The organism is Amycolatopsis sp. cg9 (genome assembly GCF_041346945.1).
In the GTDB taxonomy this organism is placed as follows: Bacteria; Actinomycetota; Actinomycetes; order Mycobacteriales; family Pseudonocardiaceae; genus Amycolatopsis.
Genome location: NZ_CP166850.1, coordinates 8561502 through 8619172 on the forward strand (window position 1 = coordinate 8561502; position 57671 = coordinate 8619172).

Below are 57671 nucleotides of genomic sequence, written 5' to 3' on the forward strand. Positions count from 1 at the left end.
TCGAGGATCCGCGCGTCACGGGTGGGGTCCAGCGGACGGCGAGCGCTCATCGTCCGATGCTACCACGATAAGTGCACGTCAAACCGTTAGACAGTACGATACCGTTTCGTACTGTAGGGTCGGTGGCGACTCCGGCAGGAAGGGACAACCATGACCGTCACCTCCTACGCGGCGCACTCCGCGGGCAGCCGCCTCGAACCCTACGAACGCGCACCCGGGCCCCTCGGACCGCTGGAAGCCGACGTCCGCGTGACGCACTGCGGCGTCTGCCACAGCGACATCGGGCAGATCGACGACGAGTACGGCATCACCCGCTTCCCCTGCGTGGCGGGCCACGAGGCCGTCGGCGTGGTCGAAGCCGTCGGCGCCGCCGTCGACACCGGGCAGCTGCCGATCGGCACCCGGGTCGGCGTCGGCGCGATCGCCGGCGCCTGCTTCCGCTGCGCCTTCTGCCTGAGCGGCCGCCACAACCTCTGCCCCGAGCGCGACGACACCGTCCTGCGCGGCGACCGAGGGGCGTTCACCGAACTGCTGCGCGTCTCCGACTGGCGCACCGCCTACCCCGTTCCCGACGCCATCCCGTCGGCGCAGGCGGCGCCGCTGATGTGCGCCGGCGTAACCGTTTTCGCCCCGCTGATCCGCCACGGCGTCCGGCCCGTCGACCGGGTGGCCGTCGTCGGCATCGGCGGGCTCGGGCACCTGGCCCTGCAGTTCCTGGCCCACTGGGGCTGCGACGTCACGGCCGTTTCGACCACACGGTCCAAAGAGGACGACGCGCGCCGGTTCGGCGCGACCTCGTTCATCGCCACGAACGAGGAAGGCGCGCTCGCGGCCGCGGCGGGATCGTTCGACTTCGTCCTGTCGACGGTGTCCGCGAACCTGCCCTGGGGCGACTACCTGGACCTGCTCGTGCCGCAAGGACGGCTCAGCGTGGTCGGCGTCCCGCCCGAGGCGATCGCCGTGCACCCGATGCGACTCCTGCCCGCCGAAAAGACGATCTCCGGCGGCGTGCCTGCCTCCCCGGCCGAAACCCGGCTGATGCTCGACTTCGCCGCCCGCCACGGCATCGGGCCGCAGGTCGAGACCTTCCCGGTGGCGGAGATCAACACCGCGATCGACGTCGTACGCGCCGGCCGGGCCCGCTACCGGGCAGTCCTGGACCTGACCTGACGCCCGCCCGGTTCAGCGGTGCAGGTGCTGGGGCCAGTCCTCGGGCAGCCGTTCGGCCGGGCCGGGCGCGGCCTGCGTGAGCGGGCGGTGCTCCGGGGCGGCCAGTGCCGGACCGGACTCGTACATCGTCTCCTCTTCGTAGTCCCAGAACCACTCCTCACCGGGCTCGAAGCTGCGCACGATCCGGTGCCCCGACGCCGACGCGTGGGCGCTCGCGTGCTGGCCGGGTGAGGAGTCGCAGCAGCCGATGTGGCCGCAGGCCGCGCACCGCCGGAGGTGGAACCACCAGCCCTGCGGGTCCGCGGCGTCGCAGTCCGCGCAGCCCGGGCCGCTGGGCGGCACCGCGGGGTCGACTCCTTGCATGCGAACTCCTCTGCTCGGGACTGCGGGCGAGTCCGACTCTAAACCGAACGGCGAACGCCGCCAGTGCGCCGGGCCCGCTCCCGGAAAGTTCGGGATCGATTCAGAGATTTCTGCTAGCCTCGCCCCTGTCTCGCGGCTCACCGTTGCGCCGCCCCGTTCGGCGAACTCACCGAGGAGCGCAATGACTGCCATCGTCCGGGTCAAGGGCCGCGAAGTTCTGGACAGCCGCGGCAACCCGACCGTCGAGGTCGACGTCGAGCTGGCGGACGGCTCGCTCGGCCGGGCCGCGGTGCCCTCCGGCGCGTCCACCGGCACCCGGGAAGCGGTCGAGCTGCGCGACGGGGACAAGGCCCGGTACCACGGCAAGGGCGTGCGCAAGGCCGTCGACGCCGTCAACACCGAGATCGCCGAGGCGGTCGTGGGCCTGGACGCCGAGGCGCAGGCGGAGGTCGACCGCGCGCTGATCGCGCTGGACGGCACCGCGAACAAGGCCCGCCTCGGCGCGAACGCGACGCTGGGCGTGTCGCTCGCCGTGGTCAAGGCGGCCGCGGCCGCCAGCTCGCTGCCGCTGTACCGGTACGCCGGCGGGGTGTTCGCCCACCTGCTGCCGATGCCGATGATGAACATCATCAACGGCGGCGCGCACGCGGACAACCCGATCGACTTCCAGGAGTTCATGATCGGCCCGGTCGGCGCGCCGACGTTCGCCGAGGCCGTGCGGATGGGCTCCGAGGTGTTCCACACGCTGCGCAAGTCGCTCCACGACGCCGGGCACAGCACCAACGTCGGCGACGAAGGCGGGTTCGCGCCCGACCTCAGCTCCGCCGACGAAGCGCTCGAATTCGTGCTGCGCGCGATCGAGCAGTCCGGCTACACCCCGGGCGAGGACATCGCCCTGCTGCTCGACCCGGCCGCGTCGGAGTTCTACACCGGCGAGGTCTACGACTACACCGGCGAAGGCCGCAAGCGCAGCGTCGAGGAGCACGTCGCCTACCTCGCCGACCTGACCGCCCGCTACCCCATCGTGTCCATCGAGGACGGTCTGGCCCAGGACGACTACGCCGGCTGGAAGCAGCTCACCGACACCATCGGCGACCGCGTCCAGCTCGTCGGCGACGACGTCTTCTGCACCAACGTGAACCTGCTGGCCGACGGCATCGAGCGCGGGATCGGGAACTCGATCCTGGTCAAGGTCAACCAGATCGGCACCCTCACCGAAACGCTGACCACGGTGGAGACCGCGCACAAGGCGGGCTACTCCGTGGTCATGTCCCACCGCTCCGGCGAAACCGAGGACACCACGATCGCCGACCTCGCCGTCGCCACCAACTGCGGCCAGATCAAGACCGGCTCGCTGTCCCGCGCCGACCGCACCGCCAAGTACAACCAGCTCATCCGCATCGAGGAGGAACTGGGCGCCGAGGCGCGCTACGCCGGCGCGAGCACGATCAGCGGTCGCCGCTGAGCGGGTAGTGGATCATCTCCACCCCGCCCGTGGCGTAGTTCGGTACGTCGGCCGCCACCGCCTTGCCCGCTTCGGACCCGAGCGCGGCGGCCATGGCCTCGGCCGACTCGAAGTCGGCGTGGAAGACGGCGAAGTACTTGCGCTCGCCCGCGAGCGGAGCCACGTCGAAGGAGTATTGCGAGTGCAGGAGGCCGGGCAGCTTCGCCGCCAGCGGCAGGTGGGTGGCGACGTAGTACTCCCGGAAGTGGGCTTCGTCGGCGGGCGGCGGGTAGAGCACGGTGAGCCGGTGCATCGGTCCCCTTTCGGCGGTGGTCCCCTGCCAGCCTGGCACAACTCGGCGGGAACCGCGCCCGGCTCACCCCAGGATCGAGCGCCCCAGCCCGGTCAGCACGGCGTCGTCCTGCGGGGTGTGGACGCGGCTGCACAGCACGTCCCGGTAGTGGCGCTGCAGCGGGTTGCCGTGGGTCAGGCCCGGGTTCCCCGCCAGCGCGACGGCCTGCTCGACCGCTTCGATGAGCAGGCGGGTGGCGAGGACCTTGGCGACGCCCGCGTGCGCGGCGGCGCCGGGGTCTCCTTCGTCCACCCGGCGGGCCAGCCCGAAGAGGATTTCCTGCGCACCGGTGATCCGCGCGGCGATCTCGCCCGCGCCCGCCTGGAACCGCGGCAACGTGGACAGCGGCTTGCCCAGCCCGCTCGGGACGCGCTCGCGGAGGAACCCGGTGAGCCAGTCCAGCGCGTTGCGGGCGACGCCGAGGTAGAGCGCGGGCAGTGCCAGCGGGAACGTGAGCGACGGTGGCCGCTGGGTGTCCGGTGTGGACAGTCCGGCGGTGGCGCCGGCCGCCACGGGGACGTCGGCGAACACGACGTCGTGGCTCGCGCTCGCCCGCAGGCCGAGGTGGTCCCAGGTCGGCTCGATCGTGATGCCCGGCGCGTCGGCTCGGACCAGGAACCCGCCGACGCGCGGCTCGGGCTCGTCGGTCCGGGCCCAGACGACCAGCCGGCGCAGGCCCACCGAGCCGGTCGAGTAGATCTTGCGGCCGGACAGGGACCAGCCGTCCGCGGTCCGGCGCGCGACGGTCGCGGGCAGGCCGCCGCGGGTGGGTGAGCCGAGCTCCGGTTCGACGCGCAACGCGTTGATCAGCACCGGCCGCGCGGCGGATTCCGCGAGCACCTCCCGGTAGACCTCGTCCGGCCACGCGCCGTCGAGTCCCTGCCCGGCGTGGACGAACAGTGTCATCGCGGTCACCAGCGCGACCGACGGGTCGCCGCGGCCCAGCTCGGACAGCAGCCGCGCGGTGTCGAGGACCCCGGCGCCCGGTCCGCCGTAGCGCGGGTGCACCGTCGTCGTCAGCAGCCCGGCCGCGTGCACCAGCTCGACGCCCTCGTGCGGGAACGTCGCTTCGCGGTCGTGCTCGCCGGCCCGCGCGGCCAGCCCGGCGACGATCGACGGCAACGCGGCCAGGTCGGGCTTCGGCACGGTGGCGACGCTCGTGGTCACGACTTCCTCCGGGGGTCGGGTGCGGCGAGACGATAAGCCGCGCGGATCGCCCGGAGCCAGCCACGTCCACCAATTGGACACCTGGAGCTGCCCAATTGACAGGGCGCCCGCGGATGCCGTTCCCTACCGTTGCGTTTGTCTTGCGGCGAAAGGAAAGCAGATGCCCGTCGAGTTCGTCGGCATGATCGGCACCCAGGACGCGAGCGAGACCCGGCCGGCCAGAGGACCGGTCGTGGACCCGGCCTACGTCCGCCGGTTCGCCCGGGCGCACGAGGACGGCGGGTTCGACCGTGTGCTCATCGGCTACGGCGCGGGCTGGCCGGAGGGCCAGCAGGTCGCCGCCTACGCGGCCGCCCACACCGAGCGCCTCGGCGTGCTCGTCGCGCACCGCCCCGGGTTCGTCGCCCCGACGCTGGCGGCGCGCGCGTTCGCCACCCTCGACCACTTCAGCGGCGGGCGCGTCGCGGTGCACACCATCACCGGCGGCAGCGACGTCGAGCAGGCCCGCGACGGCGACTACCTGCCCAAGGACGAGCGGTACGAGCGCACCGGCGAGTACCTCGAGATCCTCAAGCGCGCCTGGACGTCCGGGTCCGCGTTTTCCCACCACGGCAAGCACTACCGGCTCGACGACTACACCCCGCAGGTGCGGCCGCTGCAGAACCCGCGCATCCCGCTGTACTTCGGCGGTTCGTCCGAAGCGGCCTACCGGGTCGGCGGCAAGCACGCCGACGTCTTCGCGCTGTGGGGCGAACCGCTGAAGGAGACGGCGGAGCAGATCGCGTCCGTCCGGGCGGCGGCGAAGGCGGCCGGACGGCTCACCCCGCCCGGGATCAGCGTGTCGTTCCGGCCGATCCTCGCCCCGACCGAGGAGCTGGCCTGGGAACGGGCCGAGCGGATCCTCGACAAGATCACGGCTTCCGGCGCGGCGAAAGCGGCCCGCGAATGGCGGGACGGCGGCCCGCCCACGAACGCCGGCAGCGTGCGCCTGCTGGCCGCGGCGGCGAAGGCCGACCGCCACGACCGTGCACTGTGGACACCGCTGGCCACGGCGACCGGCGCCGCCGGCAACTCCACCGCGCTGGTCGGCACCCCCGAAACCGTCGCGCGGGCGTTGCTGGACTACGTCGACATCGGCGTCACCACCCTGCTGATCCGCGGCTACGACCCGCTCGACGACGCGATCGACTACGGCAGGCACCTGCTGCCGCTGGTGCGCTCCGAACTGGCCCGCCGCGAGCGCCGGCCCGCGACGGCGGCCGCCGTATGACGCGCGCCACCCCGGCCCGCTGGACCCCGGCCGAGGGCGTGACCGTGCGCGGCACGGTCGTGCTGCTGCCCGGCCGGGGCGAGCACCCCGGCCTCTACGGCCGGCTCGGCGCCCGGCTCGCCGCCGACGGCTACCGGGTCGCCGCCGTGTCCTCGGCGGACGACGTCGCGGCCGAGCTCCGCGGCGGCCCGGTGCCGGTCGTCCTGCTCGGCAGCGACACCGGCGCCGTCCGGGCGGTCACGCTCGCCGCGGAACTGCCGGTGCACGCGGTCGTCGCGGCCGGCCTCCCGCTGTCGGCCGACGCTCCCCCGGACCGCTCCTGGGCAGGTGAGCTCGACGCGCGGACCGCTTGCCCGGTGCACCGCACCCTGCTCGACACCGACGACCGCCTGCGCCGCGGCGCACTGCACGAAGAGCCCGCCGACATCCCCGCGGTGCTCCCGCTCACCCCGGTGCTCGTGCTGCACGGCGAGGCCGACGTGATCGCGTCGCCGAAGGCCGCCCGGGCCTTCGCCGAGATGCTTCCGGCCGGGCAGTTCGTGCTGGTCCGCGGCGGACGGCACGACGTGCTCAACGACGTCGACCACCGCAGCGTCGCCGCCGAGGTCGTCCAGTTCCTGGAGTGGCTGCGCGCCGGGACGCGCGGCCCGGTCCTGGTCCGGGGATGATGACGGGCATGCGCATCTCGGCCCGGGCGGACTACGCGATCAGGGTGCTGCTGGAGCTCGCCGCGGACACCACGCGGCCGATCACCTGCGAAGCCGTCGCTTCCACCCAGGGCATCCCGGCCCGGTTCATCAAGGCGGTCATGCGCGACCTGCGCCAGGCCGGGCTGGTCCGCAGCCAGCGCGGCTGCGAGGGCGGCTACTGGCTGGCCAAGCCGGCCGGCGAGGTGACCGTGCGGGACGCCGTGGTGGCGGTCGACGGCGAGTTCCTCTCCGTCCGCGGCGAACCGCGGCCCACGCTCGCCTACCACGGCACCGCCGCCGGCCTGACCCCGTTCTGGTCGGACGTCGAAGCCGGCCTCGACGCGATCCTGCGCGCGACGACGCTCGCCGACCTGCTCACCGATGCGGCCGCGGCCCGCGTCGCCACCTGAAGGGACTTCCATGAGCGACCTCTGGCACCAGCCGCTGCGGCACATCCGCGGGGCCGACCTGACCGGGGACACGAACCAGACGACCGGGATGAAGCGCCTGGAGGCGATCTCCGGCAAGACCGTCGGGTCGTCGAAGGTGTGGATGGGCGAGACGCACGTGGCGCCGGTGACCAACTCCGGCGACCACCACCACGGCGAGGCCGAGACGGCGATCTACGTCAAGTCCGGCCACCCGGTGTTCGTCTTCGCCGACGGCGACGAGGAGGTCCGGATCGAAACCGGGCCGGGCGACTACATCTTCGTGCCGCCGTACGTGCCGCACCGCGAGGAGAACCCGACCGACGAAGAAGCGGTCGTCATCATCGCCCGTAGCAGCCAGGAGGGCATCGTGGTCAACCTGCCGAGCCTGTGGTCCCCGGTCGACGTGCCCGAGGACTGACCCGTGCGCCCGGCCCTCGAAGTCGTCGAGTACACCGACCCCGCCTGCCCGTGGGCGTGGGGGTCGGAGCCGAAGTTCCGCCGCCTGCGGGCGGAACTCACCGGTGCCCGGTGGCGCCGGGTGTTCGGCATCCTCTTCGACGACGACGAGGACCCGGCGCCGGATCCCGCCGCCGAAGCCGCGTGGTACGCGAAGTTCATCGACGGCGTCACCGAGCACACCGGCGCCCCGAAGGCACCGCACCTGTCCTGGGTGGCGAGGACGAGCTGGCCGGCGTCCCTGGCCGCGAAAGCCGCGGAAGCGCAAGGGGAAACCGTCGCCGAGCTCGTCCTGACCCGGCTGCGCGAGACGACGTTCGTGCTCGGCACCCCCGCCGACGACACCGAGCGCGTGCTCGCCGCCGTCGAGGACGTGCCCGGTCTCGACCTCGCCGCGTTGCACGCCGCCATGACGAGCGACGAAATCCGCCAGGCCGTGCGCGACGACTGGCGCGAGACGCGCAACCCGTGCCCGGAAGTCCTCGACATCACCGCGCCCGGGCCCCACAGCGGCCGGGCGAAGCACCTCGAGCACCACGTCCGCTACGCGTTGCCGACGTTGACCTTCACCGGTCCGGGCGGCCGGTTCGTCGTGCCCGGCTGGCGTCCGCTGGGCGAGTACTTCGACGCCGCGCGCGCCGCGACGGTCCACAGTGGATCTCTTCCCGGTTCGTGGGAAGCCGGCCGCGGCCGTTGACTCTCCCCTTCGGCGGGGGAAAATAGACACACGCCGGTGACCATTCAGCCCGGCACCGCAACCAGAATCTCCGCGGCCGACGCCGCATTGGGGAGTTCCCGCATGCCCTCGAAACCCCGGCTCGCCCTGCTCGTGGCCGCTCTGCTCGGCCTCACCGCGCTCACGGCGTGCGGATCGTCCACTTCGGACGCGTCCGGCGAGGTCGTGCTGCGCGTCGGCGACCAGACCGGCGCCACGCAGTCCCGGCTGAAAGCCGCCGGACTGCTCGGCAACCTGCCCTACAAGATCGAGTGGTCGCAGTTCGCGGCCGCGGTCAACCTGCACGAAGCCCTGCGCGCGGACGCGATCGACATCGGCGGCGCCAACGATTCCCCGACCGTCACGGCGATCGCCGGCGGCTCGAAGATCAAGGTCGCCGCGGCGTGGAGCAACGGCGGCAAGGGCACCTACCTCCTGGTGCCGAAGGACAGCCCGGTCCGCACCGTCGCCGACCTCAAGGGCAAGCGGGTCTCCCCCACCACCCGCGGCAGCGTCGCGCACTACCTGGTGATCGGCGCGCTGAAGCAGGCCGGTCTCTCCGACAAGGACGTCACGCTGAACTTCCTCGCCCCCGCCGAGGCGAACGGCGCCTTCTCGACCGGCAACATCGACGCCTGGGCCACCTGGAGCGTCTACGCCGCCCGTGCCCGCGGTGAACTCGGCGCGCGGGTGCTGTCCGACGGCGCGGGCATCAACTCCGGCCTCAACGTGCTGTCCGCCACCGACAAAGCGCTGGCGGACCCGCGCAAGCGCACGGCCATCCAGGACTTCGCGAGCCGCGTCGACAAGAGCTACGCCTGGTCGAAGGCCAACCCCGACGCCTTCGACAAGTGGTACGCCGACTTCGCCCACCAGCCCCTGGCCATCGCCGCCCAGGTCCGCCCGGACGAGACGACCTACCAGCGGATCCCGGTCGACGCCGCGCTCGCCGCCCAGCTGCAGAAGAGCTACGACACCTGGGTCCGGCAAGGACTCTTCCCCGGCGGGAAGAACCTGAGCGAGTACATCGACTCCGGGCTCGATCCCCGATGACCCGCGCCGTCGCCCGGCCCGTGGTAGTCCGCTTCCCCCACCGCGCGGTGTCCTGGCTGACCCCGGTCGCGCTGCTCGTCCTGTGGGAACTGCTGGCCCGGACGGGAATCCTGCCGCAGCAGGTGCTGCCCGCACCCAGCGGCGTGCTGGTCAAGGCGGGCGACCTGCTGGCCGACGGCGAACTGGTGTCGAACCTGCTGGCCAGCCTCCAGCGGTCGGCGACCGGGTTCGCGATCGGCGCGAGCCTCGGCCTCGGGACCGGGCTGCTGGTCGGACTGTCCAAAGTGGCCGAAGCGCTGCTCGACCGCAGCATCCAGATGGTGCGCGCGGTGCCGTTCCTGGCCATCCTGCCGCTGGTCATCGTCTGGTTCGGGATCGGCGAGGCCGGGAAGATCTTCCTGATCGCGCTGGGCACCGCCGTCCCGCTGTACCTGACCACCGTGCTCGGCATCCGGCAGATCGACCCGAAGCTGCTGGAGCTGACCGACGTCGTCGGCCTCGGCCGCGGCGCGCGGATCCGCTGGGTGGTGCTGCCGGGCGCGCTCCCGTCGATCCTCGGCGGGCTGCGGCTGTCGCTCACCGCGGCCTGGCTCGCCCTGGTCATCGCCGAAACGCTCGGCGCCGACGCCGGACTCGGGTTCATGGCCACCAACGCCCGCGAGTTCCTGCAGACCGACGTGATCGTGCTCGTCGTGCTCATCTACGCCGTGATCGGGATCCTCTGCGACCTCGTCACCCGCCTGCTCGAACGCCGCCTGCTGCGCTGGCACCCCACCTACGCCCGCCTGACCGCCTGAGGACCCGCCATGACACTGTCCCGCCGCACGTTCCTGACCGCCGCCGGCCTCACCGCCCTCGCCGCCCCGCTCGCCGCGTGCGCCACCGGCTCGGCCGGCGGTGCCACCCCGGGCAAGGTCCGGCTGACCTACAGCACGATCTCCGTCCCGAAGGCCCGCGGTGTGCTGGAGAAAACGCTCAAGGAGCAAGGCATCGCCGTCGAGTGGGTGGGCCCGTTCCCCAACCACGCCCCCACGCTGCAGGCGGTCGTCGGCGGCACCGCCGACTTCAGCTTCGGCGGCAGCACCACCCCGGCCGACCAGGCGATCCTCTCCGGCGCCGACCTCGTCTACGTCGCCTGGGCCGCGTCCACCCCGCGGACCACCGCGATCGTCGCCGGCGCGCACACCGGCATCGAGAAGGTCACCGACCTGGCCGGCCGGACCGTCGCGGTCAACAAGGCGGGCCTCGGCGAGTTCCTGCTGGTCGCCGCGCTGGAGAAGTACCGGGTCCCCCGCGAGTCCGTCAAGATCACCTACCTCAACCCACCCGAGGCGTCCGCGGCCTTCGGCGCCGGGAAGATCGACGCCTGGGCCATCTGGCAGGGCTTCCGCGAGATCGCCGAGGTCCAGTACGGCGCCAAGCCGATCTTCGTCGACGGCGACGAGCTGGACTTCCAGATCGACTTCACCAGCTACCTCGTCCGCCGCGACTACGCCGAGCAGAACGCCGACACCGTCCGCAAGGTGATCGCCGCGTTCCAGGCCGACTACGAGTGGCAGAACCAGCACTACAAGGAATCCCTGGACATCGGCAACGCCGTTTCGCACTACCCGCAGGCGGTGCTGGACAAGATGGCCGCGAAGAACGTCCAGACGAAACTGGCGCTGATCGGCGACGACGGGATCGCGCAGCTCCAGCGCGGCGCCGACTGGCTCACCCAGCGCAAGATCCTCAGCGGCCCGATCACCGTCGCCGACCACGCGGTCAAGCTGTGAGCGCCGCCGTGCGCGTGCGCGCGCTGACCAAGAGCTTCGGTGACCGGACCGTCCTGGCCGGACTCGACCTCGACATCGCGCCCGGCGAGTTCGTCGCGCTCATCGGCGAAAGCGGCTGCGGCAAGACGACCTTGCTGCGCCTGCTCGCCGGGCTCGACTCGGCCGACGGCGGCGAGCTGGCCGCTCCGCCCGAGCGGATGGTGGTGTTCCAGGAGCACCGGCTGCTGCCGTGGCGGCGGGTGTGGCAGAACGTCGCCGTCGGCCTCCCCCGCGAAGGCGCCCGCGAGGCGGCGGCCCGGGCGCTGACCGAGGTCGGCCTGGCCGGGCACCTCGACGCCTGGCCGGTCACGCTGTCCGGCGGCGAGGCCCAGCGCGTCGCGCTCGCCAGGGCGCTGGTCCGCGAACCGCGGCTGCTGCTGCTCGACGAGCCGTTCGCCGCCCTCGACGCGCTCACCCGGATCAAGATGCACGCCCTCGTCCGGCACCTGGTGGACGTGCACCGCCCGGCCGTCCTGCTGGTCACCCACGACGTCGACGAGGCCATCCTGCTGGCCGACCGCGTGGTCGCGCTGCGGTCCGGCCGGCTGGCCGCCGAGCACCGCGTCGGCTTCGACGGCGAACGCAGCCGCCGCAACCCCGCGTTCGACGAGCTGCGCCACCGGCTGCTCGCCGAGCTCGGCGTCGCCGAACTGGCCGAGTCCCGGTGAACGCCGACGTGCTGGTCATCGGGGGCGGCCTCGCCGCGACCTGGACGGCCTTGGCCGCGGCCCAGGCCGGCGGGGACGTCGTGCTCGTGGACAAGGGCTACTGCGGCACCAGCGGCGTCACGGCGACCGCCGGGGTCACGCACTGGTTCGTCCCGCCCTCGCGGCACGAGCAGGCGGTCGCCGAACGGCACGCGCACGCGGGCGGGCTCGCCGATCCCGAGCGAGCGCTGCGGGTGCTGCGCACGACGTGGGAGCGGCTGCCCACCTTGGACCGGTACTACCCCTTCCCCGTGCGCGGCGGGGAACCCGACCGGACGAACAACGTGCGCGGGCCGGAGTACCTGCGCGCGATGCGGGGCCTGATCCACCGGGCCGGCGTCCGGATCCTCGACCACCACCCGGCCCTCGAACTGCTGCTGCGCCCGGACGGGTCGGTGGGCGGCGCGGCCGGGGTCCGGCGGCAAGCCGGCGGGGACTGGCAGGTCCGGGCGGGCGCGGTCGTGCTGGCCACCGGCGGCACGGCGTTCCGCTCGCACCTGCTCGGCTCCCGCGGCAACACCGGCGACGGGCACCTGATGGCCGTCGAAGCCGGCGCGCGGCTGTCCGGCATGGAGTTCTCGAACTACTACACGCTCGCGCCGGCGTTCTCGACGATGGCGCGGTCGATGACGTACCTGTTCGGCACCTACACCGACGCCGACGGCCGCGAGCTCGAGCTGCCGTCCGGGCCGGACCGCAACCGCGTCCTCGGCGCGGCGCTGCTGCGCGGGCCGGTGTTCACCACGCTCGACCGGGCACCGGAGTGGGTGCGCCGGAAGATGCCCGTGGTGCAGCCGAACTTCCTGCTGCCGTTCACCCGGCGCGGGATCGACCCGTACACCCAGCCGTTCGAGGTCACGCTGCTCGGCGAAGGCACGATCCGCGGGGTCGGCGGGCTGGTCGTCGACGGCACCGAGTGCGCCACCGGCGTACCCGGGCTGTTCGCGGCGGGCGACGTCGCGAGCCGGGTCCCGGTCGTGGGCGCGATCTCCGGTGGCGGGTCGCCCAACTCGGCGTGGGCCGTCTCGTCGGGCACGTGGGCCGGGCGGGCGGCGGTCCGGTACGCCCGCACGGCTGCCGCCGCGGCGGCGCCGGTGCGGCCGATCGGGCGGGCCGGGATCCGGCCGAGCGGGCCCGTGGCCGCGGTGGACACCACCGCCGTGACCGACGTCGTCCGGGAGGAGCTGAACGCCTACGACAAGAACATGTTCCGCGACGAAGCCGGCCTCCGCGGTTCGCTGTCCACATTGGATTCCCTGTGGACGGCCGTCGAAGCGGGCCTGACCGGCACCGGGCGGGACGCCGTGGCGGCGCGCGAAACCGCGTCACTGGTCGCCGTGGGCCGCTGGGTCAAGACCGCCGCCCTGCACCGCCGCGAGACCCTGGGGATGCACTGGCGGACCGATGGGCAGGAGGCCGCCGCGTGATCGAGCTCGTCCTCGCCGACCGCTGCATCGCCTGCGACAAGTGCGTCCGGGTGTGCCCGAGCGACGTCTTCGACGCCGTCCGCGGCGGCCCGCCGGTCATCGCGCGCCAGAGCGACTGCCAGACGTGCTTCCTCTGCGAGCTCTACTGCCCGGTCGACGCCCTGTTCGTCGACCCCGACTGCCGCACCCCCGTCAGCGCCGACGAAGCCGCCGTGCGGGCGAGCGACTGGCCCGCGCAGTACCGGCGCGACTCCGGCTGGGGCCGGGCGCGCCGCACCCACGCCAACGAAAGCTGGCGGATGAGCGACATCTTCGCCGCCGCCCGCGCCCTGGGACAGGAGACCCCGTGACGCTCGAATTCATCGGTTACGCCGCCGGCCGGCAGGCCAGCGAGATCGTCGCCCCGGACGGCCCGGTCGTCCAGCCCGGCTACCTGCGCGAAGTCGCCAGGACGCACGAAGAAGCCGGGTTCGACCGGGTGCTGATCGCCCAGTCCGCGAGCAGCCCGGACGGGTTCGTGCTGGCCGGCCAGGTGCTGGCCGCGACCGAGCGGCTCGGCGTGCTGCTGGCCCACCGGCCCGGGTTCGTCGCGCCGACCCAGCTGGCCCGCAAGTTCGCCACGCTCGACGCGTTCCACCCCGGCCGGCTCGCGCTGCACGTGATCACCGGCGGCGACGACGCCGACCAGGCCCGCGACGGCGACTTCACCGACAAGCCCACCCGCTACCGCCGCACCGACGACTTCCTGTCGGTGGTGCGGCGGACCTGGGCGTCGGCCGAGCCCTTCGACCACGAAGGCGAGTTCTACCGGGTCCGGGGCGCGCTCTCGGACGTCCGCCCGGCCGCCGGGATCCCGGTGTACTTCGGCGGCGCGTCCGAAGACGCGATCCGGGTGGGTGGCAAGCACGCCGACGTCTACGCGTTCTGGGGCGAGCCCCTGGCCGGGATCGCCGAGCGCATCGGCCGGGTCCGGGCCGCCGCGGCGGGACGGGACATCGCCTTCAGCGTCAGCCTGCGGCCGATCCCCGCCGCCACCGAGGCCGAAGCCTGGGAGCGGGCGCGGGAGGTCCTGCGGCTGACGCAGGACCGCGTCGGCGAGTTCAAGGGCCGCCGTGACTCCAGCGCCGCCGTCGGGTCGCAGCGGCTGCTGGAGGCCGCCGCGACCGGCGAGGTCGTCGACGAGCGGCTGTGGACGGCGGTGGCGAAGACGACCGGTGCGGCCGGCAACTCGACCGCGCTGGTCGGCAGCTACGAGCAGGTCGCCGGCTCGCTGCTCGACTACGTCCGGCTCGGCGTCGGCACCCTGCTGATCCGCGGTTTCTCGCCGCTGGCCGACGCCCGCGACTACGGCAAGCTGGTCGAGATCGTCCGCGAGCGGGCCGGCGCCGTTACCGTCGGGGCATGAAGCCGAGCACATCGCACTGGGGCGCCTTCTCGGCCGAGGTCGGCCCCGACGGCAGGCTGCGCGTCGAACCGCACCCCGCCGACCCGGCGCCGTCTCCCCTGCTGGGCAACCTGGCCGCCGCGCTGGACCACCCCACCCGGGTGGCCCGGCCGGCGGTCCGCCGCGGCTGGCTCGAGGGCGGGCCGGGGCCGGACGAGCGCCGGGGGCGTGACGAGTTCGTCGAGCTGCCGTGGGACGAGGTGCTCGACCGGCTGGCCGCCGAACTCGGCCGCGTCCGGGCCGAGCACGGCAACCAGGCGATCTTCGGCGGCTCGTACGGCTGGGCCAGCGCCGGCCGGTTCCACCACGCCCAAAGCCAGCTGCACCGCTTCCTGAACACCATCGGCGGCTTCACGTCGGCGCGGAACTCCTACAGCAACGGGACGTCGTCGGTGCTGCTGCCGCACGTCGTCGGCGACCCGCACGCGGTGCTGCGCCAGGCCTCGACCTGGCCGACGATCGCCGAGCACACCGAACTGATCGTCGCGTTCGGCGGGGTGCCGGAGAAGAACGTCTTCGTCACGCCCGGCGGGGTCACCGTCCACGGCACCCCCGGCCACCTCGCGCGGTTCGGCGGCCGCGTCGCACTCGTCAGCCCGCTGCGCGACGACGTACCGTCCACAGTGGACGCGCGCTGGTACCCGATCCGGCCCGCCACCGACACCGCGCTGATGCTGGCGCTCGCGCACACGCTCGTCGTGGAAGACTTGTACGCCACGGACTTCCTCGAACGCTACTGCGTCGGTTACGCGGAGTTCGAGCGTTACCTGCGCGACAAGGACCCGGACTGGGCGGCCGGGATCACCGGCATCCCGGCCGCGGACATCGTCGCGCTAGCCAGGGAGATGGCCGCGCACCGGACGCTGATCACCGTCACGTGGTCGCTGCAGCGCGCCGAACACGGCGAGCAGCCGGTGTGGGCGGGCATCGCGCTGGCCGCGCTGCTCGGGCAGATCGGCTTGCCCGGCGGCGGGTTTGGCCACGGCTACGGCTCGATGGGCGACGTCGGCGACACCGGTCCCGAGCTGCGCATACCCGCGCTCCCCCAGGGCGTCAACCCGGTCGCCGAGTTCATCCCGGTCGCGCGGATCGCCGACCTGCTGCTGCACCCGGGCGAGCCGTACGACTACAACGGCGAGACCCGGCGCTACCCGGACATCCGGCTGGTGCACTGGGCGGGCGGCAACCCGTTCCACCACCACCAGGACCTCAACCGGCTGCGCCGCGCCTTCGCCCGCCCGGACACCGTGGTCGTGCACGAACCCCATTGGACGGCCACCGCGCGGCACGCCGACATCGTGCTGCCCGCCACGACCGCGCTGGAGCGCGAGGACATCGGTTCCGGCCGCCGGGACACGCACGTGATCGCCATGCACCGGATCGCCGCGCCCGCCGGGGAAGCGCGGGACGACTACACGATCTTCGCCGCGCTGGCCGCCCGGCTCGGGGTCGAAGCGGAGTTCACCGAGGGCCGCACCGCCCGGCAGTGGCTGGCGCACCTGTACGACGGCTGGCGCGACGAACCGTCGTTCGAAGAGTTCTGGGCCGCGGGCGAGCTGCGGCTGCCGCCCGGCCGCGAGCACCACACCCTGTTCGCGGACTTCCGCGCGGACCCGGACGCCCACCCGCTGCGCACCCCGAGCGGCCGCATCGAGATCACTTCGGCGACCGTCGCGGGCTTCGGCTACCCGGACTGCCCCGGCCACCCGGTCTGGCTGCCGCCCGCCGAAACCGGGCCGCTGTGGCTGATCGCGAACCAGCCGCACACCCGCCTGCACAGCCAGCTCGACGCCGGCGACACCAGCCTGGCCGGCAAGGTGGCCGGCCGCGAGGCGATCCGGCTCAACCCCGCCGACGCGGCGGCGCGCGGCATCGCGCCGGGCGACGTGGTCCGGGTGTTCAACGACCGGGGCGCGTGCCTGGCGGGCGCGGTGCTGGACGACGCGCTCCGGCCCGGCGTCGTCCAGCTCCCGACCGGTGCCTGGTTCGACCCGGTCGAGGACCACCCCACCGGGCCGTTGTGCGCGCACGGCAACCCCAACGTCCTCACCGCGGACATCCCGTCTTCGCGGCTTTCGCAGGGCTGCGCCGGCCAGCACGCGGCAGTCGACGTCGAACGGTTCGACGGGCCGGTCCCGGAAGTGCGAGTCCTGCGTCCACCGATCCCGAAGGGACCCCGATGACCTCGTTGCAGCCCGTGACGTCCGAAAGCCGGTTGCGCGAAGCGTTCGGCTGCTTCCCGTCCGGCGTCACCGCCGTGTGCGCGCTGATCGACGGCGTCCCGCACGGAATGGCCGCCAGCTCCTTCACGTCGGTTTCACTGGCCCCGCCGCTCGTGTCGCTGTGCATCCAGCGCACGTCGGCCACCTGGCCGCGGCTGCGCGACCGGCGGCTCGGCCTGAGCGTCCTGGCCGAGGGGCAGGACGACGCCTGCCGCCGGCTCTCCGCCCGGCAGGGCGACCGCTTCCACGGCGTCTCGTGGCAGGCCGGCGCGGACGGCAGCGTGTTCATCACCGGCTCGAGCGCGTGGCTGGAGTGTTCGCTGGCGGAAGAGGTCCCCGCCGGCGACCACCTGATCGCCCTGCTGCGGATCCACGGCCTGCACACGGCGGAAACCCCGCCACTGGTGTTCCACGGCAGCCGCTTCCGCCGGCTCGCCGCGTGACGGCTCAGTGCAGGCTCGCGACGAACGCCAAGGTGCGCGCCCGCTCCTCGCCGGTGCCGACCGGGCTGACCAGCAGCTCGGTCACCCCCGCCGTGGCGAACCGGCGGACCGTCGCGGCGACGAGGTCCTCGTCGCCGGCCGTCACGGTGTCTTCGAGCCCGGCCTTCCCCTGCTGTCGCAGCAGCCGCCGGTAGCTCGCGAACTCCCCCGCCGCCCCGAACCGGCCGCGGATGTCGTCCCGCACGCGCTCCGGCGACGACGTCACCGACAGCATCGCCGAGGCGACCACGCGCGGCGCCGGCCGCCCGGCCCGGTTCGCCGCGTCGGTGATCTTCGGGACCACGTGCTCGGCCAGCAGCTCCGGCCCCGCCCACACCGTCACCGTCCCGTCGGCCAGCTCGCCGGCGATGCCGAGCAGCACCGGCCCGAGCGCGGCCACCAGCACGTCCGGCGGTTCGGCACCCGGCACGTCGACCGTCCCGGCCGCCGTGAGCGTTTCGCCGCGGAAGCCGACGGTTTCCCCGCGCAGCAAGGGGCGCAGGGCCTGCAGGTATTCGCGGACGTGCCGCGCGGGCCGGTCGTAGGACAGCCCGTAACCGCCTTCGATGATTTCGCGGTGGCTGGGCCCGATGCCCAGGGTCAGCCGCCCACCGGTGGCCGCCTGCGCGGTGAGCGCCTGGCCGGCCAGCGCGAGCGGGTGCTGGGCGTGGGTCCGCACGACAGCGGTTCCCAGCCCGATCCGCGGCACCCGCTGCCCGGCGACCGCGGCGACGGTGAGCGCGTCCCACGCCGTCAGCTGCGGGAGAAAAGCGCTGGCCAGCCCCAGTTCTTCCGCCGCCGCGACGTCCTCGACGATCTCGTCGAGTCCCGCCGAGCCGGTCGCGTAGAGCCCGATCCGCATGCCGCCTCCAACCGGAATGTCAGATTCACCTTCTGCCGCGAACGTAGCATAAGATGAATCCGACATTCCGTTTCGGGAGGAGGCCGGCCATGCGAGCGGACGCGGTGCGCAACCGCGAGCGGATCGTCGAGCACGCGGTGCGCCTGTTCGCCGAACGCGGCCCGGACGTCCCGATGTGCGAGATCGCCGACGCGGCCGGCCTCGGCGTCGGCACGCTGTACCGCCACTTCCCCGACCGGCGGTCCCTCGCACTGGACATCGGCATCGGCGCCCTGCGCGACCTCGCGGACTTCACCCGCGCCATCCGCGCCGACTCGGCGTGGGCGGAGCTCCTGGCGATCATCGGCCACTGCGCGACGCTCCCGCTGGCCCTCGCGAAGTCCCTGGCCGAGCTGCTGCCCGAGGACGAGACGCAGGCGGAGCTGGAGCACACCGTCGACTCGCTGCTGGCCGACGTCGTCGTGCGCGCGCAGCGGGAAGGCACGCTGCGCGCGGACGTGCCGGTGCCGGAGGTCCAGCGCCTGCTGAGCACGATCGTCTGCCGCCCGGGCGCCCGCCCCGACGATTACCTGACCCTCGTCCTCCTCGACGGCCTCCGAGCCCGGCCGGCGGGTCCCGCGAGCACCTGACGCGCAGCCCGGCGGGGAGGGTGCGACGATGGAAAACCGTCGCCCTCGGCCGGTTCACGGACCGCGGGGCGAGGTCGGGACAGGCGGCGGACGGAGGGAGCACGCGTGCGGGTGGCCGAACTGGTGCAGTCGCCGTTGGTGCCACCGGGCCGGCCCCTCCGCCGGGTGTCCCAGCTCCTCTCCGGGCTCGTGCTCTACGGGGTCAGCGACGCGATGGTCGTCGCCGCCGGGCTGGGGGTGGAGCCGTGGGACGCGCTCGCGCAGGGGCTGACCCGCACCGCCGGGCTGAGCATCGGGGTCTGGACCAACCTGATCGGTGCCGCCGTCCTGCTGCTGTGGATCCCGCTGCGGCAGAAGCCCGGGCTGGGCACGCTCTGCAACGTGCTGCTCGTCGGCACCTCGATGGACCTCGCGCTGGCGGTGCTGCCGCCGTTCGGGCAGCTGTGGGTGCGCTGGGCCGTGCTGGTCGCGGGCATCGTGCTCAACGGGTTCGCCACCGGCTGCTACATCGGCGCCCAGGCCGGGCCGGGCCCGCGGGACGGGCTGATGACCGGGCTCGCGCGGCGCGGGTACCCGATCTGGGCGGTGCGCTGGGGCATCGAGATCGCGGTGCTGGTGATCGGGTTCCTGCTCGGGGCCACCGTGGGCATCGGGACCGTCCTCTACGCCTGCGCGATCGGACCGCTCGCCCAGCTGTTCATGCCGATGCTGGACATGGGGCGGAGCAAGGGATCGCCCTGACGAACGGCCGCGAGCCGGGCCGCGACGCCGAATTCGTGGAAGATCGCGGTGGAAACCGGGTCCGTCTCGGCGTACCACTCCGGATGCCATTGCACCGCAAGGCAAAACCCGTCGCCCGCCGAAGCGGCCTCGACCACGCCGTCCGCGGCCACCGCCTCCACCCGCAGGTCCGGCGCGATCCGGTCGATGGCCTGGTGGTGCAGCGAATTGACCGACACGCGCGCATAGCCCAGCAGCTGCCGCAACATGCCGCCGGCGGGGAGGTCGACCTCGTGCGCGGGCAGGTACTGCCGGTCCCTGGGCTGGGAAAGGTCCTCGCGATGACGGTCGTCGGGCAGATCGCGCAACGTGCCGCCCAAGGCGACGTTCAGCTCCTGCAGCCCGCGGCAGATCCCCAGCACCGGCACGCCCGCCCGCACCGCGGCGGGCAGCACCCGCAGCGCGAGTTCGTCGCGGGCCGGATCGACGGGCCCGTCCCGGGGCGGACCGCCGTAGCGGGCGGGCTGGACGTCGGTCTCGTGCCCGCCGAAGACGACGCCGTCGAACCGGCCGAGCAGCTCCGCCAGGTCCGGGGCGGGACCGCCGACGACGGCCACCGCGCAGCCGGAAACCCGTTCCAGCGCCCGGACGTAGACCTCGCGCACCGCGAGGTGCGGCACCACGCCGATCGGTTCGGCCGACGCGGCGAGCGCGACCAGCGGCCGGGCGCTCACCGGGCCCGCTCCAGCGCGCGGGTGAGGTCTTCGAGCAGGTCGTCCGGGTGTTCCAAGCCCAGCGACAGCCGGATCGAGCCCGGCGTGACGCCCGCCGCGAGCTGGTCGGCCACCGGCAGCTGGGCGTGGGTGGTGGACGCCGGGTGCGTGGCCATCGAGCGGACGTCACCGATGTTGGTCACGTGCGCGAACAGCCGCAGGGCTTCGATGAACCGGCTGCCCGCCTCCTGCCCGCCGGCCAGCTCGAACTGCACCAGCGGGCCGCCGTTGCCGCCGAGGTAGCGCCGCAGCAGCTCCTGCTGCTCGCCGCCGGCCAGGGCCGGGTGGCTGACCGAGGACACCGCGGGGTGCGCGTCGAGGAACCGCGCGACCGTGGCCGCGTTCTCGCCGTGCGCGCGCATCCGCAGCGGGAGCGTCTCGATGCCCTGGATGAGCAGGAAGGCGTTGAACGGGCTCAGGCACGCCCCGAGGTCGCGCAGCAGCGTTTCCCGCGCCTTGAGCAGGTAGGGGCTGCGGCCCAGCGCGCTGTCGAGCCCGGCGCCGGTCTCGGTCCACACCGCGCCGCCGTGCGCGGGGTCCGGTTCGGTCAGCAACGGGTGCCGGGCGGCGTGGCGCGTCCAGTCGAAGGTGCCGCCGTCCACGATCAGCCCGCCCAGTGCGCTGCCGTGCCCACCGATGTACTTCGTGGCCGAATACACCAGGATGTTCGCGCCGAAGTCCAGCGGGTTGCAGACCATCGGGAGCAGCGTGTTGTCCAGCACCAGCGGCACTTCCGCCTGTTCGGCGAGCCCGGCGACGTCCTCGATCGGGAAGATGCGCAGCTTCGGGTTGGGCAGGGTTTCGCCGAAGTAGGCGCGGGTGCGCTCGTCCGTGGCGGCGGCGAAGTTCTTCGGGTCTTCCGGGCTGACGAACCGGGTTTCGACGCCGAACCGGGCGAAGGTGTTGGCCAGCAGGTTCCACGTGCCGCCGTAGAGCTCGTCGGAGCTGACGATGTTGTCCCCGGCCCGGCACAGGTTGAGCAGGGCGACCGTGGTCGCGGCCTGGCCGGTGGAGACGGCCAGCGCGGCCGGGGCGCCGTCGACGGCGGCGATCCGCGCTTCGAGCACGTCGCAGGTGGGGTTGTTGAGCCGGGTGTAGGCGTGCCCGTCCTCGCTCAGGTCGAAGATGCCCGCGGCGGCGCCGGTGCCGGGCAGCTCGTAGGCCGCGGTCTGGAAGATCGGCGTGATCACCGGCGCGGTCGGGCCGGCGCGCAGCTCCGCACCCGCGTGCATCACGGCGGACTCGGGCCGCCGGAAGTCCTTCGGTGCGCTGGCGGGGCGTTCAGTGACCGGCATGGGACAGCTCCCTCGGTTCGGACATGGACGTGACGATCGCGCTGACGGCGCTGGGCTGCCCCTGCGGTCCCCGGGTGAACAGCCCGCCCAGCACGGCGTCGACCGCGGCGTACTCCGGATCGGCCAGCCGCACCCGCCTCGCCTTGCCGAGGTTCCAGAACGGCGTGCGCGGATCGAGGTGGTGTTCCAGGTGGTAGTTGTCGTTGTGGATGCCGGTGAGGAACTTCTCCCAGCCGCGGCTCTTGCGGTTGCGCGTCATGTGCAGGTCGACGCGGGCGTCCCGGACGAGCGGGGTGTGCTCGGAGAGTTCGATGTACCAGCCCAGGATCTGGAAGCTCGTCAGGTAGGGCACGAACCAGAACAGCAGCAGCTCGCCCGTCCAGCCCTGTGCCCAGCACACCCCCGCAACGAGCGCCCAGAACCCCCAGAACCCGGCCCGGTCGAGCACCCGCTTGCGGCGCTGGACCTGGGGCACCTCCGCCGTGCGGCCTTCGCGCAGCACCCGGTAGCGGTTGCGGACCAGGTACCGCAGGTAGGCCCAGGTCTGCGAGCCGAGCAGCGGGACCAGCACCACGCGGCGCACGTAGGTCCGCGGCGAGGCGGCCCGGTAGGCGCCCTGCTCGATGAAGAACCGCAGGTCCGGGTCGCGGTCCGGGTCGCCGAGCCGCGGGTGGTGGGTGAACACGTGCGAAACCTTGTACGCGTAGTGCTGCTGGAAGATCGGGTACGCGGTGAGCACGGTGCCGAGCAGCATCCGCACCCGGTGGTCGGCGGCGCCGACGCCGTGCGCGCAATCGTGCAGGATCGTGGACAGCCCCCGCTGCCGTGCCCCGATGATCAGCACGGCGAGCGGGTAGCACCACCACGAAACGGCCACGCAGAGCCAGACGCAGGCCGCGATCCAGGCGGCGTCCTCGAGCCAGGCCAGCCCGGCGTGCCAGTTGTCACTGCGGTTGAGGGGTTTCATCCGGGCCCGCACGTCGGCGGGGAAGCGGTGCATCCGGTACCGCTTCCCGTCGTAGGCCCACTCGGTCTCGGACACGCGTGCTCCCTGTGGTCAGACGAGGGCGGTCAGCGGCACGCCGATGAACGTCGGGTCGAAGCGGCTCACGCCGTCCAGCAGCTCGTCGATCTTCTGCATCACCGCCGGGTCGAGCACCACGTCCACGGCCTTGAGGTTGTCCGTGAGCTGCTCGGGGCGCGAGGCGCCGGTGATCGCGGTGGCGACGTTGGGGTTCTGCAGCACCCAGGCCAGCGCCAGCTGCGCCATGGTCAGGCCGAGCTGCTCGGCGACCGGCCGCAGTTCCTGTACCCGGCGCAGCACGTCGTCCTGTAGCCAGCGGACCATGTAACCGCTTCCCTCACCGTCGGTGGCGCGGGAGCCGGCCGGGGGCTGCTTGCCCGGCAGGTACTTCCCGGTCAGCACGCCCTGGGCCATCGGCGACCAGACGAGCTGCCCCATGCCTTCGCGTTCACAGGCCGGGATGACCTGCGCCTCGATGACCCGCCACAGCATCGAATACTGCGTCTGACTGGAGATCAGCGGCACGCGCAGCTCGCGGGCCAGCGCGGCGGCGCGGGTGATCTGCTCGGCGGTCCACTCCGAGACCCCGACGTAGAGGACCTTGCCCTGCCGCACCAGGTCGGCGAAGGCCAGCATGGTCTCCTCCAGCTCGACCGTCGGGTCGAACTGGTGGGCCTGGTAGAGGTCGAGGTAGTCGGTCTGGAGCCGGCGCAGGGAGCCGTGCGCGGACTCCATGATGTGCTTGCGTCCCAGTCCTTGGTCGTTGGGGCCGCCGGGGCCGGTCGGCCAGTAGACCTTGGTGCAGATCTCCAGGCTCTCCCGGCGGCGGCCAGCGAGCGCGCGGCCCAGCACCTCTTCGGCGCGGGTGTTGGCGTACATGTCGGCGGTGTCGAACGTGGTGATGCCGGCGTCCAGCGCCGCTTCCACGCATTTCCGGGCTTGTTCCTCCGCCACCTGCGATCCGTGGGTGATCCAGTTGCCGTAGGAAATCCTGCTCACTGAGAGGCCGCTGCGGCCGAGTCGTCGATGTTCCATGCCTCACGACACTCCAAGCAAATTTCCCGGTAGTCAACGTTTGAAACCGGGGAACAAGGGGCCGCGAATGGGGTCATCAAAACTATTGATGAGCCCATCAATCGGTCCATGATCACATTTGCCTCGATCATTTTCCACTGAGAGCGTGAGGTATCTGCCGGGGGAAATCGAGATCGGGAGAACAATGGTCGACAAGATCATCGGTGCCGCACGTGCGGCGACCACCGCGGCCCCGCCGCTGGGCAACGAGGCGTACGGGCGGTTCGGCACCGCGCTGGCCGGCCGGCTCACCGCCGCGTGGCCACGGATCTGCGAAGCGAACGACACCGACGTGGGACGAGCGCGGGAGCAGGGCCTGCCCGACGTGCTCGTCGACCGGCTCCGGCTGACCGAGGACCACCTCGCCGGCCTGGTCACCCTGACTTCGACGGTCGCCGGCGAGCTGCGCGAGCTGACCAGCCGCCCGCCGGGCACCCCGATCGGCGACTGGGGCGTGCGCCACCGCGTGCCGCGGCCGCTGGGCGTGGTGCTGATGATCTTCGAGGCCCGCCCGACGGTCACCGTCGAAGGCGCGCTGCTCAACGTCGCCGCCGGCAACGCGGTGCTCCTGCGCGGCGGCAAGGAGATCGCGCGGACCAACGCCGAGCTCGGCGCCGCCGTCGCCGCCGCGCTGGCCGACGCGGAGCTGCCGGCGGGCCTGGTCACCGTGCTGGACGACCCCAGCCGCTCGCTGCTGCGGGACCTGCTGCGCCGGCCCGACGCGATCGACGTGCTCATCCCCCGCGGCAGCCCGTCGCTCATCGACTACTGCCACCGCGCGAGCACCATCCCGGTGCTGGCCAGCGGCGGCGGTGTCAACCACCTCTACGTGCACCACAGCGCCGACCTGGCCCAGGCGGTCTCGATCGCGCTGGACAGCAAGCTGCCCGCCCCGGCCGGCTGCACCTCCCTGGAGGTCGCGCTGGTCGACCGGCCGGTGGCCGACGAGTTCGTGGCGGCGCTGCTCGACGGCGCCCGCCGCGACGGCAGGCCCCTGACCGTGCGGGTCGGCGAAGGCCTCCAGCGGCCGGAAGGCACCGGGGACTGGCGGGTGGAACCGCTCGGCGAGCACGACCTGGGCCGCGAGTTCCTCGACAGCACGGTCGGCGTGGTGGCGGTGGACTCCCCCGGCGAGGCCGTGGAGTTCATCCAGCGCCACGGTTCCGGCCACAGCGAGGCGATCGCCGCCACCGACCCCGCGGTCACCGGCGAGTTCACCGACCGGGTGGACGCGGCCACCATCGTCGTCAACGGGTCCCTGCGGCTCAACGACGGACCCACGCTGGAGCTGGGCTCGGAAATCGCGATCAGCACCAGCAGGCTGCACGCCCGCGGGCCGATCACCCTGGCCGCGCTGGTGAACTACTGCTGGGTTGTCGAGGCCAACGGCCGGCTGCGCGAGGCGAGCTGATGCCCGCCTCCGCGCCGCCGGTCGCCCCCGCGCCGCCGTTGCTGCTGCCGCTCAGCCGGCGCCCGCGGGCTCCGCAAGCCGTCTTCGTGCACCCCGGCGGCGGCGGTCTGAGCCCGTACACGCCGCTGGCCGTGCGGCTGGCCCGCCACCACGGCGTGAGCGGGATCCGCGCCGGCGGCCTGTTCGCCGGCGAGCGGCCCGACGACGACGTCGAGAGGATGACCGAGCGGTACCTGCCGCTGCTGGACGACCTGCCCCGGCGCCCGGAACTCCTGGTGGGCTGGTCCATGGGCGGGGTGCTCGCCTGGGAACTGGGCGCACGCCTGTCCGCGACCGGGCCCGCCCCCGCGGTGGTGCTGATCGACAGCTTCACCCGCCGCGACGAGTTCGGCACCGCGCACCGGGCCGCGGTCGTCGAACGGATCATGCGGTCGGTGCACGCCCGGGTCGCACCCCGCGACCGGCGCTGGGCCGAAGCCACCGCCCACGCGCACATCACCGCGTCGGGACGGCACCGGGTGACCAGCACCCACCCCGGCCCCGCGCTGCTCATGGCCTGCGCGAGCCCGCACCGCCGCACCCAGGTCGAGAACTGGACGCGGCTGTCCCGGCGGCTGCGGGTCCGCGAACTGGAGTGCGGTCACTTCGACGTTTTCGATCGGAAAGCGCTTCCTGCCGTACTGGCCCACCTCGACGAATTCCTGACCGGAGAACCCACCCGATCCCCGAAAACAGGAGGAAAACGATGACGAACGGACCAGATCGTGAAACCGTGTCCGACTCGGTCAAACGCGTGGTGATCGCCGAATCGCGGCTTTCGCTGGCGCCCGAGGAGATCCGGGACGACGAGCCGCTCAACGGCGACCTGCTGCACCTCAACTCGCTCGGGTTCGTCGGCATGCTGGTGCACCTCGAGGACGCGCTCGACGTGACGCTGCCCGACGACCTCTTCGTCGGCCGCACGTTCAAGACGGTCGACGACCTCGTCGACGTCGTGGCCGACGGTGCTACCGGGACGGAGGCCCTGCGATGAACCACGTTTCCCTGCCCGCCAGCTGGCGCAGCGTGCTGCCGCACCTGGACGAGCCGCTGCCCCCGGACCGGAGCCCGGAGTCGCCCGCGGGCGGCTCGGACGCCGGCGTCTCGGTGAACCTGCCGTTCGCGCTGGTGCGCCAGTCCTCCCAGAACCGCGAGTTCTGGGACATCCCCGCCGAGGTGCTCGACGCCTACCGCAGCTTCCGGCCCACCCCGCTGTGGCGGGCCCGCCGGTTCGAGGACGCCGTCGGCGCGCGGGTGCCGATCTACGTCAAGTACGAGGGCGGCAACATCTCCGGCAGCCACAAGCTGAACACCGCGCTCGCGCAAGCCCACTACTACGCCAAGGCCGGCGTCAAGGAGCTGGTCACCGGCACCGGCGCCGGGCAGTGGGGCACCGCGCTCGCCGCCGCCTGCTCGATGTTCGGGTTGCGCTGCCGGGTGTTCATGGTCGGCACGAGCCTGCAGAAGAAGCCGTACCGGGGCACGCTGATGCGGGCCCTCGGCGCCACCGTGCACGCCAGCCCGAGCGAGCTGACCGACGTCGCCGCCCGCGTCGGCGGCGGGGTGAACAGCCTCGCGCTGGCCATCGGCGAGGCCGTCGAATACGCCGGGCGCACCGAAGGGGCCGCGTTCTGCATCGGCAGCGGCGAGACCTACAGCATCCTGCACCAGTCCGTGATCGGGCTGGAGGCCATCGAGCAGCTCGCCGAGCTGGAGGCCACTGTGGACTCCGTCGTCGGCTGCGTCGGCGCCGGCTCGAACTTCGGCGGGATCGCGCTGCCCTTCTTCGCCGACGCCGCCACGACCGGCGCGGAATGCCCGCGGCTGGTGGCCGCCGAGTCCAGCACCACCCCGAAGCTGACCCGCGGTGTCTACGCCTACGACAAGACCGACGCCACCGGGGTCAGCCCGATGGAAGCGATGTACACGATCGGCAGCAGCTACCCGATCCCCGACTCGCACTCGGCGGGCCTGCGCTTCCACGGCGCCGCGAAGGTCATTTCCGCGATGCGGCACCGGGACCAGGTCACCGCGCAAGCCGTCGGGCAGGTCGAAGCACTGCAGGCCGGCCAGGCCTTCACCCGGTCGGAGATGGTGCTCCCGGCGCCGGAGTCCGGGCACGCGCTGGCCGTCGCCGCCCGCCTGGCCACCGACGGTGGATCGTCCCGCGGCGTGGTCGCCTGCGTCAGCGGGCACGGCTACCTGGACCTGTCCGCCTACCAGCAGCTGCTCGACGGTGAGCTCACCACCGAGCCGCCCGAGGAGCAGGCCCTGGTGTCGGCGATGGACCGGTTGCGGCCCGTGCCCGGCCTCGCGGTCGCGGGGAGTGGTCGTGGTGTCTGAGCCGATGGACCACCGCCTCTTCGACTGCGTCCAGGTGAACCTGGCCGAGCTCGCCGACCGCTGCCACGGCGCGGGCACGCACCTCGCTCTGGGCCGGCTCCTGCGCTTCTGGCCCCGGCCGGGCGCGGACGGGCTGCCCACCGTCGAGCCGCGGGTCGACGACCACGTGACCGGATCCGCCGCCCTGCTGGGCTTGCGCGTCGCCCGGCGCACCCGGGTCGCCGACGCCGGCGAACTCGAACCCGGCCCCGGCTGCTACGTCGTGGCGGACGCCTTCCACCTGCCCTGGGTGCCGTACCACCGCAAGAAGCACCTGGAGCACAGCTTCCTGGTCGAGCCGGCCGGCGACGGCGTCACCGTCGTGGACGGCTACCACAACGACACCGAGTGGGGCGCGGCCCGGCCGGGCGAGTGGACGCTCGGCCACGCGGAGCTCGCCGAAGCGCTGCCCGAGGGTGCGCTGGCGTTCGACCTCGTCGCCGGGGAACCCGTCACCGAGCGCACGCCGCTGGTGGAGCTGACCGACGCCGACACGTTCGTGGCGACCTACGCCGACCACCCGGACCGCGTGCGGGCGTTGCGGGGGCTGACCCTGCAGACCTGGCTGCTCACCCGCAGCCGCCGCCTGCACGCCGCGGCCATGGGGCTCGACACCGACGCGGTGCGGGCGCACCTGGCCGAGTGGGACGCGATCGCGAAGCAGGTCTACCTGGCGGGCCGCCGGGTCGCCGCGGGCCGGGAGGAGCCGCGCGCGCTGTTCCCCCGCCTCGCCGAGTGCCTCGCCGCCGACCACACGGCGTTCGGCGGCACCACCGAGACCACCACGGTGTCCACAGTGGACACCATCGAGGTGCCGCTGACGGTCCGCGAGTCCGTCACCGCCGTGATCGGGACCGTGCTGGGCACCGCGCCCCCCGCGGACGCCCGCACGCTCGGCGACATCCCCGGCTTCAGTTCCTTCCGCATGATGGAGATCGTCGAGCGGATCGAAAGCGACCTCGGCGTCGAGTTCGCCGCCGAAGACCTGGTGCCGGAAAAACTCACCCACGTCGACGGCCTGTGCCGGGCCGTCGTGGCCGCCGGAGGAAGCCGATGACCTATTCACCGCGAGTGCTCCACGAACTGCTCGACCACGCCGCCCGGCTGTGGCCTAACCGGACGGCGCTGACCTGCCGCGGCAGCTCCGTGACCTACGACGAACTCGGCGCCGCCGCCCAGCGGGTCGCCGCGGCGCTCGCCGCCCGCGGTGCCCGTCGCGGGGACCGGCTGCTGATCAACGCACCGGCGAGCACGCTGCTGCCCGCCGTGGTCTTCGGCGCCGCCCGCGCCGGGGTCGCGTTTTCCCTGCTGCACGAACAGGTCCGCGGGGCCAGCCTCGACCACGTGCTCGCCGACTCCGCGCCGGTGCTGGTGGTGACCGGCGACGAGGACGTGCGGCGGTCGGCCGAAACCGCCGGCGTCCCGGCGGTTTCGGTGGACGAGCTGGCCGCCGGTCCCGGGCGGCCCGCCGACCTACCCGCGCCCCCGCTGCCGGTCGACCCGGTGTGCCTGATCTACACGTCGGGCACCACGTCCCTGCCCAAGGCCGTGGTCAGCACCCACCAGCAGCTGCTGTTCGCCACCGGCGCGATCGCCTCGGTGCTGGAGTACCGCACCGACGACGTGGTCTACAGCCCGCTGCCGCTGTCCTTCGACTACGGGCTGTACCAGGTTTTCCTGTCCGTCACGGCGGGGTCGAACCTGGTGCTGGGCGCGCCCACCGAGGTCGGCCCGTCGCTGGTCCGCAACCTGGTGAGCTCCGGTGCGACCGTGCTGCCCGCCGTCCCGGCCGTGGCCGAGGCGCTCAGCGCGCTGCTGCGGCGCCGCCCGAAGCCCGCCCCGGCCCTGCGGCTGCTCACCAACACCGGCGCGGCGATGCCCACCGGCACGCTGGAGTCCCTGCGCGCAGCCATTCCGAGCCTGCGGGTGCAGCTGATGTTCGGGCTGACCGAGTGCAAGCGGGCCACCATCATGCCGGTGGACGGCGACCTGGAGCGGCCCGGGTCCAGCGGCCGGGCCCTGCCCGGCACGGAGGTCTTCGTCATCGACGAGGCCGGCGAGCGGCTGCCCGCCGGGGAGGTCGGCGAGATCGTGGTGCGCGGCCCGAACGTCATGGCCGGGTACTGGCGCCGCCCGGAGCTCACCGCCGAGAAGTTCCCGCGGGTGGCCGGGTTGTTCCCGGAGCTGCGCACCGGCGACTACGGCCGGCTCGACGAGGAGGGCTACCTCTACTTCGACGGCCGCCGCGACGACATCTACAAGGAACGCGGGTTCCGCGTCAGCGCGACCGAGGTCGAGACCGCGGCGCGGGGTGTGCCCGGCGTCCGGGAAGCCGCCGTGCTGGTCCCGCAGGACACCCGCCCGGCCTGGCTGTTCGTCACCGGCGAGCTGGCCGCCGAGGGCGTGCTCGACGGCATGCGCACCCGGATCGAGGAGTTCAAGATCCCGGCGAGCTGCCTGCGCGTGGAGACGCTTCCCTTGACCGGCAACGGGAAGGTCGACCGCAAGGCACTGGCCTCGATCGCCGAGGAGGTGTCCGGTGGAGCTGCTCGCTGAGCGTCCCGCGGGGCTCGCGGACCTGCCCGGCGAACTCACCGGGCTGCCCACCCCCGCCTACGTCTACGACCTCGCCGAGGTCCGCCGCAACCACCGGCGGCTCGACGGCGCCCTGCCCCGCGGTACCGGGCTGCTGTACTCGCTCAAGGCCAACCCGCACCCGGACGTGCTCGCCGTGCTGCGCGAAGCCGGTGCCCGCCCGGAGGTCTGCTCCTCCGGCGAGCTGCGGGCCGCGCTCGACGCGGGCTGGGCGGGCGCGCAGGTGCTCTACACCGGCCCCGCCAAGCGGGACGCCGAAATCGCGGCGGCCCTGCGCGCCGGGGTGCGGGAGTTCTCCGTGGACTCCCCGCACGCCGTCGCCCAGCTCGACCGGCTGGCCGGCGAGGCCGGCGTCCGCGCCCGGTACCTGCTGCGCGTCAACGACGACCAGCCGGTGCCCGGCCAGGGGCTGGCGATGACCGGCGTGCCGTCGCAGTTCGGCGCCGACACCGGCTGGATCCTCGCCGAGCCCGCCCGCTTCGCCGGAGGCGAGCACGCCGAGGCGGCCGGGCTGCACCTGTACATGGGCACCAACCTCACCGAGGTGGCCGACCTCGTCGGGCAGTTCCGCCGCGCGCTGGAAACGGCCGCGAAGCTCCGGGAAGCCCTGGCGCCGCACGGGGTCCGCTTCCGGACGCTCGACCTCGGCGGCGGGTTCGGCGCCCCGTTCGCGAAGGACGGCACGGCGGTCGAGCTGCCCGGCCTGCGCGACGAGCTCGAAACGCTGCTCGGCGAGGAGCTCCCGGGCTGGCGCGAGCAGGGCCCGGAAGTCGTGTTCGAATCCGGCCGTTATCTGGTCGGCACGGCGGGCACCCTCGTCACGGCGGTGCTGGACGTCAAGCGCTCGCACGGCAAGGACATCGTCGTGCTCGAGTCCGGCATCAACCACCTCGGCGGCATGTCGGGGCTGCGGCGGCTGCCCCCGCTCGCGCCCCGCCTGCTCGGCCCGGCCGGGCCCGACGCCCTGGACGCGCTCGTCGCCGGCCCGCTGTGCACGCCGCTGGACACCTGGGCCCGCACCGCGCGGCTGCCCGAGCTGAGCCCCGGCGACCTGGTCGCGGTGCCGAACGTCGGCGCCTACGGGCTCTCGGCGAGCCTCGTGGCCTTCCTCGGCCACCCCTTGCCGGCGGAGGTCGTCGTCGACGGCGACCGCCCCGGCACCCCCGCGCGGACCTCCCGCGTGGAACTGGTCAGGACCACTGACCCCCGAGATGAGGAGTGAACATGGACCCCCGCATGGCCGAACTGCTGACCCCGTACCTCAAGTTCCTCAACGGCCGCGAGCTCGGCCCGGACGACTCCCTGCGCGAGCGCGGACTGGACTCGATGCAGTCGATCAACGTGCTGTTCGAGATCGAGGACGTCTTCGGCGTCTCGCTGCCGGACGAGGACATCACCGACGCCACCTTCGCCACCGGCGGCACGCTGTGGACCGCGGTGCAGGCCCAGCTCGAGCGCCAGGAGGTTTCGTCATGACCACCGCCCCGCTCGCGGAGCTGGTCGGGCGCGTGACCAAGGTCGCCGAGGAGCACGTCCGCCGGACCGACGACGAAGCGACGTTCCCGGTCGAAGCGCTCGAAGAGCTGCGCGCCACCGGCCTGCTCGGGCTGCAGGTGCCCGTCGAGGACGGCGGGCTCGGCGGCTCGCTGGCCGACGTGCTCGAGACCAGCACCGAACTCGGCCGGGTGGACATGTCCCTGGCGATGATCTTCGCGATGCACTGCCAGCAGGTCGCCGCCGTGCTCGCGCACGCCGGCGGAAAGCTGCGCGCCGAACTGGTGCCCGAGATCGCCGCGGGCCGGCTCTACCTCGGCTCGGTGACCACCGAAGCGGGCAAGGGCGGGCACCTGCTGACCGCCGAGTCCGCCGCGGCCTGGCGCGACGGGGAGCTGCTCGTCGACCGCTTCGCCCCGATCGTCACCGGGGGCAGGCAGGCCGACGGGTTCCTGATCACGATGCGCTCCCCGGATTCCGAGGCGGACAACCAGGTTTCCCTGGTCTACGCCTCCCGCGCGCAGGTCGAGATCGAGCCGGCCGGCGGCTGGAACCCGCTGGGCATGCGGGCCAGCGACAGCGGAGCCCTGAAGCTGCGCGCCCGGCTGCCCGCGCACCAGGTCGTCGGGCGGCACGGCGACTTCCACACGATCGTCACGACCGTGTTCGGGCCGATGGCCCACCTCGGCTGGGCGTCCTGCTGGCTCGGCACGGCGGCCGGGGCGCTGTCGCGGGTGATCGCGTCCCTGCGCGGCAGCCGCGGCAAGACGGACCTGAGCTCGGAACTGCTGATGACGCGGCTGTCGCGGGCGCGCCAGCGGCTGGACACCGTGCACGCGCTGATCGAGCACGCCCGCGGAGTGGTCGAGACCACCGCGGATCTCAGCGTGCCGAAGGTGCAGTTGCTGATCAACGCCGTGAAGATCACCGCGGCCGAGGAGTGCTACCGGGCCGTCGACGAGCTGGTCGACGCGGTCGGGATGCGCCACGGCTACCTGCGCGACTCCCCCACGCGGCTGGAGCAGTCGCTGCGGGACCTGCGTTCGGCGGTGCTGAACTACAGCAACGACCGGCTGCACCTCGCCGACGGCCGGCTCACCCTGCTCGACCAGGAGGTGCGTTTTGCCTGACACAGCCCTCCTGGACGGCGGCGTGCTGTCCACTGTGGATTCGGCGGCCGGCGGCGCCCGGGTGTGGCAGCGGCTCGGTTCGGCCGGCGTGCTGCGTGACCAGTACCGGCAGCGCACGCCGACCGGCCTGGTCGCCGACCCCGCGCGGCTCGCCGCCACCCTGCGCGAGGTCGACGCCCGCGGCGACAACGGGATCACGTTGAGCGTGCTGGTGCAGTCGGCGAGCGCCCTGCCGATCCTGGCCGCCGGCACCGGACCCGAGTTCGACCGCGTCGCCGACGGCGACTGCGAGGTCGCGCTGGCCGCCACGGACGCCGCGGCGGCCGGCTCCGACCTCACCGGGCTCGGCACGGAGGTCGCGATCGACGGCGACACCGTCCGGCTGGACGGCGGGAAGCGGTGGGTGACCACGGCGACCCGGGCGGCGTACTTCCTGGTGCTGGCCCGTCACCGGCCCGGACGGCACTTCACCGCCTTCACCTGGGTCCTGGTCCCGGCGGACGCGGCGGGCGTCCGGGTCACCCCCGCGACGACCACGCTGCTCGCGGGCGCGGGCATCGGCCACGTCGAGTTCTCCGGCGTCCGGCTGCCCGCGTCCGCGGTGCTGGGCCGCCAGGGGCGCGGCCTGGCCCTGTTCGCCCGGCACATGGGCACCGAACGGCTCGCCGGTGCCCAGTGGGCCGCCGCGCTCACCAGCCGGGTGCTCGCGGAGACGCGGGAGGCGCTGGCGCGGCGGCGGATCGACGGCCGCGCGCTGTGGGACCACGATGCGGTCCGCCAGGAGTTCGCGGCCTGCCTGGTGCGGGTGCGCGAGCTGCGCGCGCTGCACGAGGCGCTGGGCGAACGGGTGGTGACCGACCACGACCCGACGAGCGCGGCGGTGCTGAAGGCCGCGATCGGGCTGACCGCGGACGAGGTGCTGTCCCGCTGCGCCCGCTGGCGCGGCGCCGACGGCTTCGCCGACGACGGCGTCCAGCTGGTCCGCGCCGAGGCCGCGGTGTTCGGCATCGGCGGCGGGGTGACCGAGCTGATGCTCGGCGCCATCGCCGACGGCGCCGAGCCCCTGCTCGCGGAGCTGCGCTCATGACCCCCGCCGATCCGGCACTTTCACGTGAAAGTGCGGCCCGGCCCAGTCCCGCACTTTCACGTGAAAGTGCGGGCCTCGGAGCGGAGCTTTCACGTGAAAGTGCGGGTCTCGGGGTCGCGGTCTCCCGGGCGAACGCCGCGCTGCCGGAAGTGGCGGCCGACGGCGCCGAGGTCGCGCCCGGGGTCTGGGTCGCCTCGGCCGACCGCGCCGACCTCGGCGAATCGCCGGCGCACCCGGGTGATCTCGCCGAGGCCGGCACCCGGCCGGCCTGGCACCGGGCGGAGTTCCTCGCCGGGCGGCAGCTGCTGCGGCGGCTGCTCCGGGGGGTGCGGCCCGCGCTGGCCGCGCTGCCCGTCCGCGCCGACCCGGCCGGCAAGCCCCGGCTGGCCGGTGCGCCGAACCTCGCGCTGCCCGGGATCACGATCTCCCACGACGGGGACCGGGTCGCGGCGGCCGTCTGCGCCCACGGGGACGTCGGCGTCGACGTCCAGCTGCCCCCGGACCGGCTGAGCGACTCGGCCGTGCGCCGGTGCCTGGGTGCGCACGCACCGGCGGTGACCGCCCTGCCGCGGGCCCGGCGGGCGCGGGAGTTCGCCTGGGTGTGGACCGTGCAGGAAGCGTGCGTCAAGGCCGCCGGCACCGGGATGGGCGGGCGGCCCTGGTCGATCGACGTCCCGCCCGGCGCGCTGTCCGGGCGCTGGGGCGGCTTCACCTGGCTCAGCCTGCGCACCCGGTCGGCGGTGCCGCTGAGCTGCGCCTTCCACCCCGCACCCCACCGGTGACCCACCACGACAACGGAGGCCGACGTGCACCTCATCAACGCCCCGGACGTAGTCCCGGAACTCAGTTGCTACACCACCAACCTGGTGGCCTACCTCGAAACCGACGACCCCGGCGTCAAGACCCGCCTGGCGCACGCCGTCCGCTTGGCGGTCCGGCGCGACGGCGGGCCCGGGGAGCTGGCCTTCTCCCAGCACACCCGCGTCGACGACGGCGCCGCGCGTGACCCGCTCGCCTACCGCGGCGCCGCGGACTGGGCGCAGGCCGCCGAAGACCTCGACGCCGAGCTCGCGCGTTCGGGGCGGGTGCTGGCCGTCGCCGACACCTTCCACCTGCCGTGGTCGCCCGCACACGAAATCGCGCACTCGCCGCACTGGCTGCTGCTGCTCGGCCGGCGCGACGGGCGGTGGCTGGTGGGCGACCACTTCTGCGCGCTGACCCCGCTCGGCGGGCAGGAACCCTTCCTCGGCTGGCTGGACGACGCCGCGCTGGAGCGCGCGCTGGCCCCGCACGCCCCGTGGCCGGCGGAGATCACCAACCGCGACCGCCTCGCACTGGGCGCCGCCGTGGAGCCGGTGCACGCGGACCTGTTCCGCTGGCTCGCGCGCACCACCGGCGACGTCGCCCCGGCCGAACCGGACGCCTGGACGTGCGGCCTGCCCGACGTCCTCGGGCGCATCAGCGGGGTGCTGGCCGAGGACGAGACCGCCGCGGCCCGTTACGGCGACGACCTGTGGGCGGCGAGCCGGCACTACACCTACCGCCTCGAGGTGCTCGCCGCGAACGGCGAGATCGGCGCGGAGGACGCCGCCGCGGCCGCGGTGAGCTGGGGCGAGCTGCCCAAGGTCGTCCGGTTCGCCGCGGAGTCCGCCGCGCGGGGCCGCCCCCGGACGGGGTTGCTGCAGCGGACGTTCGACGACCTGCTGCGCACCAACGAGAAGACGACCACCGGACTGGATCAGGAGGCATGAAACGATGGAAACGCTCTACCAGTGGTTCGCCGCGTCGGCCGAAGAGCACGCCGACGAACCCGCGCTCGAAGTCGGCGCCCGCACCCTGACCTACCGCGGACTGCGGGAGCTCGCCGGGCACGTCGCCGCCGAGGCCGCCGCCGCGGCGGGGACCGTGCCCGCCCGGATCGGCGTGCTGGCCGAACGCAGCGTGCTGACCTACGCCGGCTACCTGGCCGCGCAACGGCTCGGCAGCACCGTCGTCCCGCTCAACCCCGCCTTTCCCGAAGAGCGCAACCGGATGATCGCCGAAGCCGCCGGCCTGGACCTGGTCCTCACCGAGGAGAGCGCCGGCCTCGGCGTCCCGGAGCTGGTCATGACCGAACCCGGGGCCGGCGCCGCGCGCACCCCGCCGGAGCCCCGTACCGGGGACCTGGCCTACATCCTGTTCACGTCGGGCTCGACCGGGAAGCCGAAGGGCGTCCCGATCCGGCACCGCAACGTCTGTTCCTACCTCGGCCACGTCGTGCCGCGGTACGGCATGGCGCCGGGCAGCCGCGTGTCCCAGACGTTCGACCTGACCTTCGACCTGTCGGTGTTCGACATGTTCACCGCGTGGAGCGGCGGCGCGACGCTCGTCGTCCCCAGCCGCGAGGACCTGCTGGCGCCGGTGCGGTTCGTCGCGGAGAAGCGGCTCACCCACTGGTTCGCCGTGCCGTCGATCGTGTCCTACGCCCAGCGGCTGCGCAGCCTGCGGCCGGGGAGCATGCCCACGCTCCGCTGGAGCCTGTTCTGCGGTGAGCCGCTGACCACGCACCAGGCCGAGGCGTGGCAGCGCGCCGCACCCGGCGGCGTCGTGGAAAACCTCTACGGGCCAACGGAACTGACCATCAGCTGCGCGGAATTCCGGCTGCCCGCCGATCCGGCGGACTGGCCGGTCACCGCGAACGGGACCGTGCCGGTCGGGCGCCCCTACCCCAGCCTCAGCCACGTCGTGCTCGACGACCGCGGCCGCCCCGCGGTGGAGGGCGAACTCTGCGCGCGCGGGCCCCAGCGGTTCCCCGGCTACCTCGACCCGGCCGCCAACGAAGGCCGCTTCTACCACTTCGGCCCGGGCGACGAGACCGCGCGCCTGCACGGCCCGGACGACGAGCTCGACGACACCGCCTGGTACCGCACCGGCGACCGGGTGTCCTGGCAGGACGGTTCGCTCGTCCACTTGGGACGGTCGGACCAGCAGGTGAAGGTGCAGGGCTACCGGGTGGAGCTCGGCGAGATCGAAGCCGTGCTGCGGGACCAGGAAGCGGTGCGCGACGCGATCGTGCTGGCCCTGCCCGGCAGCGGCGGCACCACCGAGCTCGAAGCGGTCTGCACGGGTTCGGGCCTCGACCCCGACCGGCTGCTCACCGCCGCGGCCGCCCGGCTGCCCGGGTACATGGTGCCCCGGCGGCTCAGCGTGCTGGACGCGCTGCCCCTCAACGTCAACGGCAAGATCGACCGTTCGGCGCTCACCGCGCAAGCGATCGGGCAGCGCGGATGACCGCCCCGGAAGGGAACACCATGGGAACCGCAAACGCCACCCCGCCCCCGCTCCGCACGGTGCCGCCGGCCGGCCCGGACCTGGTGCCGACGGAGGGGTTCTGCCAGGCGATCGCGAAGCTGCCGACCGGTGTCACGGTGCTGACGACCGTCACCGAGGACACCCCGGTCGGCTGCACGGCCAACGCGGTGATGTCGCTCTCGGCCCACACCCCGAGCGTCCTGGTGTCGCTGGGCAGCCGCAGCCGCACCCTCGCGGCCATCCTCGACACCGGCTCGTTCGCCGTCAACACGCTGTCCTGGTCCCAGCGGGAGCTGACCCGCAAGTTCGCGACCGGCAGCCCGGCCGAGCGGTTCGCCGGCGTCCCGTGGCAACCGGAGCGCCGCGTCCCCGTCCTGACCGCCGCGGGAATGGCGCTGGTCTGCGAGGTGGGCGACACGGCGGACCTGCTCGACCACACCGTGGTCGTGGGCAAGGTGGTCTGGCTGCGCGACACGAACGCGGCCCCGACGGTGCTGTACGGCCGGGAGCAGTACCCGCTCGGGGCTTGAGGAAGCCGGAAAGCGCCCGGCCCGCCGAACTGGCGGGCCGGGCGCTTTGCCGCCGCCCCGACGACACCCGAGTCCTCCGACCGCACCGAAGCGGCGCGGGCGCTGACTCGGCCGCCGGGAAACGGGAGCCGCCCGGCAAAACTCTGCCGCCGGGCGGTCATCGACGCCATCCGCCACCTGATCGAGCAAGACAGCACGCGCGCCGAATCGGCGCGGCCGCATTGCCGTGCGGGGTTCGCTTTGCCGTGCGGGGTTCAGAGTGCGGAGCGGCGGACCGGGCCCGCGTCCGCTACCTGCTCGGCGGTTGCGCGGGCCGCCGCGTCGAGCAGGACCGAAAACCGTGGGTCGGCGCGGATCTCGCGGTGCCAGGCGACCTGGGTGAAGACCTGGAACGGTGCGGTCCACGGCACCTCGACCAGCCGGCCGTCGGCCAGCTCGGTCTCGACGCTGAGGCGGGGCAGCAGCGAAATGCCCAGTCCCGCGGTCAGGGCGTGCTTCACCGCGTCGATCGAGCCGAACGTGAGTGCCCGGACGCGGGTGTCGGCGGCGTCGCCCAGCGTGCGCTCGAACAGGCGCTGGTAGCCGCTGCCGCGGTGCGCGCACAGCAGGGGTTGCCGCGCCAGGCGCGCGGTCGGCACCGGCTCCGGGCCGACCGGCCCGTCCTGACCGGCGACCACCACGAGCGGCTCGGGGCACAGCAACGTCGAATCGGCCTTCGACGAAGAGTCGCAGACGTCGATGAAGAAGGCACAGTCCACATCGGAATCCCCGATCCGGCTCCACGGATCCTCTTCCAGTGGCCGGATTTCCAGTGCGAGCTCGGGGTGGCGGCGGTACAGGTACTCGACGATCGGCACCAGGCGGTAGGACGTGAGGCCACTGTCGGCCCCGACGGTCAGCGCGTCGCCGACGGCGGTGCCTTCGAGCACGGTCTCTTCCGCCATGCGGCTCAGCTTCACGATCTTGTGCGCGTAGCGCCGGAACCGCTGGCCCGCCGCGGTGAGGCGGATGAGCGCGCCGGTGCGGAGGAACAGGTCGCAGGCGAGGTCGCGCTCCAGTTTCTTGATCCGGGCGGTGACCGTCGGCTGGGCGACGCTCAAATCACTGGCCGCCTTGGTGAAACTCGACTTCTCGGCCACGCTGAGGAAAGTGTTCAGTGATGCGGTGTCCACGGCTCGGTTCACCACCGGTCGGGGCAAGGGGCACCGGGGGCGGGCCCCGTACCCGGGCGTGTGTTCCTTTCGCTGGACGGGCTCGATTTTCGCGGCACGGCGGTGTGGACGCCGAGATCCCGGTTGCGGCTCGCGGTTCTCCGGCCGGCCGCAGCGGCCGCTTCCCGGTGGTGGAGCAACTCGGTCCCGGACACGAAACCTCCCAGCGGCCGGCCACGCAACGCCGGCACGGCACCCTTCACGACCACGGTCCCCCCAGTGGTGCCCACGGCGCTTCCTCGGCCGCGGAAAACCTTTTCTCCTGCGCCCGGCGGATACCACCCGGCTCCGACGGACAAACTGCTCCCATCAGGCGGGCACCCGAGGCCGGCGCTTTCACCCGCCGTGGCCGGTACGGCAACGTCCTTCACTCCAAGAGACCAGCATCGCCCCGTCATCCCCTTCACCCTCTCCGCGGGATGAGCACACTTTTCGAATTTCCGGGATCCGCTCCCGCGTTTCCTTCCCACGACGGGAGGATCACCCGAACACCAGGCGCAGCACGGCGCTCACGACGGCGGCACCGATCATCGCGGTCAGGATGGACCGCTTGCCGGCCAGCAACGCGACCCCGGCGCCGACGCCCGCCAGCGCGGTCAGCGTCCGCACCGAGGACACCTCGCCCGAGGCGGGCCACAGCAAGGTGACCACCAGTCCCGCGATGAGCGCCGGAGTCGCGCAGGTCAGCGCGTTGCGCAGCCAGGTGGGCAGTTCCCGCCCGCCGGCCGCCAGCGGCACGACCACCCGCAACGTGAGCGCGGTGGCGCCGAGCGCCAGCACGATCAGCCACTGGTACGTCATCGCCGCACCCCCAGCGCCGCACCGGCCGCGGCGCCCGCGGCGCCGGCGACCAGCACCGGGACGCCCGGGGGCGCCCAGGCGACCAGCGCGCCCGCCGCGACCACGCCGAGGACCGCCAGGCCCCACGCGCGCGCGGTCTTGAGGTGCGCGCGCAGCAGGCCGAGGAAGAACACCGGGTAGGCGGCGTCCAGGCCGAGCCGGCCCGGGTCGCCGATGGCGTCCCCCAGGACAGCACCCAGCGCGGTCCCCATGGTCCAGCCGCACAGGCACAGCGCCCCGGCGATCCGCAGGGTCTTCAGGTCGTAGTGCCCGTCGCCGCGGTGGGCGATCGCCCAGGACCCGTCGGTGATCAGCAGCGCCGTGCCCGCCCGCGACCAGGCGGACCCGGTCAGCGCGGGCGCGATCGTGGTGCCCATCAGCAGGTAGCGCGCGTTGAGCGCGGCCGCGGCGCCGACGACGGCCCAGACCGAGCCGTGCTGCGCGATGACGGCGACGGCGCCGTACTGGGCGCTGCCGGAGAACACCAGCAGCGACATGGCCACCGGGGCCAGCACACCCATCCCGACCGAGGCCGCGAGCGCGCCGAACGCCATGCCGTCCGCCAGGTCGGCCGCGGCCACCGGCAGCACCGGGCGCACGACCCCGGCCGGTGAACGGTGTTCGGCGGCGGTTTCGGTCACGATGTCCACCTCCTCGGTCTCGACCCGACTGACGTTACCAACGAATCCGAGTGTTAGTAACCCGACTGGGTGGCGCTACCCGGCAATAACTTCCCTAAACCCCCGAAACGTCCGGTCTTGCTCCATTCGTGGTAACCAGCAGACGAACTTGTTGGTAATCTGCTGGGTATGACTCCCCGCCCGGCCGCCCCGCCGCCGCTCACCGTGGTCCAGAGCCTGGTGAACACCCGGGAGCTGCTCGAAAACCGCGACGACCTGACCACGGCGGCCGGCCTGGTCGCGTGGACGGCGGCCGAGGGGCTGCCCTGCCCGGCCCAGCCGGCACCGGCGGACCTGACCCGCGTGAGCCGGGTCCGGGAGGCCTTGCGGCAGCTGCTGCACGGCGGCGAGGGCGCCCCGGCCGCGGCGGCCGTGCTCAACGGCGAACTGGCCCGCACCGGCACCCGTCCGCTCCTGCAGGCCGGCCCGCCCGGCGCGGAGTTCGTCGGCGACGGTGGCAGCGCCTTGGACGCGGCGATCACCCGGGTGCTCGCCACCGTGGTCACCGCCCGCCTCGACGGCTCCTTGTCCCGGTTGAAGATCTGCGGCGCCGAGGACTGCCTGTGGGCCTACTACGACCGCTCCCCCAACGCGGTGAGCCGCTGGTGCGAAACCTCGGTCTGCGGCGCCCGCCACAAGATGCGCGCCTACCGCGCCCGCCGCGCCGCGGCCGCCAAGAGCTGAGCCCGGACCGCGAGCGGCGGCGCGGCGACCAGGGGCCGCCGCGCCGCCGGTCTGCGGCTCACCAGCCGACCGCGACCACCAGCCACTGCGGGTCACCGTGGGACACGAACGACGACTGGGCCGCCACGTCGTCGTACGGGAAGCCGTACGCCAGGCGGTTGATGCCGTGGTCGTGCCAGAACTTGGCGTAGTAGTTCGCCGGTGCCGCCTGGTAGTACCGCGCCGGGTCCTGCCACTGGGACTGCGGGAGGTGCGCCGTGTGCCGGTTGAGCGCCGCGCACATGTCGGGGTTGCCGGCCAGCGACCCGGCGCAGCCGGTGATGTTCGACGTGGGTTCGTTGACGCCGACCGACTGCGCGTAGGCGGTGAAGTAGTTCGCGTACCGGCCGCCGGCGCGGAAGTCCGGCGCGCTGCCCGGCGCCGGGATCCGGTACGGCGCGTTCACCGTCGCCAGGCCCTTGAACTCGGTCGGCACCTCGGCCTGGAACCGGGCGAAAGTGGCCGAGCGGTCCTCCTGGAACAACCCGTAGTCGTCGCCGACCTGCACGTCGTAGCCGTCGTGCGCGTGCAGCCGCATGGCCAGCTTCAGCGCGAACGCGTCGACCCGGGTGGTGTTGCCGTTGAACACGTCCGGCCCGACGGTGAACTCGATGAAGTCGGCGTACTGGCCGTTCGGGGTGCCGAGGTAGAAGTACATCCGCCCGGCGGAGTTCGCCGGCATGTCGATGTAGGGCTGCTCGGCGATCGAATGGGTCTGGCCGCCGAAGTTCCAGTACACCTGGCTGTCCGGGTACTTGCCGTTGGTGCGGTTGAGCACCTTCACGGTGAGCACGTTCCGCGCGGCGGGGATGCTGCCGGTGTCGCCCCAGAACGAGTCCGGCGGGGTGCCGGGCTGCGTCGGGACGGTGCCGCCGCCGGTGCCGTAGACCTGGAACTCCCAGAGCGAGACGCCGTAAGGGGTCGCCCGCGCGGTGGTGTTCAGGCGCACGTACCGCCCGGCCCCGGTCACGTTCAGCGTCTGCGTGCCGCCGGTACCGGTGGTCGTCTGGTACACAGTGGACCAGGTGGATCCGTTGTCGGACACCTGGATCTGGTACGCCGTGGCGTAGGCGGCCTCCCAGCGCAGCACGACCTGGCTCACGGTCGCGGCCCCGCCGAGGTCGATCCGGATCCACTGTGGATCGCTGAACTGCGACGACCACCGGGTGGCGGTGTTCCCGTCCACGGCGGCGGTCGCGGGTGTCCCCGCGTTCTCCACCGAAGACGCCGTCACGGCTTTGCCTTGGGATATCAGGGGGTCGGCCGCGTTCGCGGCGGGGGCGACGAGCCCCAGCGCGGTGACCGCGAGAGCGGCGGCCGCGGCCGCCAGGCGGGTGGTGGGTCCGCGACGGCGAAGCCGCGGCGGGGCGTTCGTGGGCATGGTTCCTCCCTGGCCGGGGAAGTGGTCGGACCCGCCGCCGGTCAGGGGACGGCGTCGTCCGGCTCGCCCCTGAGCGCCGGGCGGATGCCCACGGGGGCCGGCGGGGACGATCGGTAGAAAGGTTCATACCACCGGCACCGGCCTGTCAAGCCTTGACAGTTCGGCGCCGCGGAGCGATCCTCGGAACCGGTTCCACCTCGGCGGTCGCCGGCGATAGCCCGCCGATAGCGGCTTGGAAGCCGGCCCCGCGAGACTGGGCGCACCCGCCGGCCCCGGCGGCGGCCCACCCCGGGAACCCCGGCCCGGGACGACCCAGTGGAGGACGCCGAAATGGCGCCTGCGGGAGCAGGGGAACACACCCGGCCGAGCGCCGGAACCGTTTCCGTCGGAATCGAACACGTGCGGCTCAGCTACCACTACCTCGATATCGGGGACATCGACGGATACGGTTCGCTTTTCACATCAGACGCCGTTCTGCACTATCCGGGAATGGCACCGATCCGCGGGCGCCGCGCCATTGAATCATTCCGCGCGTCCCGGCCGGTCCGGCGGCACACCCTGCACACACTGACGGTGACGCACGGTGAGGTGGTGACGGTCGGCGACATTGCCGTGGCTGGGCCGAACGGCGGCAGTACAAATACCGCCTTCGTCGACAGCTTCACGCTTTCGGACTATGGGCTTATCCGCACCCAGAAGACAGACTTCGGTTCCAGGGGCATTCCACGAACGGCCGGGTGAGCGCGGGGCAGCGCGGTGCCCGGCCACGGATCGGCAATGAGGAACAGCGTGAGTTCGACGAGCGGGCTTTCCGGCGATCAGCCCGTCTACCGCATCCTCGGCCCCCTCGAGATCCGGGACACCGACGGCGGGGAACTGCGCATCCCGCCCGGGCGCCAGCAGATCGTCCTCGCCGCGCTGCTGGTCGAGGCGAACCGGGTGGTGAGCCTGGACCAGCTGATCGAAGCGATCTGGTACACCAGTCCCCCGGCGACGGCGCGGACGCAGGTGCAGATCTGCGTCTCCCGGCTGCGCCGCGCGCTGGCGGCCGCCGTCGGTCCCGATACGCTCGTGACGCGCGGCCCGGGCTACGAACTGCAGGTCGCCGACGGGCAGCTCGACGCCCGCACCTTCACCGACCTGGTCGCCGGGGCCGCTGAGAAGACGCGCGCGGGCGAGCTCGAAGAGGCGTCCCGGACGCTCGACACGGCGCTCGCCCTCTGGCGCGGCCCCGCGCTGAGCGGCGTCGGGAGCAGGCTCTTGGAGGCCAGGGCCAACCGCCTCGACGAACAGCGGCTCAACGCCGTCGAAGCCCACTTCGACCTCGGGCTGCGGCTCGGCAGGCACCACCAGCTGATCGGCGAGCTGGCCGGCCGGGTGAGCGAGAACCCGCTGCGGGAACGCCTGCGCGGCCAGCTGATGCTCGCCCTCTTCCGGTCCGGGCGGCAGGCCGAGGCGCTGGAGACCTACCGGGCGGGTCGGGAACTGCTGGTCGAGCAGCTCGGGCTCGAGCCGGGCGACGAGCTGCGCCGGCTCGAGTCCGCGATCCTCTCCGACGACGCCGGGCTCCGGCGGAACCCCGGTCCCGAGGCGGCCGCGGCGCCGGCGCACCCGCCCGTCGTGCCGTTCCAGCTGCCGGCCGACATCGCCGACTTCAGCGCGCGCGATGACCTGATCGAGCACACCGAGCGGCTGCTGCTGGGCGGCCCGGCCCGCCGCGCGACCCCGGTCGTGGTGCTCGCGGGCAAGCCCGGCGTCGGCAAGACCGTGCTCGCGGTGCACGTCGCGCACCGGATCGCCGACGACCACTGCCCCGACGGCCAGCTCTACTGCGACCTCGGCGGGACCCGGGCGCACCCGGCCGAGCCGCTCGACGTCCTCGGCCGGTTCCTGCGCGCCCTCGGCGTCCCCGGCCCGGCGGTGCCCGCTTCGGTCGACGAACGCGCGGAGCTGTACCGGCAGCGGCTGGCGGGCAAGCGGATGCTCGTGGTGCTGGACGACGCCGAGTCGGAGCGCCAGGTCCGCGACCTGCTGCCGGGCCGGTCCAGCTGCGTCGTGCTGGTGACCAGCCGCGTCCGGCTCACCGGGCTGGCCGGGGCCGGTGTGCTGGACGTCGACGTGCTCGACCCGGACCGGGCGACCGGGCTGCTCGCCACGATGATCGGGGCGGAGCGGGTGGCCGCCGAGCCGGTCGCCGCCACCGCGCTGGTCCGGCTCGTCGGCGGGCTGCCGCTCGCGCTGCGGATCGTCGCCGCCCGGCTCGCCGCGCGGCCCAGCTGGTCACTCGCGTGGATGCTGGAACGGCTTTCGGACGAACGGCGCCGGCTCGACGAGCTCGCGCACGGCGAGCTGATGGTGCGGGCCAGCCTCGCCCTCACCTACGACGGGCTGGCCGGCGACGCCCGGCGCCTGCTGCGGCTGCTCAGCTGCCTGGACCGGCTCAGCTTCCCGGTCTGGGTGGCCGCGGTGCTGCTGGAGACCGACCCGGTGCGGGCGGCCGACCTGCTCGAACGGCTCGTCGACGCGCAGATGCTGGAGATCTCGGCCGTCGAGCGGGACGGCAGCCCGCGCTACCGCTTCCACGACCTGATCCGGCTGTTCGCCCGCGAGCAGCTCGACGAGCACGAGCAGCCGGCCGGCCGGCACGCGGCGCTCGCCCGGGTCGCGAGCGGCTGGCTGGGCCTGGCGCGCGAGGCGCACCACCGCATCTACGGCGGCGACTTCACCGTGCTGCACGGCTCGGCGCCGCGGCTGCACCCGCCCGACAGCGCCGTCGACCGGATCCTGACCGACCCGCTGGTGTGGTTCGAAGACGAGCAGGACAACCTGTGCTCGACCGTCGCGCTGGCCGCCGAGGCCGGCCTGGACGAGTGGGCGTGGGACCTGGCGGTCACGCTGGTCGCGTTGTTCGAAAACCGCTGCTACTACGACGATTGGGAACGCACGCACCGGCTGGCGCTGGCGGCGGTCCGCGCGTCGGCCAACCGCCGGGGCGAGGCCGCCCTGCTGTGCTCGCTGGGTTCGCTGCACCTGAGCCGCGCCCGGCCGGACGCCGCGGCCGAGCCGCTCGCCCGCGCGCTCGCGACGTTCGAAGAACTGGGCGACGCGCACGGGAAGGCGATGGCGCACCGGAACCTGGCCCTGCTGGACGAGGCCCGCGGGGCGGAGGCGCAGGCCCAGGCCCGGTTCGAGTGCGCGCTCATCGAGTTCCGGCTGGCCGGCGACCCGGTCGGCGAGGCGTACGTCCTGGGCAGGCTGGCGCAGACGGAGCTCGACGCGGGCCGCGAGGAGCGCGCCGGGGCGTACCTGGCCGAGGCGCTGCGGATCTGCGACCGGACGGCGACGCCCCGCGTCGAGGTCCAGCTCCGCTACCGGCTCGGCGGGCTGCTGATGAGGCAGGGCCGGCACGAGGAAGCGGCGGAGCTGCTGGCGGGACTGCTGACCCGCGCCCGCGCGGCCCGCGACCTGGCCGGCGAAGCCCGCATCCTGCACCGGCTCGGGCTGGCCCACGCCGGCTTGGGCCGCCGTGACAGCGCGGAACGGCTGTTGCGGGAGGCGCTCGAGCTGCAGACCCGCATCACCGGGGGTGCCCCGGACAACGGGGTCCGCGCCGACCTCGCGGCGCTGGAGGCCCTGCCGGGCTGAGCTGAAGGGGAGGTTCCGCGCATCTGGTGCGCTGAAGGGGACTTTCCTCCCGTCACACGCGGGGAAAGTCCCCTTCAGCCCGCGCGGCCACGGTGTTCCGGGCGTCCGGCTTCACCAGGGGGTGTCGGCCGAGGTGCCGCCGCTCCAGGGCGTGTCCTGCGGAGCGGCCCACGGCGTGTCCGCCGTCGTCGACCACGGGGTGTCCGCCGGGTCCGCCTGGGCCGTCGTGGCGCCGGGGAGCGGGAGGAGGACCATCGCGGCGATCGCGGTGAGGGCCGGGAGAATACGCACCGTCGTCTCTTTTCGTCCGGGGGCCGTGCTATTTGCCCCACCGACGTTAGGAAAGCCCGGTATCCCGCCGCTATCGTCCGGGTTATCGCCCTCGCGGTGGCTGCGTGATACCGCCGGGATAGCCGCGCTCACGATGCTCGGCACGTGGTGGAAACCGCATCCGGACCTGCCGGGCCCCGCGATCGGGAACGGCGCTGACGAGAACGGACGATTCGTGCAGCGGAATTTCGGTGAACTGCTGAAGGCCCATCGCGCAAAACGCGGTGCCACCCAGCGGCAATTGGCGGACCTGTCCACGGTGAGCATTCGCGCCATCCGCGACCTGGAGTCCGGGCGGGCGCACCGGCCGCGCCGGGACACCGTGCGGCTGATCGCCGACGGGCTCGGCCTGCGCGGCCGCGAACGCGCGGACTTCGAGGCGGCCGGCTCCCACCCGGCGGCCGGCGACTTCCGGCTCCGGTGCGCCGATCCGGCCCCACCGCCGGCGCCGCTGGACGCGCTGCTCGGCCGGGACGAAGAGGCCGCGGCCGTCCACGAGCTGCTGGCCGCGGGCAGCCACCGGCTGGTGACCATCACCGGCCTCGGCGGCGTCGGCAAGAGCCGGCTGGCCCAGGAAGTGGCCGTCGGGGCGCACGAGTCGGGTGGTGTGCTCGTGCTGTGGTCGTCCGCGACGAGCCACCGGGACCTGCTGAGAACGACCGACCTCGGTGAACTCGCCGTCCTCGTCGGCGATCGCCCGGCCCTGCTGGTCCTCGACGGGCACCCGGCCGACCGCGTCCGGCTCGACGACCTGGCCGTCCTGCTGCGCGAGTGCCGCGGGCTGCGGGTCCTCGCCACCGCCCCGGCACCGTTCGGCCTGCCCGGCGAGCGCGTCTTCCCGCTGACGCCGCTCGCCGTGCCCGAACCCGGCGTCGACGGCCCCGCCGCGCTCATGGCCGTGCCGTCGGTCCGGCTGCTGGTCCGCGAGGCCCGCCAGGTCCGGCCCGGCTTCTCCCTCGACCGGACCACGGCCGCCGACGTCGCCGCGCTCTGCCGCCGCCTCGACGGCATCCCGGCCGCGCTCGAGGCGGCCGCCTGCTGGTTCCTGGTCTACGAACCGGCGGACGTCCTCGAGCACGTGCGGACCGACCCGTTCGCGCTGACCGCGGACCACCGGCCGGGGCTGCGCGACACCCTCGACTCGGCGGTGCGCGGCCTCGACGACGCCGAAGTCTCCCTCCTGGCGCGCCTGACGGGACTCGACGCTGGCTGGTCGATCGGCGACGTCGCCGTCCTGACCGGCATCCCGGCGGCGGCCGGCGCCCGGTTCGTCCGCCGCCTCGTCGTGCACGGCCTGGTCCGCCCGGCGGGCCCGGACCGCACCCGGTTCCGCACCCTGGACCTGGTGAGCGCCCTGGGCCTGGACCACCGGGTGGCGGTCTGACCCGGCGCCCGGCAACGGTCTTGAATGACTCATTCAGGTCTTCGGAGGTCCTGAATGAGTCATTCAAGACCTTCGAGCCGTCGGGGCGGCCAGGTCGGGAGGGCGGCTCCGGTCCAGAACCACCGGCCGGCGACGTCATGAACGACCCGTTCACCTCGACCAACGGCATGAACGACCCGTTCATGCCGTCCGCGCCCGCCCGACGGCAGACCGGCAGACCGGCAGGCCGGCAGACCGAGCAGGCCGGCAGACCGGCGGACCGGCGAAGGTCTTGAATGAGTCATTCGAGACCTCCGAGCCGGCGCGCCACCTCCGGGCCGATCTGCGCCAGCGCCGCCGGTGTCGTCAGCTCGCCGTGCCGGACCGCGACATCGTGCACGGTCAGACGGCCCGCCACGTACGGCTCCCACGACGACGGCCGGGGCGAATCGGCGTGCTTCCCTTCCGTGGCCCGGAAGAACAAGACGTCACCCGGGAACCCGTCCGGCCGGTGCCCCCGGGCCAGCGCGCTGTTGTGGGCGAACACCCCCGGCAGCGCGTCCACCACCGCCGGCGCGAGCGCCGCCAGCGGGCTGTCCTCCGCCAGGAGGATCGACCGGACCCTGGCCGCGTCCACGTCGTCGGGTACGTCGTGGCCGAGCGAAGCCAGCAGCGCGGCGAGCGGGTCGGCCGGGGCCGTTGCCGGGCCGGACGGCGGGTAGCCGTCCAGCATCGCCAGCAGTCCGACCTCCTCCCCCTGCTCCCGCAGCTGCGCGGCCATCGCGTGCGCCACCTGCGCGCCGAACGACCAGCCGAGCAGGTGGTACGGCCCGCGCGGGCGCACCCGGCGAAGCTGCTCCAGGTAGTCCTTGACCAGCTCGTCGACCGTGGACGGCTGGCGATCCGGCTGGGTGAGGCCGCGCGATTGCAGTGCGTAGACCGGCCGGTCGACGTGCGCGAGCAGGCCCGAGTACACCCAGCCGAGGCCGGCGGCCGGGTGGACGCAGAACAGCGGCGCGCCGGAACCCGCCGGGCGCAGCGGCAGCAGGACCGCCAGTTCGTCGCGGTCGGTGCCGGTCGCGGTGCCCGTCCCCAGCCGCCGCGCCAGCCCGGCGACGGTCGGGGTCTCGAACAGCACCCGGATGCCCAGCTCGGCGCCGAGCTCCCGGCGGATCAGGCTGATCAGCCGCGCGGCGATCAGCGAATGCCCGCCGAGGTCGAAGAAGCCGTCGTCGATCGACACCTCCGGCACGTCGAGGACCTCGGTGAAGAGGCCGCACAAGGCCCGTTCGAGGGCCGTGCGCGGGGCCCGGCCCACCACCGCGGCCGTGACCGGGGCGGGGAGCGCGGTGCGGTCGAGTTTCCCGTTCGGGGTGAGCGGGAGGTCTTCGAGCACCACGAACGCCGAAGGCACCATGTGCCCGGGCAGGAACGCCTCGCAGTGGGCCTTCGCCGGGACGTCGGACCCGGCGGCGAGGTAGGCGACGAGCCGGTCTTCGCGCAGCACGGTCACCGCCTGCCGGACGCCGGGGCAGCGGCCGAGCACGGCGTCGATCTCGCCGAGCTCGATCCGCACGCCGCGGACCTTCACCTGGTGGTCGGCCCGGCCGAGGAAGTCGAGCCGGCCGTCGCGCCGCCACCGCACGACGTCGCCGGTGCGGTACAGCCGCTCCCCAGGGCCGCCGAACGGGTCCGCGACGAAGGACGCGGCGGTCAGGCCGGGCCGGCCGAGGTAGCCGCGGGCGAGCCCCGCCCCGGCCAGGTACAGCTCCCCCGGCACGCCCGCGGGCACCGGGTTCAGCCGCCGGTCGAGGACGTGGACGCGCGTGTTCGGCACCGGGCCGCCGATGTCGGGCGGGCCGTCGCCGTCCGGGGTGACGTCCCCGCCGGTGGCCATCACGCTGCACTCGGTCGGCCCGTAGCCGTTGACCAGCCGGAAGCCGGCCCCGGCGGGCGGACGGCGGCGCAGCCGGTCCCCGCCGGCGACGACGACCCGCAGGTCCGGGCCCGGGAAGCCGGGTTCGTCGAGCATCAGCTCCAGCCGCGGTGTCGGCAGGAACGCCACTGTGATCCCGGTGAGCCAGTCGGCGAGCGCGCCGGTGTCGTCGAGCACGCGCTGGGCGGGCAGGTGCACCGACGCGCCCGCGGTGAGCAGCGGCCAGGTCTCGAAGACGGCGGCGTCGAACCCCAGCGCGGCCACGTGCCCGCCCCGGTCTTCGGCCGTGACGCCGAATTCGCGGTGGTACCAGGCGCAGAGGTGGGCGAGCCCGCCGTGGTCGAGCACCACGCCCTTCGGCCGCCCGGTCGACCCCGACGTGTAGATGACGTAGGCGGCGTCACGCGGGGCCGGGGCGACCGGTGGCGCCGACGGCGGCCGGGCGGCGATCGCGGCGGCTTCGGTGTCGAGGCACAGCACCCGCGCGGTCCCTTCGACCCGCGGGGCGAGATCGGTGGTGGTGACCACGACCGGCGCGGCGGCGTCGGCGAGCATGAACGCCAGCCGGTCGGCCGGGTAACCGGGGTCGAGCGGCACGTACGCGCCGCCGGCCCGCAGCACGGCGAGCTGGGCGACGAGCAGTTCCGGCCCGCGCGGCAGGCAGACGCCGACCAGCGTGCCGCGGGTGATCCCGAGGTGGTGGGCCAGCCGGTTGGCCCGCCGGTTCAGCTCCGCGTAGCCGAGTTCCCCGGCTTCGCTGACGACGGCGACGCCGTCGGTGCGGTCGGCGATCTGCGCCGGAACCGCGCGCCACGGGCCGAAGTCCACCGGGTCCGGCGCGGTGAGCAACCGGCGCCGTTCCGCCGGAGCCAGCACGTCGAGCCGGTCGATCGGGGTGTCCGGCGACGCGATCGCCGCGGCGAGGACCCGGCGCAGCCGCGTGACGAAGCCGGTGACGGTCTCGCGGTCGAACAGGTCGGTGCGGTAGGCGAGCCCGCCGCCGATCCCGCTCGCGCGGCCGGGCTCGAGCTCGTGCAGCGACAGCGCCAGGTCGAAGGCCGCGGTCCGCACGGCGACCGGCTCGCCGCTCACCCGCAGGCCGGGCAGCTCGAGGTCGGCGTCGTCGGCGTTCTGCAGCACGAACAGCACCTGGAACAGCGGGTGCCGCGCCAGCGACCGGGCCGGGTTGAGCTCGTGCACCAGCCGCTCGAACGGGACGTCCTGGTGGGCGAAGGCGCCCAGGTCGGTTTCGCGGACGCGGGCGAGCAGCTCCCGGAACGTCGGCGCGCCCGCGGTGTCGACGCGCAGGACCAGCGTGTTGACGAAGAACCCGACGAGGTCGTCGAGGGCTTCGTCGGTGCGGCCGGCGACCGGGGTGCCGATCGGGATGTCGTCCCCGGCACCCAGCCGGCTCAGCAGCACGGCGAACGCGGCCTGCAGCACCATGAACAGCGTGACTCCGCCTTCGCGGGCCAGATCCCGGAGCCCGGCGTGCAGGACGGCGTCGAGCTCGACCGGGACCGAGGCACCGCCGTGCCCGGCCACCGCCGGCCGCGGCCGGTCGGCCGGCAGTGCCAGCTCCTCCGGGAGACCGGCCAGCCGCTCGCGCCAGTACGCCAGCTCCGCGCCCAGAATCGAGCCGTCGTCGTCCGGGTCGCCCAGGACTTCGTGCTGCCACAGGGCGTAGTCGCGGTACTGGACCGGCAGCTGTGTCCACTGTGGACTCGTTCCGGCGCAGCGGGCGGTGTAGGCCGTGGAGAGGTCGCGCACGAGCGGGCCCATCGACCAGCCGTCGCTGACGATGTGGTGCTGCACCAGGACGAGGACGTGGTCGGTTTCGCCGAGGACGAGCAACCCGGGCCGGAACGGCCGGTCCGTGGTGAGGTCGAAGGTCGCCGCCGAGGCCGCGTCGAGGGCTTCGGCCAGCCCGGACTCGTCGATCGTCCGGACGTCGAGCACGCCGTCGGCAGGCAGGACCTGCTGGCACGGGCTGCCGTCCACCTCCGGGAAGATCGTGCGCAGGGCCTCGTGGCGGCCGGTGACGTCGGCCAGCGCGGCGGTCAGCGCGGCCCGGTCGAGGCGGCCGGTGAGCCGCAGCGCGCAGACCACGGCGTACCCGGCGTCCCGGCCGTGCAGCTGGTTGAGGAACCAGAGCCGGTGCTGGGCGTGGGACAGCGGGATCCGGTCCGGGACCGGCCGCGGGCGCAGCGCGGGCCGGACGGGCCTGCCGTGGTCGATCCGGGCGGCGAGCCCGGCGACGGTCGGGGCCTGGAACAGGTCGCGGATCCCCAGTTCGACGCCGAGCGCGGACCGCGCCCGGCTGATCAGGCGCGTCGCCAGCAGCGAGTGGCCGCCGAGGTCGAAGAAGCCGTCGTCGATCCCGACCCGGCCGGCGCCGAGCAGCTCGGCGTACAGTCCACAGAGGATTTCCTCGGCCGGGTTCCGCGGTGCGCGGGAGGAAGCGGACTCGACCGCCGGGATCGGTAGCGCGCGGCGGTCGATCTTCCCGTTGGGGGTCAAGGGAAGCCGGGGCAGCACCAGGACGGCGGCCGGCACCATGTACTCGGGCAGGACGGCGGCCAGGTGGCCCCGCACCTCGGCCGGTCCGGCGGTGCCGGTGCAGTACAGGACGAGCCGCCGGTCCCCCGGGACGTCCTCGCGCACGACAGCGACGGCCTGCGTGACGCCCGGGTGCCGGGTCGCCGCACCGGAGACCTCACCGAGCTCCAGCCGCTGGCCGCGCAGCTTGACCTGGTCGTCGGTGCGGCCGAGGTAGTCCAGCTCGCCCGTGTGGGTCCAGCGCACGAGGTCGCCGGTGCGGTACATCCGCTCCCCCGGCGTGCCGGGATCGGGCACGAACCGCTCCGCCGTCAGGCCGGGCCGGTGCAGGTAACCGTCGGCGAGCTGGATCCCGGCGAGCCAGAGTTCGCCGGGCACGCCGGGCGGCACCGGGGAAAGCCGCTCGTCGAGGACGTACGCGCGGGTGTTCCACACCGGACGTCCGATGGGGACGGTGGACTCGCCCGGGGTGTACGGGTGGTGGCTGGCCTCGACGGCGAACTCGGTGGGACCGTAGAAATTGGACAGTCGCGCGGGCAGCGCCGCCGCGCACCGCCCGGCCAGCGCCGGGGTGAGCGCTTCGCCACCGCAGAACACCTGCCGCAGCGACGTCACGGCACCGGGTTCGGCGAGGAAGGCTTCGAGCATCGCCGGGACGAAGTGCGCCACCGTGACCCGCTCGGCGCGGACCAGTTCGCGCAGGTACGCGGGATCGCGGTGCCCGTCGGGCCGCGCGACGACCAGGGCCGCCCCGGCGATCAGCGGCCAGAACAGCTCCCACACCGAGACGTCGAACCCGGTCGGCGTCTTCTGCAGCACCCGGTCGCCGTCGCCGAGCGCGTAGTCGGCCTGCATCCACGCCAGGTGGTTGACGATCCCGGCGTGCGACATCAGCACGCCCTTCGGCCGCCCGGTCGACCCGGACGTGTAGAGCACGTAGGCCGGGTGGGCGGCGGTGATCCCGGGCAGCGGCGCGTCGCCGTCCAGCCGGGTCTCCGGGGTGAGCACCAGCGACGGGCGCGCGTCTTCGAGGAGGAACTCGATGCGCTCGGCCGGGTAGCCGGGGTCGACCGGCAGGTAGGCCGCACCGGCGCGGTGGACGGCGTGCACCGCCACGACCAGGTCGGGTGAGCGCGGCAGCCGCACCGCGACGACGTCGCCGGGCCGGACTCCGTGGGCGCTCAAGGCGCGCGCCAGCCGCTCGACCCGGGCATCCAGCTCGGCGTAGCTCAGCGACTCGCCTTCGAAGACCACCGCCGTCGCGTCCGGCGTGCGGGCCGCCTGGCGGGAGAACAACGCGGGTAGCGTCTCCGCGGAGATCGGCGCCTCCGTCGCCGTCCACCCGGCGAGCGACCGGCGGTCCGCCTCGGACAGGAGGTCGATGCGGTCCACCGGGGTGTCCGGGTCGGCCGCGACCGCGCCGAGGAGCCGGACCAGGCGGCCGGCGAGCGCTTCGGCGGTGGTGCGGTCGAACAGGTCGGCGGCGTAGGACAGCGAGCCGCGGATCCCGTCGTCGTGCTCGGCGAGGTTCAGGCCGAGGTCGAACTTCACCGCGTCGGAGTCCAGGACCTCCGGGGTGACGTCGAGGCCCGGCAGCGCCAGCTCGGCGTCGCCGGTGTTCTGCAGCACCAGGAACACCTGGAACAGCGGGTGCCGCGCGAGGGACCGGGCCGGGTTGAGCTCGTGCACCAGCCGCTCGAACGGGACGTCTTGGCGGGCGTAGGCCGCGAGGTCGGTTTCGCGGACGCGGGCGAGCAGCTCGCGGAAGGTCGGGGCGCCGCTGGTGTCGGTCCGCAGGACGAGGGTGTTGACGAAGAAGCCGATCAGCCCGTCGAGGGCTTCGTCGGTGCGGCCGGCGATCGCCGTGCCGATCGGGACGTCCTCCCCCGCGCCCGAGCGGGTCAGCACCGTGGCGAGGGCCGCCTGCAGCACCATGAACAGGGTCGCCTGCGCGGACCCGGCCAGTGCCCGGAGCCGGCTGGCCAGGTCCGCGCCGATCTCGACCGGCACCGAGTCGCCCCGGTGCGAGGACACCGCCGGGCGGGGCCGGTCGAGCGGCAGCGGCAGTTCGTCCGGGAGACCGGCGAGCCGCTCCCGCCAGAAAGCCAGCTGAGCGGCCAGCAGCGAGTCCGGATCGGCCGCGTCGCCGAGCAGATCCCGTTGCCAGAGCGTGTAATCGGCGTACTGCACCGGCAACGGTGTCCAGTCCGGCGCCCGGCCGTCCCGGCGCGCGGTGTACGCCTCGGCGAGGTCGGCGACCAGCGGGCCCATGGACCAGCCGTCGGCGGCGATGTGGTGCAGCGTCAGCCGGAGCACGTGGTCGTCCGGCGCCTCGGCGACGAGCGACGCGCGGAACGGCGGCTCGCGCGTCAGGTCGAACGGCCGTGCGCCGGGTGCCGTCAGCTCGGGCCGCCAGCCGTCCAGGACCACCTGGCGGGGCTCGCCGTCGGCGGCCGGGAAGATCGTGCGCAGGACCTCGTGCCGTTCGACGACGTCGCCGAGGGCGGCGCTCAGCGCGTCCCGGTCCAGCTCGCCGCGCAGCCGCAGGGCGAGCGGCATGTCGTACGCGCCGGTGTCGTCGCCGAACTGCAGGAGGAACCAGAGCCGGTGCTGGGCCGGGGAAAGCGGCATCGGCTCGGGCCGCGGCACCGGCCGCAGCGCCGGGCGGGCCGCGCCGGCTCCGGCGAGCCGGGGGGCCAGCTCCGCGACGGTCGGGGCGTCGAACAGGTCGCCGATGCCGAGCTCCGCGCCGAACGCGGCGCGGATCCGGCTGACCAGCTTGGTGGCGAGCAGCGAGTGGCCGCCGAGGTCGAAGAAGCCGTCGTCGATCCCGACCCGCCCGGCCCCGAGGACGTCGGCGAAGAGCCCGCACAGGATCTCTTCGCGGGCGTCGCGGGGCGCCCGGGACACGCCGGCGGTGAAGTCCGGTGCCGGGAGCGCGCCGCGATCGAGCTTGCCGTTCGGGGTCCGCGGCAGGGCGGGGAGCACGACGAACGCCGACGGGACGAGGTGCCGCGGAACGAACGCGCCGACGTGACCCGCCAGCTCGGCCGGGTCCGCGTCGCCCACGAAGTAGGCGACGAGCCGCTCCTCACGCAGGATGACGGCCGCCTCGCGCACCTCCGGGTGCTCCGCGGCGACGGCCGCGATCTCCCCCGGTTCGACGCGCAGGCCGCGCAGCTTGACCTGCTCGTCGGTCCGGCCGAGGTAGTCCAGCTCGCCCCCTGCGGTCCAGCGGACGAGGTCGCCGGTGCGGTACATCCGCTCGCCGGGCCCGCCGAACGGGTCGGCGAGGAACCGGTCGGCGGTCAGGCCGCCGCGGTGCAGGTAGCCGTCCGCGAGCTGGGCCCCGGCGAGGTACAGCTCGCCCGGCACGCCCGGCGGCACGGGGCTCAGCCGGCCGTCCAGCACGTACGCGCGGGTGTTCCACACCGGCGCGCCGATCGGGATCGGTGGTCCGGTGACGACGTGAGCGGTGGCGTCGACCGCGACCTCGGTCGGGCCGTAGAGGTTGATCAGCTCGGCGCTCAGCGTCTTCGCGCAGCGCTCGGCCAGCGCGGCGGTCAGCACTTCCCCGCCGCAGAACACCTGCCGCAGGGCCGGGGAGTCCACTTCGGACAGGCTCAGGATCCCGTCGAGGATGCCGGGCACCACGTACAGCACGGTGATCCGCTCGCGCCGGATCGTATCCAGCAGGTACGCGGGATCGCGGTGGCCGTCCGGTTTCGCGACGACCAAGGCCGCTCCGGCGATCAGCGGGCGGAAGAACTCGAGCACCGAGACGTCGAAGCTGGACGGTGTCTTCTGCAGCACCCGGTCCCCGGTGGTGAGCGGGTGTTCGGCCTGCATCCACGCCAGGTGGTTGACGATCCCGGCGTGCGACATCAGCACGCCCTTGGGCCGCCCGGTCGACCCGGACGTGTAGATCACGTAGGCGGGGTGGTCCGGGCCGACCGCGGGCAGCGGGACGTCGGAGACCGGTTCGCCTAGGTCCGATTCGGGCGTGAGCACCAGGGCGGGCCGGGCGTCGGCGAGCATGAACGCCACCCGGTCGGCCGGGTAGCCGGGATCCACCGGCAGGTAGGCGGCACCGGCGCGGTGCACCGCGTACACCGCGGTGACCAGGTCGATCGAGCGCGGCAGCTGCACCGCGACGACGTCACCCGGCTGGACACCCCGAGCACGCAGGACCCGGGCGAGCCGGTCCACCCGGGCGTCGAATTCCGCATACGCCAGCGACTCGCCCTCGAACACGACCGCGGTCGCGTCCGGGGTCAGCGCGGCTTGCCGGGCGAACAGCTCCGGCAGCGTCGCCGCCGGGACCGGGGCCGCGGTGTCGTTCCAGCTCGCCAGGTTTCGATGCTCCACTTCGGACAGCAGCTCGACGCCGTCCACCCGGGACCCGGGGTCGGCGGCCACGACGGCGAGGAGCCGGACCAGGCGGTCGGCGACGTCCTGCGCGGTGGCCCGGTCGAACCGGTCGGTGGCGTATTCGAGGCTGCAGCCGAGCCCGGCGCCGCGGTCCTCGACCGTGAGGCTCAGGTCGAACTTGGCGGTACCCGACACGGTGTCGCCGGCGGTCACGGTCAGCCCGGGCAGCGTCCAGCCGCCGCCCGCGGTCCCCGCGTCGAGGAAGGAGAGCAGCACCTGGAACAGCGGGTGCCGGGCGAGCACGCGGGGCGGGTTGAGCTCCTCGACGACCCGCTCGAAGGGCAGGTCCTGGTGGGCGAAGGCGCCGAGGCCGGCGTCGCGGACCCGGGTGAGCAGCTCGCGGAACGACGGCGCGCCGCTGGTGTCGGTGCGCAGCACGAGCGTGTTGACGAAGAACCCGACGAGGCCGTCGAGGGCTTCGTCGGCGCGGCCGGCGACCGGCGTGCCGATCGGCACGTCCTCCCCCGCGCCGAGCCGGGTGAGCAGCAGCGCGAACGCCGCTTGGACGACCATGAACAGCGTCGCTTGGCTCTCCCGGGCCAGCGCCACCAGCGCCGCGTGGGTGGCGGCGTCGACCTCGGCCGAGACGACGTCCTTGCGGTGGGTCGGCACCGCGGGCCGGGGGCGGTCGGCCGGCAGGGCGATCTCGTCGGGCAGGCCGGCCAGCGCCCCGGTCCAGTGGCTCAGCTGGCGGGCCGCCAGGCTCGCCGGGTCGCGCTCGTCGCCGAGCAGCCCGGCCTGCCACAGCGCGTAGTCCGCGTACTGGACCGGCAGCGCCGGCCACGCCGGGGCCTCGCCCTGGAGGCGGGCGCCGTAGGCGGTGGCCAGGTCGGCCAGCAACGGGCCGGTCGACCAGCCGTCCGCGGCGATGTGGTGCAGGCAGAGGACGAGGACGGACTCGCCGCCCGCGCGGAACAGGCGGGCGCGCAGCGGGATCTCGCGGGCCAGGTCGAACGGCGCGCTCCCGGCGGCTTCGACCGCGGCCGGCGTGAACTCGGCGACTTCCAGCACGTCGGCGGGGACCGGCAGG

51 protein-coding genes (2 of these 51 cut by a window edge) are annotated in these 57671 nt (G+C 73.7%); 36 read left to right on the plus strand and 15 right to left on the minus strand.

Going from position 1 to position 57671, the window contains the following annotated elements; translation table 11 throughout:
- A protein-coding gene (locus AB5J73_RS39355) for a TetR/AcrR family transcriptional regulator (RefSeq protein ID WP_370963948.1) crosses the window boundary here: on the minus strand, positions 1–50 show its beginning. It extends 547 nt beyond the left edge of the window; only the first 50 of its 597 coding nucleotides appear in the window; it begins with the start codon at positions 48–50; its stop codon lies off the left edge, out of view.
- A gap of 100 nt (positions 51–150) precedes the next feature.
- Here AB5J73_RS39355 and AB5J73_RS39360 point away from each other — a divergent pair, with 100 nt between their 5' ends.
- A complete protein-coding gene (locus tag AB5J73_RS39360) occupies positions 151–1170 on the plus strand; it encodes an NAD(P)-dependent alcohol dehydrogenase (protein WP_370963949.1) in 1020 nt (339 codons plus the stop codon).
- A 12-nt stretch (positions 1171–1182) separates the two neighbouring features.
- Here the strand turns inward: AB5J73_RS39360 and AB5J73_RS39365 are convergent, their stop codons facing one another.
- Complete coding sequence (locus AB5J73_RS39365) at positions 1183–1533, minus strand: UBP-type zinc finger domain-containing protein (protein ID WP_370963951.1); 351 nt, start codon at positions 1531–1533, stop codon at positions 1183–1185.
- 181 nt (positions 1534–1714) lie between these two features.
- Here AB5J73_RS39365 and eno point away from each other — a divergent pair, with 181 nt between their 5' ends.
- Positions 1715–2998 carry a phosphopyruvate hydratase gene (gene eno, locus AB5J73_RS39370; protein ID WP_370963953.1) on the plus strand — a complete coding sequence of 428 codons (1284 nt, stop codon included), beginning with the start codon at positions 1715–1717 and terminating at the stop codon, positions 2996–2998.
- Here eno and AB5J73_RS39375 read toward each other — a convergent pair.
- Positions 2982–3290 (minus strand): EthD family reductase, encoded by a 309-nt coding sequence (locus AB5J73_RS39375; protein WP_370963954.1) that lies wholly within the window; start codon positions 3288–3290, stop codon positions 2982–2984. The two genes, eno and AB5J73_RS39375, sit on opposite strands and share 17 nt — an antisense overlap.
- 63 nt (positions 3291–3353) lie before the next feature.
- Positions 3354–4496 (minus strand): acyl-CoA dehydrogenase family protein, encoded by a 1143-nt coding sequence (locus AB5J73_RS39380; RefSeq protein ID WP_370963956.1) that lies wholly within the window; start codon positions 4494–4496, stop codon positions 3354–3356.
- Positions 4497–4656: 160 nt separating this feature from the next.
- Here AB5J73_RS39380 and AB5J73_RS39385 point away from each other — a divergent pair, with 160 nt between their 5' ends.
- The 14 genes from AB5J73_RS39385 (at position 4657) to AB5J73_RS39450 (ending at position 17167) form a co-directional block, all read left to right on the plus strand.
- Entirely contained in the window at positions 4657–5766 is a 1110-nt protein-coding gene (locus AB5J73_RS39385; protein ID WP_370963958.1) for an LLM class flavin-dependent oxidoreductase, read from the plus strand.
- A complete protein-coding gene (locus AB5J73_RS39390) occupies positions 5763–6434 on the plus strand; it encodes an alpha/beta hydrolase (RefSeq protein WP_370963960.1) in 672 nt (223 codons plus the stop codon). The genes AB5J73_RS39385 and AB5J73_RS39390 overlap by 4 nt, the downstream gene beginning before the upstream one ends.
- Before the next feature lie 8 nt (positions 6435–6442).
- Complete coding sequence (locus AB5J73_RS39395; protein ID WP_370963962.1) at positions 6443–6865, plus strand: Rrf2 family transcriptional regulator; 423 nt, start codon at positions 6443–6445, stop codon at positions 6863–6865.
- 10 nt (positions 6866–6875) lie between these two features.
- Complete coding sequence (locus AB5J73_RS39400; RefSeq protein ID WP_125314235.1) at positions 6876–7304, plus strand: cupin domain-containing protein; 429 nt, start codon at positions 6876–6878, stop codon at positions 7302–7304.
- Between the two features lie 3 nt (positions 7305–7307).
- Positions 7308–8039: a DsbA family protein gene (locus AB5J73_RS39405; protein WP_370963964.1), complete on the plus strand. Its 732-nt coding sequence runs from the start codon at positions 7308–7310 to the stop codon at positions 8037–8039.
- Between the two features lie 102 nt (positions 8040–8141).
- Complete coding sequence (locus AB5J73_RS39410) at positions 8142–9110, plus strand: ABC transporter substrate-binding protein (protein ID WP_370963965.1); 969 nt, start codon at positions 8142–8144, stop codon at positions 9108–9110.
- The gene (locus AB5J73_RS39415; RefSeq protein WP_370963966.1) at positions 9107–9907 is read left to right on the plus strand and encodes an ABC transporter permease subunit; all 801 of its coding nucleotides are present in this window, start codon (positions 9107–9109) and stop codon (positions 9905–9907) included. Before AB5J73_RS39410 ends, AB5J73_RS39415 begins: the two co-directional genes overlap by 4 nt.
- 9 nt (positions 9908–9916) lie before the next feature.
- Positions 9917–10885 (plus strand): ABC transporter substrate-binding protein, encoded by a 969-nt coding sequence (locus AB5J73_RS39420; protein ID WP_370963967.1) that lies wholly within the window; start codon positions 9917–9919, stop codon positions 10883–10885.
- Complete coding sequence (locus AB5J73_RS39425; RefSeq protein WP_370963968.1) at positions 10882–11592, plus strand: ABC transporter ATP-binding protein; 711 nt, start codon at positions 10882–10884, stop codon at positions 11590–11592. Before AB5J73_RS39420 ends, AB5J73_RS39425 begins: the two co-directional genes overlap by 4 nt.
- On the plus strand, positions 11589–13058 hold the full coding sequence (locus AB5J73_RS39430; protein WP_370963969.1) for an FAD-dependent oxidoreductase: 1470 nt from the start codon (positions 11589–11591) through the stop codon (positions 13056–13058). The genes AB5J73_RS39425 and AB5J73_RS39430 overlap by 4 nt, the downstream gene beginning before the upstream one ends.
- Positions 13055–13408: a 4Fe-4S dicluster-binding protein gene (locus AB5J73_RS39435; protein WP_370963970.1), complete on the plus strand. Its 354-nt coding sequence runs from the start codon at positions 13055–13057 to the stop codon at positions 13406–13408. Before AB5J73_RS39430 ends, AB5J73_RS39435 begins: the two co-directional genes overlap by 4 nt.
- Positions 13405–14463 (plus strand): LLM class flavin-dependent oxidoreductase, encoded by a 1059-nt coding sequence (locus AB5J73_RS39440; RefSeq protein WP_370963971.1) that lies wholly within the window; start codon positions 13405–13407, stop codon positions 14461–14463. Before AB5J73_RS39435 ends, AB5J73_RS39440 begins: the two co-directional genes overlap by 4 nt.
- On the plus strand, positions 14460–16685 hold the full coding sequence (locus tag AB5J73_RS39445; protein ID WP_370963972.1) for a molybdopterin-dependent oxidoreductase: 2226 nt from the start codon (positions 14460–14462) through the stop codon (positions 16683–16685). The genes AB5J73_RS39440 and AB5J73_RS39445 overlap by 4 nt, the downstream gene beginning before the upstream one ends.
- Entirely contained in the window at positions 16682–17167 is a 486-nt protein-coding gene (locus AB5J73_RS39450; RefSeq protein WP_370963973.1) for a flavin reductase family protein, read from the plus strand. The genes AB5J73_RS39445 and AB5J73_RS39450 overlap by 4 nt, the downstream gene beginning before the upstream one ends.
- A gap of 4 nt (positions 17168–17171) precedes the next feature.
- On the opposite strand, the gene AB5J73_RS39455 is transcribed toward AB5J73_RS39450, so the two are convergent.
- Positions 17172–18068, minus strand: coding sequence for a TIGR03564 family F420-dependent LLM class oxidoreductase (locus AB5J73_RS39455; RefSeq protein WP_370963974.1), 897 nt, complete (start codon positions 18066–18068; stop codon positions 17172–17174).
- 89 nt (positions 18069–18157) lie between these two features.
- Here AB5J73_RS39455 and AB5J73_RS39460 point away from each other — a divergent pair, with 89 nt between their 5' ends.
- Together AB5J73_RS39460 and AB5J73_RS39465 are read left to right on the plus strand one after the other, a co-directional pair.
- Complete coding sequence (locus AB5J73_RS39460; RefSeq protein WP_370963975.1) at positions 18158–18697, plus strand: TetR/AcrR family transcriptional regulator; 540 nt, start codon at positions 18158–18160, stop codon at positions 18695–18697.
- 111 nt (positions 18698–18808) lie between these two features.
- Positions 18809–19438, plus strand: coding sequence for a YitT family protein (locus tag AB5J73_RS39465; protein ID WP_370973463.1), 630 nt, complete (start codon positions 18809–18811; stop codon positions 19436–19438).
- On the opposite strand, the gene AB5J73_RS39470 is transcribed toward AB5J73_RS39465, so the two are convergent.
- The 4 genes from AB5J73_RS39470 to AB5J73_RS39485 are packed head-to-tail and all read right to left on the minus strand — an operon-like array spanning position 19360 to position 23544.
- Entirely contained in the window at positions 19360–20151 is a 792-nt protein-coding gene (locus AB5J73_RS39470) for a gamma-glutamyl-gamma-aminobutyrate hydrolase family protein (protein ID WP_370963976.1), read from the minus strand. The two genes, AB5J73_RS39465 and AB5J73_RS39470, sit on opposite strands and share 79 nt — an antisense overlap.
- Positions 20148–21485 (minus strand): O-acetylhomoserine aminocarboxypropyltransferase/cysteine synthase family protein, encoded by a 1338-nt coding sequence (locus AB5J73_RS39475; protein ID WP_370963978.1) that lies wholly within the window; start codon positions 21483–21485, stop codon positions 20148–20150. The genes AB5J73_RS39470 and AB5J73_RS39475 overlap by 4 nt, the downstream gene beginning before the upstream one ends.
- Entirely contained in the window at positions 21472–22527 is a 1056-nt protein-coding gene (locus AB5J73_RS39480; protein ID WP_370963979.1) for a fatty acid desaturase, read from the minus strand. Before AB5J73_RS39480 ends, AB5J73_RS39475 begins: the two co-directional genes overlap by 14 nt.
- A 15-nt stretch (positions 22528–22542) precedes the next feature.
- Entirely contained in the window at positions 22543–23544 is a 1002-nt protein-coding gene (locus AB5J73_RS39485) for an aldo/keto reductase family protein (RefSeq protein WP_370963980.1), read from the minus strand.
- Positions 23545–23689: 145 nt separating this feature from the next.
- Here AB5J73_RS39485 and AB5J73_RS39490 point away from each other — a divergent pair, with 145 nt between their 5' ends.
- The 14 genes from AB5J73_RS39490 to AB5J73_RS39555 are packed head-to-tail and all read left to right on the plus strand — an operon-like array spanning position 23690 to position 37542.
- The gene (locus AB5J73_RS39490) at positions 23690–24994 is read left to right on the plus strand and encodes a glutamate-5-semialdehyde dehydrogenase (RefSeq protein ID WP_370963981.1); all 1305 of its coding nucleotides are present in this window, start codon (positions 23690–23692) and stop codon (positions 24992–24994) included.
- The gene (locus AB5J73_RS39495) at positions 24994–25743 is read left to right on the plus strand and encodes an alpha/beta fold hydrolase (RefSeq protein WP_370963982.1); all 750 of its coding nucleotides are present in this window, start codon (positions 24994–24996) and stop codon (positions 25741–25743) included. Before AB5J73_RS39490 ends, AB5J73_RS39495 begins: the two co-directional genes overlap by 1 nt.
- Positions 25744–25766: 23 nt before the next feature.
- Complete coding sequence (locus AB5J73_RS39500) at positions 25767–26027, plus strand: acyl carrier protein (RefSeq protein ID WP_370963983.1); 261 nt, start codon at positions 25767–25769, stop codon at positions 26025–26027.
- Positions 26024–27376: a TrpB-like pyridoxal phosphate-dependent enzyme gene (locus AB5J73_RS39505; RefSeq protein WP_370963984.1), complete on the plus strand. Its 1353-nt coding sequence runs from the start codon at positions 26024–26026 to the stop codon at positions 27374–27376. Before AB5J73_RS39500 ends, AB5J73_RS39505 begins: the two co-directional genes overlap by 4 nt.
- Positions 27369–28472 carry an acyl carrier protein gene (locus AB5J73_RS39510; RefSeq protein ID WP_370963986.1) on the plus strand — a complete coding sequence of 368 codons (1104 nt, stop codon included), beginning with the start codon at positions 27369–27371 and terminating at the stop codon, positions 28470–28472. The genes AB5J73_RS39505 and AB5J73_RS39510 overlap by 8 nt, the downstream gene beginning before the upstream one ends.
- Positions 28469–29971 carry a class I adenylate-forming enzyme family protein gene (locus AB5J73_RS39515; protein ID WP_370963987.1) on the plus strand — a complete coding sequence of 501 codons (1503 nt, stop codon included), beginning with the start codon at positions 28469–28471 and terminating at the stop codon, positions 29969–29971. Before AB5J73_RS39510 ends, AB5J73_RS39515 begins: the two co-directional genes overlap by 4 nt.
- A complete protein-coding gene (locus AB5J73_RS39520; protein WP_370963989.1) occupies positions 29955–31232 on the plus strand; it encodes a type III PLP-dependent enzyme in 1278 nt (425 codons plus the stop codon). The genes AB5J73_RS39515 and AB5J73_RS39520 overlap by 17 nt, the downstream gene beginning before the upstream one ends.
- A gap of 2 nt (positions 31233–31234) precedes the next feature.
- Entirely contained in the window at positions 31235–31486 is a 252-nt protein-coding gene (locus AB5J73_RS39525) for a phosphopantetheine-binding protein (RefSeq protein ID WP_370963990.1), read from the plus strand.
- Complete coding sequence (locus tag AB5J73_RS39530; RefSeq protein WP_370963992.1) at positions 31483–32634, plus strand: acyl-CoA dehydrogenase family protein; 1152 nt, start codon at positions 31483–31485, stop codon at positions 32632–32634. Before AB5J73_RS39525 ends, AB5J73_RS39530 begins: the two co-directional genes overlap by 4 nt.
- A complete protein-coding gene (locus AB5J73_RS39535) occupies positions 32627–33721 on the plus strand; it encodes an acyl-CoA dehydrogenase family protein (RefSeq protein ID WP_370963994.1) in 1095 nt (364 codons plus the stop codon). Before AB5J73_RS39530 ends, AB5J73_RS39535 begins: the two co-directional genes overlap by 8 nt.
- The gene (locus AB5J73_RS39540) at positions 33718–34503 is read left to right on the plus strand and encodes a 4'-phosphopantetheinyl transferase superfamily protein (RefSeq protein WP_370963996.1); all 786 of its coding nucleotides are present in this window, start codon (positions 33718–33720) and stop codon (positions 34501–34503) included. The genes AB5J73_RS39535 and AB5J73_RS39540 overlap by 4 nt, the downstream gene beginning before the upstream one ends.
- Positions 34504–34527: 24 nt before the next feature.
- A complete protein-coding gene (locus tag AB5J73_RS39545; protein ID WP_370963998.1) occupies positions 34528–35472 on the plus strand; it encodes a hypothetical protein in 945 nt (314 codons plus the stop codon).
- A 4-nt stretch (positions 35473–35476) separates the two neighbouring features.
- The gene (locus tag AB5J73_RS39550; RefSeq protein WP_370963999.1) at positions 35477–36991 is read left to right on the plus strand and encodes an amino acid adenylation domain-containing protein; all 1515 of its coding nucleotides are present in this window, start codon (positions 35477–35479) and stop codon (positions 36989–36991) included.
- A 20-nt stretch (positions 36992–37011) separates the two neighbouring features.
- Complete coding sequence (locus AB5J73_RS39555) at positions 37012–37542, plus strand: flavin reductase family protein (RefSeq protein ID WP_370964000.1); 531 nt, start codon at positions 37012–37014, stop codon at positions 37540–37542.
- 254 nt (positions 37543–37796) lie between these two features.
- Here AB5J73_RS39555 and AB5J73_RS39560 read toward each other — a convergent pair whose 3' ends face one another.
- The 3 genes from AB5J73_RS39560 to AB5J73_RS39570 all read right to left on the minus strand — a co-directional run bounded on the left by AB5J73_RS39560 (position 37797) and on the right by AB5J73_RS39570 (position 40234).
- Positions 37797–38729 (minus strand): LysR family transcriptional regulator, encoded by a 933-nt coding sequence (locus AB5J73_RS39560; RefSeq protein WP_370964001.1) that lies wholly within the window; start codon positions 38727–38729, stop codon positions 37797–37799.
- Between the two features lie 504 nt (positions 38730–39233).
- Positions 39234–39554 (minus strand): AzlD domain-containing protein, encoded by a 321-nt coding sequence (locus AB5J73_RS39565; RefSeq protein ID WP_370964003.1) that lies wholly within the window; start codon positions 39552–39554, stop codon positions 39234–39236.
- On the minus strand, positions 39551–40234 hold the full coding sequence (locus AB5J73_RS39570) for an AzlC family ABC transporter permease (protein ID WP_370964004.1): 684 nt from the start codon (positions 40232–40234) through the stop codon (positions 39551–39553). Before AB5J73_RS39570 ends, AB5J73_RS39565 begins: the two co-directional genes overlap by 4 nt.
- A 168-nt stretch (positions 40235–40402) precedes the next feature.
- On the opposite strand from AB5J73_RS39570, the gene AB5J73_RS39575 reads away from it, so the two are divergent.
- On the plus strand, positions 40403–40957 hold the full coding sequence (locus tag AB5J73_RS39575) for a CGNR zinc finger domain-containing protein (RefSeq protein WP_370964005.1): 555 nt from the start codon (positions 40403–40405) through the stop codon (positions 40955–40957).
- Between the two features lie 58 nt (positions 40958–41015).
- On the opposite strand, the gene AB5J73_RS39580 is transcribed toward AB5J73_RS39575, so the two are convergent.
- Complete coding sequence (locus AB5J73_RS39580) at positions 41016–42230, minus strand: beta-1,3-glucanase family protein (protein WP_370964006.1); 1215 nt, start codon at positions 42228–42230, stop codon at positions 41016–41018.
- Positions 42231–42692: 462 nt separating this feature from the next.
- Here AB5J73_RS39580 and AB5J73_RS39585 point away from each other — a divergent pair, with 462 nt between their 5' ends.
- The gene (locus AB5J73_RS39585; protein WP_370964008.1) at positions 42693–43118 is read left to right on the plus strand and encodes a nuclear transport factor 2 family protein; all 426 of its coding nucleotides are present in this window, start codon (positions 42693–42695) and stop codon (positions 43116–43118) included.
- Between the two features lie 48 nt (positions 43119–43166).
- Positions 43167–46022: a BTAD domain-containing putative transcriptional regulator gene (locus AB5J73_RS39590; RefSeq protein ID WP_370964010.1), complete on the plus strand. Its 2856-nt coding sequence runs from the start codon at positions 43167–43169 to the stop codon at positions 46020–46022.
- A gap of 111 nt (positions 46023–46133) precedes the next feature.
- Here AB5J73_RS39590 and AB5J73_RS39595 read toward each other — a convergent pair whose 3' ends face one another.
- Complete coding sequence (locus AB5J73_RS39595) at positions 46134–46313, minus strand: hypothetical protein (protein WP_370964011.1); 180 nt, start codon at positions 46311–46313, stop codon at positions 46134–46136.
- Between the two features lie 214 nt (positions 46314–46527).
- On the opposite strand from AB5J73_RS39595, the gene AB5J73_RS39600 reads away from it, so the two are divergent.
- Positions 46528–47736, plus strand: a complete 1209-nt coding sequence (locus AB5J73_RS39600) for a helix-turn-helix domain-containing protein (protein WP_370964013.1) — start codon at positions 46528–46530, stop codon at positions 47734–47736.
- Between the two features lie 280 nt (positions 47737–48016).
- Here the strand turns inward: AB5J73_RS39600 and AB5J73_RS39605 are convergent, their stop codons facing one another.
- A protein-coding gene (locus AB5J73_RS39605) for an amino acid adenylation domain-containing protein (RefSeq protein ID WP_370964015.1) crosses the window boundary here: on the minus strand, positions 48017–57671 show its 3' portion. Its footprint extends 1832 nt past the window's final position; only the last 9655 of its 11487 coding nucleotides appear in the window; its start codon lies beyond the right edge, outside the window — the gene reads right to left on this strand; its stop codon occupies positions 48017–48019.

Excerpts from the sequence above, each read along its gene's own strand:
- AB5J73_RS39475 (WP_370963978.1), bottom strand. The coding sequence starts at position 21,485 with ATGCCGGTCACTGAACGCCCCGCCAGCGCACCGAAGGACTTCCGGCGG.
- AB5J73_RS39365 (WP_370963951.1), bottom strand. The coding sequence starts at position 1,533 with ATGCAAGGAGTCGACCCCGCGGTGCCGCCCAGCGGCCCGGGCTGCGCG.
- AB5J73_RS39555 (WP_370964000.1), top strand. The coding sequence starts at position 37,012 with ATGGGAACCGCAAACGCCACCCCGCCCCCGCTCCGCACGGTGCCGCCG.
- AB5J73_RS39485 (WP_370963980.1), bottom strand. The coding sequence starts at position 23,544 with ATGGAACATCGACGACTCGGCCGCAGCGGCCTCTCAGTGAGCAGGATT.
- AB5J73_RS39540 (WP_370963996.1), top strand. The coding sequence starts at position 33,718 with ATGACCCCCGCCGATCCGGCACTTTCACGTGAAAGTGCGGCCCGGCCC.
- AB5J73_RS39385 (WP_370963958.1), top strand. The coding sequence starts at position 4,657 with ATGCCCGTCGAGTTCGTCGGCATGATCGGCACCCAGGACGCGAGCGAG.
- AB5J73_RS39420 (WP_370963967.1), top strand. The coding sequence starts at position 9,917 with ATGACACTGTCCCGCCGCACGTTCCTGACCGCCGCCGGCCTCACCGCC.
- AB5J73_RS39530 (WP_370963992.1), top strand. The coding sequence starts at position 31,483 with ATGACCACCGCCCCGCTCGCGGAGCTGGTCGGGCGCGTGACCAAGGTC.
- AB5J73_RS39450 (WP_370963973.1), top strand. The coding sequence starts at position 16,682 with ATGACCTCGTTGCAGCCCGTGACGTCCGAAAGCCGGTTGCGCGAAGCG.
- AB5J73_RS39575 (WP_370964005.1), top strand. The coding sequence starts at position 40,403 with ATGACTCCCCGCCCGGCCGCCCCGCCGCCGCTCACCGTGGTCCAGAGC.
- AB5J73_RS39360 (WP_370963949.1), top strand. The coding sequence starts at position 151 with ATGACCGTCACCTCCTACGCGGCGCACTCCGCGGGCAGCCGCCTCGAA.
- AB5J73_RS39400 (WP_125314235.1), top strand. The coding sequence starts at position 6,876 with ATGAGCGACCTCTGGCACCAGCCGCTGCGGCACATCCGCGGGGCCGAC.
- AB5J73_RS39445 (WP_370963972.1), top strand. The coding sequence starts at position 14,460 with ATGAAGCCGAGCACATCGCACTGGGGCGCCTTCTCGGCCGAGGTCGGC.
- AB5J73_RS39415 (WP_370963966.1), top strand. The coding sequence starts at position 9,107 with ATGACCCGCGCCGTCGCCCGGCCCGTGGTAGTCCGCTTCCCCCACCGC.
- AB5J73_RS39375 (WP_370963954.1), bottom strand. The coding sequence starts at position 3,290 with ATGCACCGGCTCACCGTGCTCTACCCGCCGCCCGCCGACGAAGCCCAC.
- AB5J73_RS39410 (WP_370963965.1), top strand. The coding sequence starts at position 8,142 with ATGCCCTCGAAACCCCGGCTCGCCCTGCTCGTGGCCGCTCTGCTCGGC.
- AB5J73_RS39525 (WP_370963990.1), top strand. The coding sequence starts at position 31,235 with ATGGACCCCCGCATGGCCGAACTGCTGACCCCGTACCTCAAGTTCCTC.
- AB5J73_RS39515 (WP_370963987.1), top strand. The coding sequence starts at position 28,469 with ATGACCTATTCACCGCGAGTGCTCCACGAACTGCTCGACCACGCCGCC.
- AB5J73_RS39550 (WP_370963999.1), top strand. The coding sequence starts at position 35,477 with ATGGAAACGCTCTACCAGTGGTTCGCCGCGTCGGCCGAAGAGCACGCC.
- AB5J73_RS39455 (WP_370963974.1), bottom strand. The coding sequence starts at position 18,068 with ATGCGGATCGGGCTCTACGCGACCGGCTCGGCGGGACTCGACGAGATC.
- AB5J73_RS39460 (WP_370963975.1), top strand. The coding sequence starts at position 18,158 with ATGCGAGCGGACGCGGTGCGCAACCGCGAGCGGATCGTCGAGCACGCG.
- AB5J73_RS39505 (WP_370963984.1), top strand. The coding sequence starts at position 26,024 with ATGAACCACGTTTCCCTGCCCGCCAGCTGGCGCAGCGTGCTGCCGCAC.
- AB5J73_RS39495 (WP_370963982.1), top strand. The coding sequence starts at position 24,994 with ATGCCCGCCTCCGCGCCGCCGGTCGCCCCCGCGCCGCCGTTGCTGCTG.
- AB5J73_RS39390 (WP_370963960.1), top strand. The coding sequence starts at position 5,763 with ATGACGCGCGCCACCCCGGCCCGCTGGACCCCGGCCGAGGGCGTGACC.
- AB5J73_RS39565 (WP_370964003.1), bottom strand. The coding sequence starts at position 39,554 with ATGACGTACCAGTGGCTGATCGTGCTGGCGCTCGGCGCCACCGCGCTC.
- eno (WP_370963953.1), top strand. The coding sequence starts at position 1,715 with ATGACTGCCATCGTCCGGGTCAAGGGCCGCGAAGTTCTGGACAGCCGC.
- AB5J73_RS39395 (WP_370963962.1), top strand. The coding sequence starts at position 6,443 with ATGCGCATCTCGGCCCGGGCGGACTACGCGATCAGGGTGCTGCTGGAG.